Raw genomic sequence first — 56640 nt, 5'->3', positions numbered from 1 at the left:
GGCGGACGTGGCGAAGGTCTTGACGGTGACCTGGCAGCCGGTCTGCTGCTCGAACGGCGTCACCCAGTCGACGGCCGGATCGGTGGAGCCGTCCTCGGCGTAGCCGGGCCAGGCGAGCACGGAGAGCTGCCCCTCGCCGGCGCCGACGGGTCCGGCGAAGGCCGCGGCGGACGGCGGAGCCGGGGCGGCACCGCCGCTCGGGGCGCTCCCGCCTCCACCCCCACAGGCGGCGAGGCCGAGCGCGACCGCGCCCACGAGGGCCACGGTCCGCGCGGTCGTCTTCAGGCGCATGTCACGTCCTTTCATCACAGGGCTGCCACCGGGATCTCGTGCTCGGGGCGCCAGAACAGGCGCACGGACTCGCCGCGCTCGGGGGCCTGCCGTCGGTGGCCGTCGTTGACCAACAGGACCGTGAGCCGGGCCGCCTCCGCCAGGTCCGGTGCGTCGAGCGCGACGAGGCAGCGGGTCGTGGCACCGGTGTAGACGATCTCGCTGACGGTCCCCACCGCCGTGGTCGTGTCCGGCGGCGGGTCGTCGGCGGGACCGGTGAGGCCGATCTTCTCGGGGCGCACGCTCCACGTGCCGTCGCGGCCGAGCAGTGCGTGGGCGGCGTCGGGACGCAGCAGGTTGGAGGTGCCCACGAACCCGGCGACGAAGGGTGTCGCGGGCCGCTCGTAGACCTCGCGCGCGGGCCCCACCTGCTCCACGCGCCCGGCGTCGAACACGACGATCCGGTCCGCGAGCGTGAGCGCCTCGTCCTGGTCGTGGGTGACGAGCACGAACGTGATGCCCGCGGCCCGCTGGATCTGCTGCAGCTCGACCTGCATCTGCTCGCGCAGCTTGAGGTCGAGCGCGCCCAGCGGCTCGTCGAGCAGCAGCACCGACGGGCGCCCGACCAGCGCGCGGGCTAACGCCACCCGCTGGCGCTGCCCTCCCGACAGAGCCGTGGGAGACCGGTCGGCCATCCCGTCGAGCCGGACCGTGGCCAGCGCCTCCATCGCCCGCTCCCGGCGCTGCGCGCGGGGGACCTTCGCGATCCGTAGCGGGTACTCGACGTTGCGGCGCACCGACATGTGCGGGAAGAGCGCGTAGTCCTGGAAGACGGTGTGCACGTCGCGCTCGAACGGCGGCGCCGCGGTGACGTCGCGGCCGCGCAGGCTGACGGTGCCGGAGGTCGGCCGCTCGAACCCGGCGATCATCCGGAGCACCGTCGTCTTGCCGGATCCGGAGGGGCCGAGGAGCGTGACGAACTCGCCGTCCGCGATGTCGAGGTCGAGCCCGTGGACCGCGACCACGCCGCCGGGGAACTCCTTGCGCACACCACGCAACGAGATGGCCGGCGGGCGTTCCGTCACGGCTGCTCCTTCCGTGTGTGCGGCCGAAAACCTATGACTTCATATGTTTTAGGTCAAGCCACTGTGGCAGCATCGTGACCCCGATGGGCCGAGGGGGCGGGATGCGCAGCGACGGGGGGCGCGCGGCGGTGTTCGCCCCGCTCGAGAGCGGTCGCCGTGCCGATGCGGTGGTGCGCCGCCTCGCCGACGGGATCGCGTTGGGTCTCCTCGTCCCGGACGAGCAGCTGCCCAGCGAGACCGAGCTCGCCGACACCTTCGGCGTCTCCCCGGTGACGGTGCGCGAGGCGCTGACGGCGTTGCGGGAGCAGGGGCTCGTCGCGACCCGGAGAGGCCGCGGCGGCGGGAGTTTCGTGCGCGACGCCCGTGCAGGTGCGTCCGCCCTGCACGAGCGGTTGCGTGCCGTGAGCCCGTCCGAGCTGCGTGACCTGGCCGACCACTATGTCGCGGTCACCGGGACGGCCGCGCTGCTCGCCGCGGACCGGGCGGGGGCGCAGGACGTCGCCCTGCTCACCGCCGGCGTCGGCGAGCTCGAGCGCGCGACCGACGCCGGGGGCCGCCGCCGTGCCGAGTCGCGGTTCCACGTCGAGCTGGCCGCCGCGGCGCAGTCGCCACGGCTCACCCGCGCCGAGATCGCGCTGCAGACCGAGGTCGGGCCGCTGCTCTGGCTGCCCACCGCCACGCCCGCGGCCCAGGCGGAGCAGGTGCGCCAGCACGCGGCCATCGTCGAGGCGGTGGCGGCGGGCGACGGGCAGCGGGCGCGTGCCCACGCCGTCGCGCACGTCTACGCTGCGCTCGCCCGTGCGAGCGTGCTGCAGCTCGGCCTGCTCGGCCAACTCGACCCCGACGAAGATTGAAGGAGGTGTCGTGCCGACCACCTCCGCACCGACGGTCGCCGAGCTGGCCGACCGGGTGGTCGCGCTCTGCGAGACCACCTTCGCCGCCGTCGACGGCCTGCGTGGCGTCGCGGACCAGCTGCTGCTGCCGTTCACGCAGGGTGCGTCGCTCGCCGCCGCGGACGTCGCGCCGATCGACGGCCCCGTCCGCCAAGTCCTCGACGTGCCGCGCTCACCGCTGGTCGGGGCCGGTCTGGTGGTGGCCCCGGACGTGCTCGTCGACGCCCGGCACTGGATGCAGTGGTGGACCCGCGACGACGACGGGCAGCCGCAGCAGCTGCAACCGGAGCTGGACGCCGAGGAGGAGAGCTTCTGGGACTACACGGTGCTGCCGTGGTTCACGGTCCCTCGCGAGACCGGCCACCGGCACGTGACTGGCCCGTACGTCGACTGGCTGTGCACGCAGGAGTACACGCTCACGTTCACCGTGCCCGTCTTCGGCACCCATCCCGAGCGCGGTCGCTGCCACCTCGGCGTGGTGGGCGCCGACATCGTCGCGAGCTGGCTGGAGCGGCGCCTGCTGCCGCTGCTGCACCGCATGGACGGGCCGGTGGCGCTGGTCAACGCCGAGGGCCGGGTGGTGGTGGCGAACCGGCCGGCCCTGGTGACGGGGGCGGTGCTGCGTCAGGCCGACGTCCCGGCGCTCTGGCGACGCGGGCCCGACGACGCGACGAGCGGCGGTGCCACGCTGCACCGCCTGTCCGACCTGCCGCTGGGGGTGCTGGTCCTCGCCCAGTGAGGACCAGGAGCGGTGAGGATCAGCCCTCGGACGCTGCGGCGCCCTGCTCCTCGGCGACGCGGCGCCGCACGTCGTCCATGTCCAGCGCCGCGACCTGACCGATCAGGTCCTCAAGAGCGGCAGCGGGCAGGGCGCCGGGCTCGGCGTACAGGACGACGCCGTCGCGCACCGCCATGACGGTGGGGATGGACGACACGCCGAACGCCTGGGCGATCTCGGTCTGGGCCTCGGTGTCGACCTTGCCGAAGGTGATGTCGCCGTGGCGCTCGGACGCCTGCTCGAACACGGGCGCGAACTGGCGGCAGGGGCCGCACCAGGCGGCCCAGAAGTCGACGAAGACGGTTCCGGGGGCGTTGACGACGCCCGTGAAGTTCTCTGTGGTCAGCTCGACGGTGGCCATGTGCGGTGCAACCGTGGACGGTCGGCGGGTGTTCCGTGGCCTCTGTTCAGCCGTGTGCGGCCGGGTGAACGTGCAGCGTTACCGGTCCGGGGGAATGACGGATGCGGATACGGCGTTGGACTGTGTGACATAGCCGTGACCTTCACCGCGTCACCTGGAGGGCCATTGCCGACCATGCTGCAGCCCGCGCCCATTCCCTCGCTCCGCACCTCCCGTCGCCGTCGCCGCACGAAGCTGGTGGCCGGTGTGGCGGGGCTCGCGCTGCTGGTCCCGGTCGGATTCGGGATCGCGGACGCGATGGACCGGTGGATGCCGGGGCCCGGCACCGTCCAGACGATCGACCGCAGCCCGGCGACGCTGCTGCTGGCGATGCGCGACGTCGCCGACTACCACGCGGCGAGCGGCAGTTACCAGGTGCTCGTGGACGTCGAGCACGACAGCCCGTACCTGCCGTCGGTGATCGACGGTGAGCGTTCGACCCTGTTCGCCACCGGCAACGTGGACGCCCGCGTCGACTTCTCCGGCATGGGCCCGGACGCCATCAGGGTCTCGGAAGACCGGCGCAGCGCCACGATCACCCTGCCCGCGCCCACGCTGGCGCCGGCGACGCTCGACCCCGCGCAGACCCGGATCGTCGGGCGCGAGCGGGGCCTGGTGCAGCGCGTCGAAGATGCGGTGAGCGACAACCCGCAAGACGACAGCGAGCTCTACCAGCTGGCCGCGGCCAAGCTGGACGCCGCGGCGACGCAGAGCGACCTCACCACGCGGGCCGCTGACAACACGCGCGCGATGCTCACGGGGCTGGCGCAGGGTCTGGGCTACGACGCGGTCACGGTGAACTTCGCCCCCGCACCGGCGCCCGCTCCGTAGGCCTCAGCGGCCCGTACTTCAGCGGTGCAGCGCTGCCACCGCTTCGCGCAGCGCCGAGTACGCGGCCAGCTCGGCCCGCACCGGGCTCAGTACCAGGTTCTCGGCGACGTCGGCCACCGACTCCCGCAGCCGGGCCTCCGCGCGCGCCCGGCGTCGCCGGGCGCCCAGCACGGCAAGCGCCCGGGCCAGCAGCGCGAGCACCACGCCGGCCAGCAGCCCGCCGATCAGCAGCACCGTCGGCAGCGGCACGATCCCGATCTGCGGCGGCTCCGGCTCGGGCAGCCGCAGCACCGTGAGCGCGTAGAGGCCGGCCAGCCAGAGCGCCCCGGCGATCGCGGTCGCCGCCAGCAGCATCTGGAGCAGGCCGAAGGCCCGCCACCACAGCGGCTTGCGCGACAGCCCGAGATCCGTGGCGGCGACGGCGCGGTCCAGGGAGTCGGCCAGGTCGCCTGCGCGGGAGCGGGCGGCGTCGCGCAGGGCGTCCGGCCACGGGTCGGGCAGGCCCACGGCGGCGTCGTCGCCGAGGCGGCGCAGCGCCAGTTCCACCCGCGAGCGCTCCACCGCACCGGTTGCGGGCAGGGACGTCCGTTGCGAGGTCGGGACGAGGTCCGCGTCGTCGGCGCCGGCCCCGGCCGTGATCGCGGTCGTCCGTGCCCGGTCCAGGTGCAGCCGGCGCAGCGGGTCCGGACGCAGGCGCCGCAGCCAACGGGTGAACGGGAACCCGGTGATCGCCACGGCGCGGTGCACCGCGGCCCGCTGCACCGCGGCGCCGACGGCGGGAATGCCGGCCGCCGCCCCCAGGGCGGCGACGAGCGCGCGCTGCGCCTTGTCGTCGACGTCGTCCCGTGCGGGGCCGCCGACCACGTCGGCCAGATCGGCACTGACGTTGTCGAGGTCCGCGGCGATCCGCCGCAGCGCCGCGCGGTGCGCCGCGACCGCGCCGGTCAGCACGTCGCGCAGCCGGTCCAGGCCCGTTCCTGCCGTCGCCGACACGGGCAGCACCGGAACGTCCGGCAGGCCGTCGGCGGCCAGCAGGCGGCGGACGTCGGACACGGCGTCCGGGACGTCCGCCGAGGCCAGCCGGTCGACCTGGTTCAGCACCACGACCATCACGTCGCCGTGCCGTGCGAGCGGCCGGAGGTAGCGGTCGTGGATCGCCGCGTCGGCGTATTTCTGCGGGTCCAGCACCCACACCAGCACGTCGACGAGGGCGATGAGGCGGTCGACCTCCAGCCGGTGCGCCATCTCCGTCGAGTCGTGGTCGGGCAGGTCGAGCAGCACGAGCCCGCGCAGGTCGTCCTGCGGTTCCAGGGCGTGCCGGCGGGGGATCTCGAGCCAGTCGAGCAGCGGGCCTGCGCCGTCGGCGTCCCACACCACGGCGTGCGCGACCCCCGTCGTCGGCCGCCGCACGCCCGGCTGTGACACGTGTGCCCCGGCCAGGGCGTTGAACAGCGACGACTTGCCGCTGCCCGTGGCGCCGGCCAGTGCGACGACGGTGTGCGTGCCCGACAGCCGCAGGCGCTCGCCGGCGCGCTGCGACAGCTCCCGGGCGGAGGCGAGCAGCGCGTCGTCGAGACGACCCTCGCCGAGCTCGACCACGCGGTCCAGTGCGCGCAGCCGCGAGGCGACGGTCTCCGCGGCGTCCGTGGTGGATTCGGGGGAACGCCGTCCGGGCAGCCGGATCGTCACCGGGCACCCTCCACGGCGGCGGCGGCCCGTTCGAGCGCCTCGGCGTCGCGGAGGTCGGTGGCGTGGGCGGCCAGCAGGGCCGTGAACCGGGCCTCCTCGTCCGCGAGCAGGGCGTCGACCCGCTGCCGCAGGTCGGCGCGGGCCTCGTCGGCCAGCCGCCGGACCGCCTGGTCGCCGAACAGCGCCTCCAGCACCTTCTGCGACAGCACTGTCGTCCCGCCCGCCACGCCGATCTCCGCGCCGGTGGGGATGAACGCGGTGCTGGCGAACACCGCGATCATGACGATCAGGCCGGTTGCGTTGACCCCGTAGGCGGCGATGCGCGCGCTGGTCCGGCGGGACGCCCCTTCGCGGCGGACCAGGTCGAGCACCGCGCCCTGCCAGTCGCGCACGGTGCGCTCGATCGCATCGCGCACGTTCGGCGACGAACGGTCCAGCCGCGCGTCGGTGCTCCGCAGCAGTGCAGTCCCCGCCGCGCTGGTCCGCCACGACGTCGCGGCCCGCTCCGCGGCTCGCTCCGCAGCGGCGTCGACGAGCAGTGCCACGCCCGACTCCAGTGCCGCGGTGAGCTCGGAGCCGGGTGGGGGACGGCCGGTGATGGCCGCGGTGAGCCGGTCGCGCAGTCGCCCGACGCGGTCCTGCAGTGTGCGCAGCAGCTCTCCGGTGCCCACGAACTCCTGCCAGCGGGCCAGGACCTCACCACGGAGCAGCGACCCGTCGCGCATGCCCTCGTCGACTTCGGCGCTCGCACCGACGTAGGCCTCGTGGGCGTCGGCCCGCAGCCGCGCCGCGGCGTCGATCTGTGCCCGCGCCTGTGCGGCGAGGCCGGCGGTGCGCGGCCGGAGGCTGTCCAGCGCCCCGTCGAGCGTGCGACGGACGACGTCGGCCCGGTGGGCCGAGTCGCGCGCGAGGTCGGAGAACCAGTCTCGGAGCGGGCCGACCACGGCGTCGGGCAGCAGCCCGTCGTGCAACGTCGTCTCGGAGATGACGAACAGCGGCGCCTCGGCCAGACCGTGCGCGGTCAGCATCTCGCCCAGGTGCGCCGCGATGTCGTCCTCGGCACCCGGGGGCACCCGGTCGAGCAGCATGGCCAGCGCGGTGCCGCGCTCCTGAGCGGTCTGCAGGACGTCCCACGGCACGGCGTCGGCGTAGCGGGCGGCCGTGGTCACGAACAGCCACAGGTCGGCGGCGGCGAGGAGCTGCGTCGCGAGGCGCCGGTTCGCGGCCACGACCGAGTCGATGTCGGGCGCGTCGACGAAGGCGAGCCCCGCGTCGAGCGAAGCCGACGTGACCAGCTGCAGCGTGTGGTGGTCCGTGCCGACGCCGCTGGTGCGGGTCAGCTCGGGCAGCACGCGGGTATCGGAGAACCAGCGCAGGTCGTCGGGGTGGCAGACGAGCACGGGGGAGCGGGTGGTGGGGCGCAGCACCCCGGAAGGGGTGACCTGCTCCCGGACCAGGCTGTTCACGACCGTCGACTTACCCGCTCCCGTGGAGCCCCCGACGACGGTGAGCAGCGGTGCGTCGAGCCGGCGCAGGCGGGGGAGGACGTAGTCGTCGAGTTGCTTGACGAGCTCGGCGCCCGACTCGCGTGCCCCCTGGGCCCCGGGGATGTCGAGCTCGAAGCGGATGACGGCGGTGGCCTCGCGCAGGGCCACGAGGGCGTCGGCGAGGGCGCCGCCCGGGGAGGGGGCGGGCGGCTCGGGCGCGGGCGTCGGCACGGGCAGCCCGGCCGGCGGCGTCGGCGCGTCGTCGACCGCGGGCAGGACGGGCTCGGGTGAGCGTCCCGTCGTCATCGAGCCTCCTCGCGGCAGCGCCGTGTGCGTAGGGGACGAATGCCCCGATGACCGGCTCGGCAACCCCTTCTCCGGGACATGGCTCACATGGGGTGGCGATGTCCGCCAAAGGCGGGCACCATCCATGTGGATGGTGAACGGATGGTCGATCGTCGGCGTACCGTCCAGAGAGGAAGCGACCGTGGACCGTGATCACCTGGCTGCGATGACCGAGGCGACCGCGTTGACCCGCGCCGGTCGGCTCGCCGAGGCGACGGCCCTGATCCAGCGGACGCTCGCGGGCGATCACCCGGTGCGGGTGGTGCAGGGCGAGATCGTCGTCGACGAGGAACGCCTGCGCGACGACCCCCCGCCCGTCCAGGACGCTCCCGATGGCCTCGACGATCTCGTCGGTACGCCCGACCAGGTCCGGAGGTCGGGCCCGTCGACGCCGGACCTCCCGGGCGAGACCCTGCACCGCGTCCACCAGGGTGCGACCGGGGCCCGGCCGTACACCCTCTACGTCCCTACCACCGGCACCGGGCCGCGTCCGCTGCTCGTCATGCTGCACGGCGGAACCCAGACCGCCGCCGACTTCGCGGCCGCGACGCGGATGAGCGAGCAGGCCGAGGAGCACGGGTTCCTCGTCGCCTACCCCGAGCAGGTCACCTCCGCGAACCCGATGCGGTACTGGAACTGGTTCGAGCCCGCCGACCAGCGCCGCGGCGTCGGTGAGCCCGCGATCCTCGCCGGGATCGTCGATGAGATCGCCGCGCTGCACGAGGTCGACCGCGACCGGGTGTACGTGGCGGGGTTCTCGGCGGGTGGGGCGATGGCCGCGGTGCTGGGGGCGGCGTACCCCGACGTGTTCGCCGCGGTGGGCGTGCACTCGGGGCTTCCGCAGGGCTGCGCCACGGACGTCGGGTCGGCCGTGTCCGCCATGAGCTCCGCTCCCGGGGCTCGGCCGCTGGAGCGGCCCGTGCCGGTGATCGCCTTCCACGGCGACGCCGACACGACTGTGGCCGTCGGCAACGCCGCTCACGTCGTCGAGCAGTTCACCGGCTGCCCGGTCAGCGGCGACACGCTCGTCGAGCGCGATCCGGGCCGTCCCGCCACCCGCGTCGTCGTGCGCCGGGACGGAGCGCCCGTCGGCGAGCTGTGGACCGTGCACGGCTCGTCCCACGCCTGGTCGGGCGGTGCCGCAGGCGGCTCGTACACGGATCCGGCCGGCCCGGACGCGTCGGCGGAGATGGTCCGCTTCTTCGCCGACCACCCGCGCCGCAGCTGATCGAGGGGGCGTCAGGACGTCAGGTTGCGTTGCCGGTCCAGGTCGGGCTCGTCCGGACCCGTGTCCTCCGGCTCGCTCGTGTGCACGTCCTCCGGGTCCACGTGCTCGTCCGCCTCGCTCAGCAGTGAGCGGATCCCCGAGTTCAGCACCGCGAGCAGCGGGACGGCGAGGAGCGCCCCCGCGATCCCGCCGACCAGCAGGCCCGTCGCGATCGAGAGCACCACCGCCAGCGGGTGCAGCTTGACCGCCCGCCCGAGCAGCAGGGGCTGCAGGACGTGGCTCTCGAGCTGCATCACCGCGATCACGACACCGAGCACGATCAGGGCCGAGACGAGGCTCTGGGCCACGAGCGCGATCATCACCGCGACGCCGCCGGCCACGACCGCCCCGATGATCGGGATGAACGCGCCGAGGAAGACCAGCGCGGCCAGTGGAACCGCCAGCGGGATCCCGAGCACGGACAGGGCGATCCCGATCGCCACCGCGTCGACGGTCGCGACGACCGCCGTCGCGCGCACGTAGCTGACCAGCGCGGCCAGGCCACGACGCCCCGCCACGTCGACGCGCGTCCGCACCCTGCTCGGCACAGCACCCAGCAGGAACTGCCAGATCCCCATGCCGTTGTGCAGGAAGAAGATCAGCGTGAAGACCACCAGGAGGATCTCGGTCAGCGTCTCCCCGACGGTGGCCGCGGTGGTCAGCGCACCCGCAGTGATCGACGACTGGTTCGCGCTGAGCGTGTTCAGGACCTCGGTCTGGAAGCTGTTGAGCTGGTTGTCGCTCAGGCTCAAGGGGCCGTTGCGCAGCCAGTTCGCGATGTCGTTGATGCTCGCGGTCAGCTGGGAGCCGAGCTCCGGCACGCCGCGCACGAAGGTCACCACGACGAAGGTCAGCACGCCGCCGAGCACGGCCAGTCCACCGATCAGGACGAGCGCGGTGGCCACGCCGCGCGGCACCTGTCGGACCTGTAGCCAGTGCACGGCGGGAGCCAGCAGCGCCGCCAGCAGCAGGGCTATCGCCACCGGGACCACCACCGCCGCCACGTACGACACGACGGTCCCGATCACGTAGAAGGCGCCCACCACCACGAGCAGCCGCCAGCCCAGCGCCGCGCTGACGCGAAGTACGCGGGGCACCACGTCCTGGACCTCGTCGTCGTCGGCCCGTCGGTTGACCACGACGCTGCGCACCCGGGTCTGCGGCGGTCGCAGCGGCTGGCCCGGCGCCGAGGAGGGCGCCAGGGGAGTTCTCTCGCCGGTCGCCATTGCGCCTCCGTCTCGCTGAAATCCGCGGCGCCGCGGAATGCCGCGCCACCGTACGAGCCGGTTACCCGCCGGTGCACGGCAACTGCACTTCGGAGCCGTACTGCAATCATCGTCGTCCCTGGTGGGAGATACGACTCCGATGTGCGGGGTGCCCGGACCTCAGGCGGCGGGCACCGGGCCGCTGGTCGTCCCGACCCGCAGACTGACCGGCAGCAGCACGCCCTCCGGTCGCTCCCCGGCCACCAGCGCCATCGCCGCCCGGGCGGCGGCGCGGCCCTTGGCGTCGGTCGGCTGGACGACGGTCGTCAGCTGCACGGCGCCCAACCAGGGCAGATCCGCGCCGTCGAACCCGACGACGCTCACGTCGTCGGGCACCCGCAGGCCCAGCCCGGCCGCCGCCTGCAGCACGCCGGCGGCCAGCACGTCGCTCTGCGCGACGACCGCGGTCGGACGGACGTCGGCGGGCACGTCCAGCAGTACTCGACCGGCCTGCTCGCCCTCGTCGACCGCGTTGCTCGCGGTCTCGAGGAGTGGCACGGGTCCGAAGACGTCTTCGACCCCCTCGATCCGGTGCCGTACGTCGCGGTAGTGCACCCGGGCGCGCCGCGCCGCGTCGACCGGGCCGCGGGTGCCGTCGAGGCGCAACGGCATCGCGACGACCGCGACGCGGCGGTGGCCCAGGTCGTGCAGATGGGCGGCGAGCTGCGCGGTTCCGGCGCGGTCGTCGATGTCGATCAGCACGACGTCGTCGGCCACCGGGCCCTCCACGCCGACGACGGGGACCCCGCGGGCGCGCAGCAGGTCGAGCGCCGGGTCGTCCTCCAGTCCGCACGTGGCGAAGATGGCGGCGTCGAGCGGGATGCGGGCGAGCTGATCCGCCGCGGGCCGTCCGGCGTCGCCCGCGAGCAGGAGCAGCCCGACGCCGTGGCCGCCGAGCACCTCGGTGATGCCGTCGAGCAGCTGGACGGCCACGGGGTCGCGGAACGCGTAGAGCAGGCGCTCGCCGACGAAGGCGCCGATCACGCCGGTCCGGCCGCGGCGCAGGGACGCCGCGATCGGGTCCGGACCCGCGTAGCCCAGCTCGGCGGCCGCCGCCAGGATGCGGTCGCGCGTCGCCGGCGCCACCCGCGGGCTGCCGGCGAAGGCGAGCGACGCCGTCGACGGGGAGACCCGCGCCCGGGCGGCGACGGCGGCCAGCGTGGGCCGTCCGGTGGGCGGCCGGCCAGGTGCGACTCGGTGGGGCACGTCTCGACGGTATCGGGTTGAGCAGTGAGGGGAGCGAGCGTATCGTTGACGATCGAATCGATTCGATGAAGAGGGGTTCCAGCGTGACCGACCTGCAGGTGTCGCCGAGGATCCGGCGCGCCCGCACCGCCGTGGCGGTGGCCTTCTTCGTCAACGGCCTGTGCTTCGCGTCGTGGATCTCCCGCACGCCGGCGGTGCGCGACACACTCGGCCTGTCGTCGGCGCAGCTGGGCCTCCTGTTGCTGTGCGTCTCGGTCGGGTCGATCGCGGGGCTGCCGCTCTCCGGGCCGATCGTGCACCGTCTCGGCGCACGGTCCGCCGTCCTCGGCGGCTCGCTGACCGTCGGAGTCGGCCTGATCGGCCTCGGCATCGCGCTCGTGCTCGTCTCGGTGCCGATCGCCGTACCGGGCCTGGTGCTCGTCGGGTTGGGCATAGGGACCTGGGACGTCGCCATGAACGTCGAGGGCGCCGACGTCGAGCGCCGCCTCGGCCGCCCGCTGATGCCCCGGCTGCACGCGGGGTTCAGTCTCGGGACCGTCGCGGGAGCCGGCATCGGCGCTGCCGCGGCGGCGACGGGCGTCCCGCTCCCCGTCCAGGTCTTCGTCGTCGCGGTGGTGGCCCCGGTGGCGATGGCCGTGGCGACCCGGTTCTTCGTGCTCGAACGCGCGGAGTTGGATGCGGGCGAGCCCCGTCGCTCGAACGTCCTGACCGCGTGGCGTGAGCCGCGCACCCTGCTCGTCGGCGTCATGGTGCTGGGCTTCGCGTTCACCGAGGGGTCGGCCAACGACTGGATGGCCGTGGCGATGGTCGACGGCTACGGCACGAGCGAGGCGATCGGTGCGGTCGGCTTCGGCGTCTTCGTGGCGGCGATGACCGTCGCGCGGATGTTCGGCGGCGCGGCGCTCGAGCGCTACGGCCGGGTTCCGACCCTGCGGGCCACGGCCGTGCTCGGCCTCGCGGGCCTGCTGCTCGTGCTGCTCGGCGGATCGGCTCCGGTGGCGATCGCCGGCGCGGTGCTGTGGGGCTTCGGCGCGGCGCTCGGCTTCCCAGTCGGGATGAGCGCGGCGGCGGACGACCCGGAGCGCGCCGCCGTCCGCGTCTCGGTGGTGAGCTCGATCGGCTACACGGCGTTCCTCGCGGGCCCGCCCCTGATCGGCCTGCTGGCCGAGCACGTGGGCATCCTCCGGGGGCTGTTCGTCGTGGTCGCGGCGCTCACCCTGGGCCTGGTGGCCAGTGGCGCCTCCCGCCCCCTGCCCGCGACGGCGGTCGGTGGCGTCGAGCGACGCTAGCGTGGCGCCGTGCAGAGCTGGAGCATCGACGAGTACCTCGACCGTCTGGCGGCCCACCACCCCACGCCGGCGAGCTCCCACGTCGCCGCGCTCAACCTGGCCCAGGGTGCGGCGCTGCTGACGATGGTGGCCCGGGTCCGCGCCGACCGTGCGGAGGGCGACGTCGCACGGTCCGTGATCGCACGGGCGGGGCACGTGCGGGAGGCGGCACTTCGTCTGGCGGAGGCCGACGCGGCCGTGGTCGACGAGGTCGCCGCCGCGTTCGCGCTGGCCCGGTCCACGGAGGCCGAGCGCGCGCGCCGCGCCGCGGCGATCGCCGACGCCCTGCTCGTCGCCGCGGGTCCACCGGCCGAGCTCGTCACGGTCGGCGCCGAGCTGGTCGAGCTGTGCGAGCGGATGGCCGAGGTCGCGAGCGGGGCTCTGCTCGGGGACGTCGCGGCGGCCGCGGACGTCGCGGCGGCGGCGTTGAGCATCAGCCGCACGAACGTCGAGGCCGACATCGGGCCCCGCCGCGGCACGCCGGAGGCCGAGCGCCTGGTCGCCGTCATCGCGTCCGTCGAGGATCTCCTCGTTCGCGCCGTGACGGTCCGCGACGGGATCCGGGCCCGTCTCGGCGGAAGCTGAGCGCTGTGCGCCTGCGCCCGCACACAGGAACTGACCCGCTCACACCAAGGAAGCCGGGCTGACACCCAGGTCACGACCTGTGTGTGGACCCGGTGTCCTGTGTGTGAGCCCCGCGGTGATCACGTGGCGCCCGTAGGTCCCGAATGCGTCGAGCGGGTCACCACTCGGGTCTCGACCCGACTGGCGACCCGCTCGGCCACGAATGCATCCCCGGCGCGACCTCAGGAGAGGTTGACGATGTTGCCGTTCGCGTCGATGTCGATCAGGTGCGCGGCGGGGGTGGCCCCGAGGCCCGGCATGGTGCGCATGTCGCCGCAGATCGGGTAGATGAACCCCGCACCGACCGAGGCCCGCACCTCCCGCACCGGCAGCCGCCAGCCGGTGGGCGCCCCCTTGAGCGATGCGTCGGACGACAGCGACAGGTGGGTCTTGGCGATGCAGACCGGGAGGTCGCCGTACCCGTTCGCCTCGTAGGTCGCGAGCTGGCGCGAGGCCGTGAGGTCGTAGTCCACCCCGTCGGCGCCGTAGACCTTCGTCGCGATCGTCTCGATCTTCTCTTTCAGCGACGCGGAGTCCGGGTAGAGGAAGTGGAAGTCCGAGGGCTCGTCGGCGGCCTCCGCCACGACCTCGGCCAGCTCCCGCGCCCCGCGTCCGCCATCGGCGAAGTGCGTGCAGACCGCGACCCGCGCGCCCATCTCGGCGGCGATCTCGGCGATGGCCGCGTGCTCGCTGGGGTGGTCGCCGGGGAACGCGTTGATCGCGACGACCGGCGACACCCCGTGCAGCCGGATGTTCTCGATCTGCTTGCGCAGGTTGGCCCCGCCGATGTGGACCTCGTCCGGGTTCTCGGCGAGGAGCGCCTCCGGCAGCGGCCGTCCGGCGACGATCTTGTGCTTCCCCGAGTGGGCCTTGAGCGCCCGCACGGTCGCGACCACCACCGCGGCGTCCGGGGTGAGACCCGACGCCCGGCACTTGATGTTGAAGAACCGCTCGGCGCCCATGTCGGCCCCGAAGCCGGCCTCGGTGACGAGGAACTCGCCGCCGTGGATGCCGATGAGGTCGGCCACCACCGACGAGTTCCCGTGGGCGATGTTGCCGAACGGGCCGGCGTGCACGAGCACCGGGGTGTTCTCGAGCGTCTGCATGAGGTTGGGCTTCAACGCGTCGCGCATGATCACGGTCATGGCACCGGCGCCGCCGATGTCCTCCGCGGTGACCGGCTTGCGGTCCTTCGTGTAGCCGACCACGATCCGCGCGAACCGCTCGCGCATCTCCTGCAGCGAGCGGCTGAGCGCGAAGATCGCCATGACCTCGCTCGCGGCGGTGATGTCGAACCCGGTCTGCCGCGGGATCCCGTCCATCTTGCTGCCGAGGCCGACGATCACGTTGCGCAGCGCGCGGTCGTTGACGTCGAGAACCCGCCGCCAGGTGATGTCGTGCGGGTCGATCCCGGAGTTGTTGCCCTGGTAGAGGTGGTTGTCCAGCACCGCCGACAGCAGGTTGTGCGCCGCGGTGACCGCGTGGAAGTCGCCGGTCAGGTGCAGGTTCAGGACGTCCATCGGGATGACCTGGCTGTAGCCGCCGCCGGCCGCGCCGCCTTTGATCCCGAACGTCGGTCCCATCGACGGCTGCCGGATCGCGACCGTGGCCTGCCGCCCGATCCCGCACAGCGCCTGACCGAGGCCGACGGTGGTGGTGGTCTTGCCCTCGCCCAGCGGCGTCGGCGTGACTGCGGAGACCACCACGTACTTCGCCTTCGGGCGGTCCGCGAGCTCGTCGATCGCCGACAGCTTGATCTTGGCGACGTTCTCGCCGTAGGCCTCCAGCAGGTGGGACCCGATGCCCATGGCGGCGGCCACGTCGCCGAGCGGCTTGAGCGAGGCTGCCTGCGCGATCTGCAGGTCGGGCGGGAAGGGCATCGGGAGTCTCCAGCTCGTTCGGGTCGGAAGTGCGTCAGGCCGTCACACGCAGGCGGTCGCGGTCGTCCATCTCGAAACGGCCGTCACGGATGTCGACCGCCCAGGCGGTGGTGGCCGCGAGCGCGCCGAAGGGGAAGAAGTGGATCCCCCGCAGCAGGCTGGCCGGATCGGCGGCCACCGCGGAAGCGATGCCGACGAGGGTGGCGTCGGGGTGGTGGACGTGGGAGGTGGCGAGCTTGAGCACGCCGCCGGCCTGTTGCCGGAGCACCTTCAGCGACGCGCCCACTCCGCACCGCAGCCCGAAGCGCAGCAGCCGGGTGGGCGAGGTGAGGCCGGGCAGCCCGACGTGCACGGGCGCGTCGACGCCCATCGCCCGGATCCCGCGTTCCCACGCGACGATCGGCTCGGCCGCGAAGGCGAACTGGGTGACGATGTTCAGGTCGAGGCCGCGTCCGCGGGCGATCCGGTACTTCGTCACCAGCGCCCGGTACAGCTCGTCGTCGGCGACGTCGGGATGGCCCTCCGGGTGGCCGACGATCCCGACCCGCACGATGCCGGCCTCCTCGAGGAGGCCCGAGTCGAGCACCTGTGCCGCCTCGTGGAACTCGCCGACCGGAGTGGCCAGCGACCCGGCGAGGACGAGCACGTCCTCGACGCCGACGGCGGTGAGATCGGCCAGCATGCGCCGCAGCGCCGCCCGGTCGGGCACTGCCCGGGCCGCGAGGTGCGGCACCGGCCGCATCCCGGCCTCACGGACCGTGCGGGCGACCGCGACGGTCTCGGCCCACGGCGCGTTCGGCAGGAACGTCAGGTACACGGCCGTTCCGGGGGCCAGCAGCTCCGGCAGCGGCGGGAGGGTCGGCGCCTCGCGCGGGGTGATCTCCACGCTGAACGGCGACAGCAGGTTGTGCAGCGTGGCGCCCAGGTCGGCGGGTCGTATCGGGTCCATGTCTCAGCCCCGCCTACGCCGGATCTCGGCGTTGATCGCGGGAACGACATCGTGCATGTCGCCGATCACCGCGTAGGTCGCCTTCGTCATCATCGGCGCGTTCTCGTCGGTGTTGATCGCCAGGATGGTCTTCGAGCTCGCGCAGCCCGCCCAGTGCTGGATCGCCCCGCTGATGCCGCACGGGATGTAGACGTCGGGGGAGATGCGGCTCCCCGTCTGCCCGATCTGCTCGTGGTGCGGCCGCCAGCCCAGGCTGGTCACCACGCGGGAGACCCCGAGCGCGCCGCCGAGCAGTTCCGCCAGCTCCGACACCTCGCCGAACCCGTTCGACGACCCGGCTCCACGCCCGGCGCCCACCACGACCCGGGCCGAGGTGAGAGCGCCGGCCTGGTCCAGCTCCTGCACGGGCTCCATCGACACGACGCGGGCCACCAGATCCGACTCCGCGACCTCCGGGCTGAACTCCTGCAGCGTCGCCGCCACGGGCTCGCCCTGCCGGGCCTCGACGGCGTGTCCGGCGACGGTGAGCACGGCGGGCCGCTGCGGCAGGTCCATCTCCTCCAGCACGCCTCCGCCCAACACCTGCCGGACGACGCGCAGCGTGCCGCCGTCCGCCGAGACGACCCCGGTGACGTTGGCCGCCATCGGCACGTCCAGCCGGGCCGCGAGGTGCGCCGCGACCTCCATGCCGCGCGGGGTGCCGGGCGCGAGGATGGCGTCGGCATCCCCCGCGGCGGCCTGCACCGCGGTCGCCCACACGGCCCCGCCGAAGGCGTCGAACGCGGCGCCCGTGGCGTGGTGCACCGCCGCCACCCCGTACCCGCCGAGCTCGTCGACCACCTTCTCCGGCAGCGCCCCGACGATCACGGCGTGCACCGGGCCGCCGATCCGCTCGGCGAGGGTGCGGGCGAAGGTGACGGTCTCCAGCGACACCTCGCTCGTGCCGTCGTCGCTGGCCTCCACGAACACGAGGATCATCGCATTACCCCCAGACGCTGCAGCAGGTCGACGACCGCGGGCGCGGCGTCCGGGCCTTCGCCGAGCACCTCGACGGTGCTCGGCTGCGCGGGCGGCAGGGTGAGTCGTACCCGCCCGGATCCCCGTGGCTCGGCCCGTGGCGCCACGGTTTCGATCTTCGCCTTCTTGGCCTTCATCCGGCCCGTGATCGAGGGGTAGCGCGGCTCGACGCCACCCTCGAGCACCGTCACGACCGCGGGCAGGGGCAGCGCGTACGTCTCGACGCCGTCGGGTCCAGCGACCTTGGCCGTCGCCGTCCCGCCCGTCACCTCGACCGTCCGCGCACCGTTCACCACCGGCCGGCCCAGCAGGTGGGCCAGCCGGATGCCGACCTGGAAGTCGCCGGTGTCGGCCGCATCGTTGCCCAGCAGGACCAGGTCGTAGGAGCCGTCCTCGACCACCGCGGCGATCTCGCGGGCCACGTCGGCCGGGCCGAAGGCTGCGGGGTCGTCGGCCTCGATCAGCACCGCGGACGTGGCGCCCACCCCGAGCGCGGAGCGCAGCTGCTCGACGGCGTCGTCCGTGCCGAGGATCAGCACGGTCACCGACCCGCCGTCCTCGGCGACGATCCGCACCGCCAGCTCCACCGCGCAGCTCTCGTGCGCGCTGATGGTGAATCCGAGACCGCGGGCGTCCACCGACTGCCCGTCGGCGGTCAGCGTCACGTCGCCCCCCGTGTCGGGGGCCCGTTTCACGCACACCAGTACGTCGGTCACGCGACTGTGCCTTTCGAGTTCTGGCCTTTGATCCGGTCGTTGGCGGGGTCGAACAACGGGGTCGCGTCGTTGCTGCCGACGGTCACCGGGTAGAGCTCCTCCATGTAGGACACGGCGAGCTGGTTGCCCACGACCGCCTCGTCCGGCGGCAGGTAGGCCATGAGGATGTGCGTGCCGAGCGAGGGCGCCGACCCGGCCGAGGTGACGTACGGGTGGTGGCCGTGGCCGTCGGTCAGCACGCCGCCGCTCGCGGTCAGGATCGGCTCGCCGCCCAGCATGTAGCGCCGGCCGTTGCCGGTGCTGTGGCTGTCGACGGTCAGCGTGCAGAGCACCGACTTCGGTGCCGCCTCGCGCTGGGCCAGGTAGGCGTCGCGGCCCACGAAGTCGGCCTTCTTGACCTTCGGCCGCGCCATCCCGGCCTCGACGACCGTCCGCTCGCCGTCGAGCTCGGCCCCGTAGGCCCGGTAGCCCTTCTCCAGCCGGCCGGTGGTGCCGTAGACGCCGATCCCGGCCGGGACGATGCCGTGCGGCCGGCCGGCCTCCTGCAGCTGCTGCCACAGGCGGGCGCCCTGCTCCATCGGCACGTACAGCTCCCAGCCCAGCTCGCCGACGTAGGAGATCCGCGAGGCCAGCACCGACGTGCTGCCGACCTGGATGTCCCGGCAGGTCAGGAAGCCGAAGCCGGAGTCGGAGACGTCGGCGTCGGTGATGCTGCCCAGGATGTCGCGAGCCCGCGGGCCCCACAGCCCGATCGTCGACCAGGCGGAGGTCACGTCGACGATCTGGGCGCGGCCGTCGGCGGGCAGGTGGTCGGCGAACCACTTGCGGTCGGCCATGCCGTGCGCGCCGCCGGTGACCACGCGGTAGTGGTCGTGCGCCAGCCGCATGACGGTGAGGTCGGAGCGGAAGCCGCCGTGGGGGTCCAGGACAGGGGTGTAGATCACACGGCCGTCGGGGACGTCGGCCTGGGCAACGACGATCCCCTGGACCGCGTCCTTGGCGCCCGGTCCGACGACGTCGAAGATCGCGAACGCGGTCAGGTCGAACATCGCCGCCCGCTCCCGCATGGCCAGGTGCTCGGCGTTGATGATCGGCGACCACCAGCGGGCGTCCCACTCGTGTTCGCGCGGCATGACCTTGTCGCCGTACTCGCCGAGCAGGGCCTCGTTCGAGGCGTACCAGAACGGGCGCTCCCAGCCGGCGGTCTCGAAGAACACCGCGCCGGCCTCCCGCTCGGCCGCGTTCATCGGGGACAGCCGCTTGCCGCGCTCGCCACCCCACTGCTCGCCGGGGTGCACGATGCCGTAGGTCTTGTTGAACGCCTCGGACGTGCGCGAGCGCACGTGCTCGCGGGTGCGCTGGTGGGGGTAGAAGCGGGCGATGTCGGAGTGCGAGACGTCGATCTCGGACCACCCCTGGGTCATCCACTCGGCGACCGCGCGCGCGGTGCCGGGACCCTCCTTGATCCACACCGCTGCGGCCGACCACAGGCCCTTGACCTCGGGGGTCTCCCCGAGGACCGGCAGCCCGTCCGGGGTCTGCGAGAGCAGTCCGTTGATCGCGTAGCGGATCTCGGCGCCCTCGGCCGCGAGCGCGTCCGGCATGAGCTCGAGCGCCTGCTCCAGCTGCGGGTCGAAGTCGTCCGCGGTGAACGGCGCCTCGGTGGGGGAGAGCTTGGCCTTCTCGTTGCTCGGGATGTCCTCGGGCTCCCAGAGGATCGGCCGGTGCGCGTAGGAGCCGACCTCCATGTCGGCGCCGTGCTGGCGCTCGTAGCAGAAGGTGTCCATGTCCCGGACGATCGGGAAGGAGATCTCGCCGGGCCGCTCGGCCAGCTGCGGGATCGGCCCCACGGAGATCATCTGGTGCACGGCGGGGGTCAGCGGGATCGCGGCGCCCGCCATCTTCGCGAGCTTCGGGCTCCAGACGCCGCAGGCGATCACGACGGTCTCGGCCTCGATGTCGCCGCCGGTGGTGCGCACCCGGCGGATGCGGCCCTCCTCGACGTCCATGCCGACCACCTCGACGGTCGGCACGACGGTCAGCGCACCGGTCGCCAGCGCCGCCTCCCGCATGAGCGTGCCGGCCCGCAGCGAGTCGACCACGCCGACCGACGGGCACCAGAACGCCCCGAGGATCTTGTCCTTCTCCAGGAACGGCACCTTCTCGACGACGAAGTCCGGGCTGACCAGCTGAGCCTCGATGCCCCACGCGCGGGCGGAGGACATGCGGCGGCGCAGCTCCTCCATCCGCTCTTCGGTGCGGGCGACCTCGAAGCCGCCGGACTCGGTGAACACACCGAGCTCCTTGTACTGGCGCATCGAGTCCTTGGTCAGGTCGGCCATCTCGCGGGAGTGGTCGACCGGGAAGATGAAGTTCGACGCGTGCCCGGTGGAACCGCCCGGGTTGGGCAACGGGCCTTTGTCGATCTGGACGATGTCGCGCCAGCCCAGACGGGCGAGATGGTGCACGAGGCTGTTGCCGACGATGCCGGCGCCGATGACGACGACGCGGGCGGTGGCGGGGACGTTCGCCATGGGTTGGTCCTCTTCTCAGTCGCCGAGCTCGCGGCGGCGGCGGGTCACGTACTCCGAGAGCTCCTGGCGGATCGCGTCGTCCAGAGGCGGGGGCTCGTACTCGTCCAGCTTCTTGCGCGCGACGTCGCCGGCGCGCGCGGAGGTGTCCTTCGCGCCGTTGCGCATCCACCGGTCGTAGTTGTCCGAGCTGTTCAGGAACGGCCGGTAGAAGCAGGTGCGGAACCGTTCCATGGTGTGGGCGGCCCCGAGGAAGTGGCCGCCGTGGCGGACCTCGTCGTGCGCGTCGAAGGCGAGCGACGCCTCGTCGATCTCCAGGGGGGTGAACTCCTGCTGCAGCATCTCCAGCAGCTGGCAGTCGACGACGAACTTCTCGTAGCCCGCGACCAGCCCGCCCTCCAGCCAGCCGGCCGAGTGCATCACCCAGTTGATGCCCGCGAGGAACGTCGGCATCAGGGTCATGAGCGACTCGTAGCCGGCCTGCGCGTCGGTGGTCTGGCTCGACGTCATGCCGCCCCCGGAGCGCACGGGCAACCCGAAGTGCCGCGCGATCTGCCCGGTGCACAGCAGGCCGACGGCCGACTCCGGTGTGCCGAAGCACGGCGAGCCCGACTGCATGTCGATGTTCGACAGGAACGAACCGAAGACCACCGGGCAGCCCGGGCGGATGAGCTGGGAGAGCGCGATGCCGGTGAGCGCCTCGGCGATCTGCTGGGTCAGCGCCGCCGGGATCGTCACCGGCGACATGGCGCCCATCAGGATGAACGGGGTGATGACGACGGCCTGGTTCGCCTCGCTGTAGGCGATCTGCGACTCCAACATCCGCTCGTCCCAGCGCAGCGGGGAGTTGCAGTTGATCAGCGAGATCGTGGCGGGGGTCTTCTCGATCGTCTCGCGGCCGCCGAAGAGGATCTCGGTCATGGCGATGGTGTCCGCGGCGTTCACGCCGGACACGACGTTGCCCATGTAGATCTTGTCGGTGAGCGTCTGGAGCGCGAACGTCATGTCCAGGTGGCGCGAGTCGAGCGGGGTGTTCTCGGGCTCGCAGATGATCCCGCCCGCGGAGTCGAGCACCGAGAAGCTCTGCGACAGCTTGGTGAAGTTCTCGAAGTCGGCCATCGAGGCGTCGCGGCGGACCTCGCCCTCGCGCACGAACGGCGGCCCGTAGACCGCGCCGAACGCCATGGCGTCGTCCCCGATGTGCACGGTGTTGGCCGGGTTGCGGGCCTGGATGTCGAACGACCGGGGCGCCTTCGCGACCTGCTCAAGCAGGAAGTCCGGGTCGAAGCGGACGACGTCGTCCTCGACCTTCTGGCCGGCCTGGCGGAACAGCTCCAGTGCCCGTTCATTGCCGAACTCGACGCCGATCTCGGAGACCAACCGACGCCAGCCGCCGTCGAGAGTGGCCATGGCGTCGCCGGAAAGGATCTCGTAGCGAGGCATTCCGTTGCGGAACATGCAGTTCTCTCCGCTCGTGACGAGGAACTCCGGCACTTGACGGGCCGGGCGACCGGCGTCACAGTAACCGCAATTGACGGAACAGCGGTTCCACATTGTAGAACTTTGAGGCGGATCTCCATGGCGACGCAGACAGGAAGCCAGGCGGTCGAACGCGCCAGTGCCCTGCTCGGCCTGATCGTCGAATCGGGGACGCCGCGCACCTTCAGCTCGCTGGTCGACGAGACCGGGTTGGCCAAATCCACGACCTCCCGACTCCTGCAGGCGCTGGAGCGCAGCCGGCTGGTGCACCGCGACCGCGCCGGCGCGTTCCGGCCGGGCGCGCTGTTCTCGCTGCACGCCGCCCGGCCGAGCGCCCTGCACGACCTCTCGGAACTCGCTCGCCCCACGATGGAGCACCTCTCGGACCTCTCCCGGGAGACGGTGAACCTCGCCGTGCCGCGCGGCGGTGCGCTCGTGATGATCGACCAGGTCGACAGCCGCTACCTCGTCGGAGCGGTGAACTGGATCGGCGTGGACGTGCCCGCGCACTGCACGGCGCTGGGCAAGGTGCTCTACGCCTTCGGGGCGCTCGCGCTCCCGCTCGGGAACCTGGAACGCCGCACGGCACACTCCCCGGTGGACCGCGCCCAGTTCGACCACGCCCTCGTCGAGGTGCGCCGCCGGGGCTGGGCGGCGTCGCTCGACGAACTGGAGCTGGGACTCACCGCCGTGAGTGCCCCCGTGCGGACCGTCGACGGCACCGTCGTCGCGGCCGTGTCGGTCTCCGGACCGACGAACCGCATCAACGAGTACGGCATCACCCGGCTCGGCGACCTCCTGGTGGCCGAGCTTCGCGGCCTGTCGGCGCTGCTGGGCCACCAACCTCGCCCGGAAGGACGACTTGCGTTGAAAGAAGGTCTGGGCATGAAGGAAGGGTCGGTATGACGGACCACGCCGAGATCCTGCGGGGGCTCTACGACGAGACCCTGGTCGGCAACAAGCCGCGCGTGCTCGAGCTGACCAACGAGGGGCTCGCCAGTGGCCTCACGCCGGAGTCGATGCTCTTCGACGCGCTGATCCCCTCGCTGGAGGAGGTCGGCGCCCGCTTCGAGCGCGGCGACTTCTTCGTGCCCGAGATGCTCGTGGCCGGCAAGGCGATGAGCGGTGCCCTGGACATCCTGCGCCCGCTGCTCGCCGAGACCGGCGCGCAGACCGTCGGGACGTTCCTCATGAGCACCGTCAAGGGCGACGTGCACGACATCGGCAAGAACCTCGTGAACATCATGCTCGAGGGCGCAGGCTTCCACGTGATCGACCTCGGCGTGCAGGTGTCGCCGGAGAAGGTGATCGCCGGGATCCACGAGCACAAGCCGGACATCGTCGGCTTCTCCGCGTTCCTCACCACCACGATGCCGATGTTCAAGGCCAACATCAACGCGCTGCAGAAGGCGGGCCTGCGCGACCAGGTGATCGTGATGGTCGGGGGCGCCCCGGTCACCCAGGAGTACGCCGACGCGGTGGGGGCCGACGGGTACGCCGCCGACGCCGCCACCGCCGTCCGCAAGGCCAAGGAACTGCTCGCCGCCCGCCGCGCCGCCGTAGGAGTCTGACCGACATGTCCGACGTGAAGCACACCGTCATCCGGTCGGCGACCCGCGAGGTCGTCATCGGCTCGGACCAGCCGTTCTGCCTCATCGGCGAGCGGCTGAACCCGACGGGCCGCAAGATCTTCGCCGAGCAGCTCCGCAAGGGCGACCTCTCGCGGATCGCCGTCGACGTCGAGCAGCAGGTCGCGGGCGGCGCGACGATGCTGGACGTCAACATGGGCGTCCCGCTCGCCGACGAGGCCGAGCTGCTCGCCAAGGCCGTCACGATGGTGCAGGAGCTCACCGACCTCCCGCTCTGCATCGACTCTTCGGTCATCGAGGCTCTGGAGGCCGGGCTCGGGGCGTACCGGGGCAAGGCGCTGGTCAACTCGATCACTGGCGAGCGCGAGCGGATGGACGCGATCCTCCCGATCGTCAAGCGGTACGGGGCGGCGGTGATCGCCCTGCCCAACGAGGAGGACGAGATCCCGGACGAGCCCGAGCGCCGGCTGGAAATCACGAAGAAGATCCTCGACGTGGCAGTGGGCGAGTACGAGATCCCGATCGAGGACATCGTCATCGACCCGCTGGCGATGCCGATCGGGGCGGACACCTCGCTGGTCAAGACCACGCTGCGGACCATCGAGTTGATCCACGACGAGTTCGGCCTGAACATGACCCTCGGCGCCGGGAACGTCTCGTTCGGCATGCCCGGACGTGCCGCGCTGGGTGCGGCGTTCCTGCCGATGGCCATGCAGTGCGGGCTGACCAGCGCGATCATGGACGTGCGGGCGCCGCAGATGGTCGAGGCGGTCAAGGCCGCGGACCTGCTGCTCGGCAATGACGACTGGGGCGCCGCGTGGATCGCCCGGTCCCGTGCCGCGGTCGCCGCCGCGAAGGCCGCGGCGGAGCAGACGGCCTGACGGTGAGCGCCCTCCCGGACCCGCCCTCCTCCGATCCGCCCCCGCCGGACCGGGTGAGCATCCGCTTCGAGCCCGACGGGGCCCGCCCGAAAGAGGTGCGGGTCCCCGGCGGGGCCACGCTGTTCGACGCCGCGAGCTGGAACGGCATCGCCGTCGACTCCACCTGCGGCGGGCACGGCACGTGCAAGAAGTGCCGGATGCGGGTCGTCGAGGGCGACGTCCCGGTGTCGCGGCTGGATCCGCGCGCGTTCAGCCCGGACGAGCTGCGCGCCGGCTGGCGGCTGGCCTGCCGCGCGCGGGCCGAGCAGGACCTGCGGGTCGAGGTGCCGCCGCTGGTCACGCGGCCGAAGGCGGCCACGGTCGGCGTCGGGCGCCAGGTGATTCTGCGCCCCGCCGTGCAGAAGCGCTGCGTGACGCTGCCCGAGCCGACGCTGTCCGACCAGCGCACGGACCTCGAGCGCCTGCGCGACGCGCTGCCCGACCTGGAGCTGCGGGTCGGCCTGCCTGCGGTGCGGGACCTGGCCCGGGTGCTGCGTCCCGCGGACGGGGGCGCCGCCGACTTCACCGTGACGGCGGTGGTCGTGGACGACGTGCTCGTCGACGTCGAGCCGGGCGACACCACCGAGCGGCTGTTCGGCATCGCGTTCGACCTCGGCACGACGACCGTCGTCGCGACCCTGCTGGACCTGGCCACCGGTACCCCGGTCGCCGTCGCGTCGCTGCTCAACCCCCAGCAGCCCTACGGCGCCGACGTGATCACCCGGATCAGCGCGACGATGATGGACCCCGACTCGCTCGGCCGGCTCACCGCGCTGGCCCACGAGGGCCTCGACCAGCTCGTCGGCGAGGTGTGCGCCGACGGCGGTGTCGAGCGGCGCGAGGTCTACGAGATCGCCCTGGCAGGCAACGCCACGATGGTCCACCTCGCGCTGGGCATTCCGCCCGAGCCGCTGGGAGTCGCCCCGTTCGTCATGGCGTCGCGGTCCTTCGACGACCTCGTCGCCGCTGACCTCGGCGTCGTCGCCCACCCCCGGGCTCGGGCGTACGTCTTCCCCGCTCTCGGCGCCTACGTCGGCGGCGACATCGTCGCGGGCGCGCTCGCGTCGGGGATGGACCGCGACCGGCGGATCCGGCTGTTCATCGACATCGGCACGAACTGCGAGATCCTGCTGGCCGCCGGCGACCGCCTGCTCGCGACGGCGGCACCCGCCGGGCCGGCGTTCGAGGGCGCGGCCATCCGGTGCGGGATGCGCGCCGCCCCGGGCGCGGTCGAGGGCGTGAAGATCAGCGACGAGGACGTGCTGCTGCAGGTCATCGGCGACGTCGCCCCGGTCGGCCTGGCCGGCTCCGGGCTCGTCGACGCCGTCGCGGCCATGGTCGGCGCCGGCCTGGTCGACGCCTCGGGGCGGTTGGTCGCCGCAGACTCCCCCGGAGTGCCGCCGGGGCTCGCTGCGCGGTTGCGGCTGGTCGGCCAGGAGCGGGTGTTCGTGCTGGCGGCCCGGGGCGCTGAGTCCGGGGCCGAGCTCGGTGAGGACCCGGCCGACTGGCTCTACCTGTCCCAGCGCGACATCCGCGAGCTGCAGTTCGCCAAGGCGGCGATCGCGACGGGCTGGATGCTGCTGCTCGAGGAGCAGGGGCTGACGGCCGCGGACGTCGCCCAGGTGCTGCTCGCGGGGTCGTTCGGCAGCTACCTGTCGCCGTCCAGCGCGGTGCGGATCGGCCTGGTGCCCGAGGTCGCGCTGCTGCGCATCGTCAGCGCGGGCAACGTGGCGGGGGAGGGGGCGAAGATGGCCCTGCTGTCGCTGCGCGAGCGGGCTGCGGCGCAGGCGCTGCTGGAGGAGGTGCACTACGTCGAACTCTCCGACCGCCCCGACTTCAACGACCGGTTCGTCGACCGCCTCGCTTTCCCCGTCTGACGATCGGGGGTCGCGCGCCGGTTCTGTATCGCAGCATGGTGGCTTTGCTGCGGTGGGAGTGCAGCAAAGCCACCATGCTGCATTTCTCGGCGCCCGCGTGGCGGTCGTGGCCTGCGGGGCGATCGCCCGGCACGTCGCCGACGTCGCGACCCGCCGCGACTGGCCCGTCGACGTGCACCCACTGCCGCCGCTGCTGCACAACCGGCCCGACCGGATCGCCGCCGCGGTCGAGCAGCGCGTCCACGAGCTGGCGCCCCGGTACGCGCGCGTCGCGGTCGCCTACGCCGACTGCGGGACCTACGGGGCGTTGGACGACGTGTGCGCCCGGCTCGCGGTGCCCCGGCTGCCGGGCACCGACTGCTACGAGCTGTTCGCCGGGACGGAGCGGATGCGCGCGCTGCTGGAGGCCGAGCCCGGCACCTACGTGCTCACCGACTTCCTCGCGACCTCGTTCCACCGCTCGGTCGTCGTCGAACTCGGCCTCGACCGCTTCCCGGAGCTGCGCGACGACTACTTCGGCCACTACCGCCGCGTCGTCTGGCTGGCCCAGCACCCCACCGCCCGCGTCCGTGCTGCGGCGGAGCGGGCGGCGGGCGCGATCGGCCTGCCGCTGGAGGAGATCGTCGCCGGCGATCAGCTTCTGGAGCTCGCCCTCGCGGAGCTGCTCACCGATTCGACCGATTCGAGCGATTGACCGCCGTTTCGGGGACATGACCTGCATTGGTGAAGCTCATGTCACCGAAACGTCGATCACCGCTGGCTCTGGGTGACACGCGGCCTCAATTCGAACTCAAACCTTGACGTACCCGCCCGGACGGACAGGATCAACGCGAGCCCAGCTCTTTCCCGGTGGAGGACTTCGATGACATCGTCCGCACACGACGCCGCGCTGGCCGTCGACAGCCTGTGGAAGATCTTCGGGAGCGGAGCCGACAAGATCATCGGCAGCCCCGATGCGGACCTGTCGCGCAAGGACCTCCAGGCCAAGACCGGCTGCGTGATGGCCGTCAAGGACGTCTCGTTCGAGGTGTCGCCCGGCGAGGTGTTCGTGGTGATGGGCCTGTCCGGCTCGGGCAAGTCCACCCTGATCCGGCTGCTCACCCGGCTCATCGAGCCGACCTCCGGGCGCGTGGTGATGAACGGCGAGGAGATCACCGGCGCGTCCGACGTCGAGCTCCGCGAGCTGCGCAGGCGCCACGTGTCGATGGTGTTCCAGCACTTCGGCCTGCTGCCGCACCGCAAGGTGATCGACAACGTGTCCTACCCGTTGGAGGTGCGCGGCGAGGACAAGGCGAAGCGCCGCGCCCGGGCCAAGGAGATGGTCGACCTGGTGGGGCTGACCGGGTACGAGGACTCCTACCCCGACCAGCTCTCGGGCGGCATGCAGCAGCGGGTCGGGCTGGCCAGGGCACTGGCCGTCGACCCGCAGGTGCTGATGTTCGACGAGCCGTTCTCCGCGCTCGACCCGCTGATCCGCCGGGACATGCAGAACGAGGTCATCCGGCTGCACCACGAGGTCGGCAAGACGATGATCTTCATTACGCACGACCTGCAGGAGGCGCTCAAGCTCGGCGACCGGATCCTGATCATGCGCGACGGGGAGATCGTGCAGATCGGCACGCCCGCCCAGGTGGTGGGCGCGCCCGCGGACGACTACGTGCGCGACTTCGTCTCCGAGGTGCCGCGGTCGCACGTGCTGACGTTGCGGTGGGTGATGCGGCCGCCGCGTCCCGGCGAGGCGCTCGACGGTCCGGCGATGCCCGCCGACCGGATCATCCGCGACGCCGCGCGCGGAGTGCTCGACGCCGACCGGCCGGTGCGCGTCTTCGACGGCGACGAGATGGTCGGCGTGGTCGACGACGAGGCGATCCTGCGCGTGGTGGTGGCCGAGGACGAGCCCATCGAGGAACCCGCGGGCGCCGACCGCCCGACGACGGCGGACACGCACGTGTCGGCCCGGCACGACCCGGTCGAGCAGGCGGCAGGGCGATGACCACGACGCTCGAGCGGCCGACCGCCCCTCCGGGCGGCGGTGACCGGAAGAGGCGGATGCCGGGCAACGGCCGGCTGCTGCTGGGCGTGCTCGTGGTCTGGGTGCTCGGCTGGGCGATCTTCCAGGGCACGGCGACCCTGGAGATCGGCGGCGCCGACCTGACCGATTTCCACCTCTGGCTCAACAGCATTCGCGACGGGTTCGACCAGGCCCGCGCGGGCAGCTTCTTCTTCGAGTACGTCATCGGCGGTATCAGTGCGGTCATCGACGCGACCGTCACCGGCCTGCGAGATCTGCTCAGCCAGCCGTCCTTCCCGCGGCCGGTGCCGGAGATCGGGTGGCTCGGCGTCGTCGCGATCTTCAGCTGGCTGGCCTACGCGCTGGCCGGGTTGCGCTCGGCGGTGATGGTGCTGGTCGGGCTGCTGCTCTTCGGCTTCCTCGGCTACTGGGAAGACAGCATCGACCTGCTGATCGTCACGTTGGTGGCGGTGCTGGTGTGCGTGGTCATCGGGATCCCGATGGGCATCTGGATGGCCCGCAGCCGTCGGGCCACCGCGGTGCTCACGCCCATCCTGGACGCGATGCAGACCATGCCGTCGTTCGCCTACCTGGCCCCGCTGGTACTGCTGTTCGGCATCGGCCCGGCCTCGGCCGTGGTCACGACACTGATCTACGCGCTGCCGCCGCTGGCCCGGATCACCGCGCACGGCATCCGCTCGGTGTCCCCGACGACCATCGAGGCCGCGCGCTCGATGGGCACCAGCCGCTGGCAGATCCTGCGCACGGTTCAGCTGCCGATGGCCCGGCGGACCATCATCGTGGGCCTGAACCAGTGCACGATGGCCGCGCTGTCCATGGCCACCATCGCGGCCCTGATCAACGGACCGGGGCTGGGGCAGCCGGTGGCCCAGGCGCTGCAGAGCCTGGACATCGGCAACGCCTTCGTCAGCGGCATCGCCATCGTGATCATGGCCATCGTGCTGGACCGCACCACCACCGCGGCCAGCGAACGGGCCGAGGTGGCCACCCGCAGAGGCGGGACTCCGCGCAGCCGGAGGATCGGGCTCATCGCGGGCGGGGTCGTCGCGCTGGTCTGCGTCTACCTGTCCCGGCTGTACATCCAGCTGGCCCAGTTCCCGGCGGAGCCCGATCTCGGCACGCCACTGGCGGCCGGGGTCACCGCGTTCACCGATGCCCTGGTGCGTGCGGTGTCCGGCCTCACCAGCGCGCTCACCAGCGTCGTCAGCACGGTGCTGCTCAACCCCCTGCAGTCGCTGCTCGCCGGCTCGCCGTGGTGGCTGATGTTCCTGGTCCTGCTCGCCGTCGCGTACCTGGCGGGCGGCTGGCGCCCGACGGCGATCGCCCTGGTCTGCCTGCTGGTCATCCTGGGCACCGGGCTGTGGAACGAAGCGATGAAGACGCTGACCACCACCATCGTCGCCACCTTGGCGGTGATCCTCGTCGCGCTGGTCATCGGGGTGTGGATGGGCCGCAATCGACGCGCCGACACGGCTGTGCGGCCGATCCTGGACGCCTTCCAGACCATCCCGCCGTTCGTCTACCTGGTGCCCGCACTGGCGCTGTTCGGGCCCACCCGGTTCACCGCGATCGTCGCCGCGGTCGCGTTCGGGGTGCCGGTGGCCACCAAGCTGATCGCCGACGGCATCCGGGGCGTGTCCCCGACCTCGGTGGAGGCTGCGCGCGCCTCCGGCACCACGGCCTGGCAGATGATCAGCAGGGTGCAGCTGCCGATGGCGCGGGCCGCCGTGGTGCTGGCGTCCAACCAGGGGTTGCTGAACGTGCTGTCGATGGTGGTCATCGGCGGTCTGGTCGGCGGGGGCGGGCTCGGCTACTACGTGGTCGCCGGGTTCTCGCAGGGCCAGCTGTTCGGCAAGGGGCTGGCCGCAGGCATCGCCATCACGGCCCTGGGGATCATGCTCGACCGAGTCGCCCAATACGCCGCGGCCCGTTACGGCCGGCGCTGATCAGGAGGAACCCTCGTGGAACTGAGAGCTGTGCGACGCGTCGCGCTCATGGCGGTGCTGGGCCTGTCCCTGGCCGCCTGCGGTGGCGGCAACATCCAGAACGCCCCGGCGCCCAGCGGCGGCGGAGGCCAGGCCGCGAGCTGCGGCAAGCTCAACATGGCGATCAACCCCTGGGTCGGCTACGAGGCGTCCGCGCACGTGGTCGGCTACGTCGCCAAGAGCAAGCTCGGCTGCGAGGTCGAGTACAAGAACGTCAAGGAAGAGGTCGCCTGGCAGGGAATGGGCAACAGCGAGGTCGACGTGGTGATCGAGAACTGGGGCCACCCGGACCTCGTGCAGAAGTACATCACCGACCAGAAGACGGCCCAGGACGCCGGGGTGAACGGCAACGTCGGCGTCATCGGCTGGTACGTCCCACCGTGGATGGCGCAGCAGTACCCGGACATCACCGACTGGAACAACCTCAACAAGTACGCCGACCTGTTCAAAACCACGGAGTCGGGCGGGCAGGGGCAGTTGCTGGACGGCGACCCGTCGTTCGTCACCAACGACGAGGCACTGGTCAAGAACCTGAACCTGAACTACAAGGTCGTGTACGCCGGCAGCGAGGCCGCGTTGATCCAGGCGTTCCGCCAGGCCGAGGCGAACAAGAAGCCGCTGCTCGGCTACTTCTACGAGCCGCAGTGGTTCATGTCCGAGGTGCCTCTGGTCAAGGTGAACCTGCCGCCGTACACCGAGGGGTGCGACGCCGACCCGGCGAAGATCGCCTGCGACTACCCGAAGTACGACCTGAACAAGATCGTCGCAACCAAGTTCGTCGAGGCCAACGGCCCGGCCTACAAGCTGGTCAAGGCGTTCAAGTGGACGAACGACGACCAGAACCTGGTCGCCAAGTCCATCGCCGAGGACAAGATGGACCCGGACCAGGCCGCGCAGAAGTGGGTCGACGCCAACCCGGACAAGGTCAACGCCTGGCTCCAGGCCGCGCAGGCCTAAGCATGTCCTGTGAGTTCCCGCCGCCGCGAAGCAAGGCGGGGACTCACAGGTGGAGTCACTGAGCCGCGAGGGGCGCCCGTGTCCGAGAACTTCGGGCACGGGCGCCGCTCGATCCCGCTTGAGGTGAAAGGACGATCGCCGCGTGCCGAACCAGTTCGTGGACGGGAAGTGGACCGCCGGCTCCGGCGGGACCGTCGAGGTGCTCAACCCGTTCGACGCGAGCGTCGTCGAGACGGTCGACCAGGCCGGTCCTGACGACGTCGAGGCCGCCGTCGCCGCTGCCCGCGCCGCGTTCGACGATCCCCGGGGCTGGCGGGCCACCTCGGTCGTGCACCGGGCCGGGCTCCTGCGCCGCATCGCGGACCTGCTCCAGCGCGACAAGGAGCACATCGCGCGCATCGAGACGCTCGACACCGGCAAGACCCTCGGTGAGAGCCGGATCGACGTCGACGACGTGACGGCGGTGTTCCGCTACTACGCCGACCTCGCCACCACCCAGGAGGGCCGGACGGTCGACGTCGGGCTGCCGCACGTCCTCTCCCGCATCGCGCACGAGCCGGTCGGGGTGTGCGTGCTGATCACCCCCTGGAACTACCCGCTGCTCCAGCTGTCGTGGAAGCTCGCCCCCGCGCTCGCCGCCGGGTGCACCTGCGTGATCAAGCCGACCGAGGTGACGCCGCTGAGCTCCGTGCTGCTCGTGCGGCTCGCCGAGGAGGCGGGCGTCCCGCCCGGCGTGGTGAACGTCCTGCTCGGTACCGGCCCCGATGTCGGGGCACCGCTCACCGAGCACCCGGACGTCGACATGGTCAGCTTCACCGGCGGCCTCGCCACCGGGCAGGCGATCATCCGGGCGTCCGCGGCCACCGTGAAGCGGGTCGCGGTGGAGCTGGGCGGCAAGAACCCGAACATCGTGTTCGCCGACTGCGACTTCGAGACCGTCGTCGACAACGCGCTCACCGCCGTCTTCCTGCACTCCGGGCAGGTGTGCTCCGCGGGCGCGCGGCTGATCGTCGAGGAGTCGATCGCCGACGACGTCGTCGCCGAGCTCGCCGTGCGCGCCGACGCGATCCGGATCGGCAACGGGCTCGACCCGGCCAGCCAGACGGGCCCGCTCGTCTCCGCGGCCCACCGGGCCAAGATCGAGGACTTCGTCGCCTCGGCCCGGGCGGAAGGCGCCGAGGTGCTGGCGGGCGGCTGCCGCCCTGACGACCCCGAGCTGGCGCACGGCTACTTCTACCGCCCCACCGTGCTGGACGGCTGCCACCGCGGCATGCGGGTCGTCCGGGAGGAGACGTTCGGACCGCTGCTGACCGTCGAGCGCTTCAGGACCGAGGACGAGGCGATCGCCCTGGGCAACGACACCACCTACGGCCTGGCCGGAGCGGTCTGGTCGGCCGACACCGCGCGGGCCCACCGGGTGGCCGGTGCCCTGCGCCACGGCACGGTGTGGATCAACGACTTCGGCCCGTACGTCCCGGGAGCCGAGTGGGGCGGCATGAAGCGCTCGGGCAACGGCCGCGAGCTGGGCCCGACGGGGCTGCACGAGTACCAGGAGCAGAAGCACATCTGGCACAACACGGCCCCCGCGCCGGCGCGGTGGTTCTAGCCTCTGGTCAGCCCGCCCGGTGCCGGTAGAACTCGGCCTTCACCGGCGGCAGGGGCGTGTTGCCCAGGATGATGTCGGCCGCCTTCTCGGCCACCATCATCACCGGCGCGTAGATGTTGCCGTTGGTCACGTACGGCATCACCGACGCGTCGACCACCCGCAGGCCGCTCGTGCCGTGCACCTGCATCGTGAGCGGGTCGACGACCGACATCGGGCCGGTGCCCATCGCGGCCGTGCAGCTGGGGTGCAGGGCGGTCTCCGCGTCGCGGGCCACCCACTCGAGGATCTGCTCGTCGGACTCGACCTGCGGGCCGGGGGAGACCTCGCCGGCGTCGAACGCCCGCAGGGCGGGCTGCTCGAGGATCTTGCGGGCCACGTGGAGCGCCTCGACCCACTCGCGGCGGTCCTGGTCGGTCGACAGGTAGTTGAACCGCAGGGCGGGATGCTTGCGCGGGTCCGTGCTGGTGATCGTGCAGGTGCCGCGGGAGTCGGAGTACATCGGGCCGATGTGCACCTGGTAGCCGTGCCCGCCTGCGGGCGCCGTGCCGTCGTAGCGCACCGCGATCGGCAGGAAGTGGAACATCAGGTTCGGGTAGTCCACGTCGTCGTTGCTGCGGGCGAAGCCGCCCGCCTCGAAGTGGTTCGTGGTGCCGGGCCCGTTGCGCAGGAAGAGCCAGCGCGCGCCGACCCCCGGGTAGTGCCGCAGCTTGAGGTAGGGCTGCATCGAGACGGGCTGCGTGCACTCGTGCTGCACGTAGACCTCCAGGTGGTCCTGGAGGTTCTCGCCGACGCCGGGCAGGCCGGCGACCACCGGGATGCCCAGCCCGCGCAGCAGCCCGGGATCGCCCACGCCCGACAGCTGCAGCACCTGCGGCGTGTTGATCGCCCCGCCGCACAGGACGACCTCGCCGGCGTCCACCCGCCGGACCGACCTGCCCCAGTGCGAGTACTCGACCCCGACCGCGCGGGTCCCGTCGAATGCCACCTTCGTCACCAGGGCACCCGTGCGGACGTCGAGGTTCGGCCGCGACATCACGGGGTGCAGGTACGCGCGGGCCGCCGACAGCCGCCGCCCGCGGTGGACGTTGCGGTCGAACTTGGCGAAGCCCTCCTGCCGGTACCCGTTGACGTCGTCGGTGAGCGGGTAGCCCGCCTCCTGCACCGCCTGGAGGAAGGCGCCGAACAGCGGGTTCGTCGCCGGGCCGCGCTCGAGGACGAGCGGGCCGCTGTGCCCGCGGAACGGGTCGTCGGGCTCCGCGGCCAGGCAGGTCTCCATGCGCATGAAGTAGGGCAGGCAGTGGGCGTAGTCCCAGGTGTCCATCCCGGGGTCGGCGGCCCACCGCTCGTAGTCCAGCGGGTTGCCCCGCTGGAAGATCATCCCGTTGATGCTGCTGGAGCCGCCCAGCACCTTGCCCCGGGCGTGCGCGATCCGCCTGCCGCCCATGTGCGGCTCCGGCTCGGACTCGTAGCGCCAGTCGTAGAACCGGCTGCCGCTGGGGAACGTCAGCGCGGCTGGCATGTGGACGAACACGTCCCACGGGTAGTCGCTGCGGCCCGCTTCCAGCACCAGCACCCGGGTGGAGGGGTCGGCCGACAGTCGGTTGGCCAGCGCGCAGCCGGCCGAACCGCCTCCGACGATGACGACGTCGTAACCGTCGCGAGCCATGCCGCGCTCCTGTGCGTCGAGTGATGATCCGCGATCACTGCCGCGAAGGTCACTCGTACCGGCCCGGCCTTCCCGCGTCAAGCACGGGGCCGATCCGCGGCTGCGCTTGACCTGAAGCGCGCTCCAGCACCGACGCTGGGTACATGACAGGTGCACAGGTCGTCCTCGGGGCGATGAACTACGGACCACGGTCGACGAGCGACGGGCCGTGGAACTGCTCGACACCTTCGTCGAGCACGGCGGTACGTGGACCGCGGACGACCGGGTGGCGTTCCTGGGCAGGCGGCGCGAGGAGATGCTCGATCGCCTCCAGCGCACCCGGGCGGCGCTGCAGGTGCTCGACGACAAGATCGCGTACTACTCGCGCGACTGACGCTCATGTGGCTGCTCGGACCCGGGCGGCGTCCCGCTCGGCCGACACGTTGCGCACTCCCGCCCGCGATCCCGCGAGCTTCGCCGTCAGGTGCTCGCCGACCGTGATCGGCGGGTAGGTCGGCGCCTCGCCGGGCGCGAGGCACGTCGGGATGGTCTCGATGAGCGCGTCGAGGTCGCCGTCGTGGAAGAACGCCGCCGACCGGCGCCGCTCGATCCGCCCGTCGACCACGGGCGGCTTGACCCGGTGCAACGTCGAGAGCCACCGCTCGTTCGTCCAGCGGGCGGTGAGGTCGCCGAGGTTGACCAACAGCGCGCCCGGGTCCGGCATGACGTCGTGCCAGGCAAGGTCGCCGCCGAGCACCTGCAGGCCTGCCACCCGGTCGGCCCACAGCACGGTGACGATGCCGTAGTCGGTGTGCTCGCCCATGCCGGTCAGGTCGCCGTCGAGGTCGATCTGCCCGGGCGGCAGCGCGTAGTTGTTCATCCGCAGGACGTCGATCGAGTGCCCGGTGAACCGGTCGAAGAAGCCGGCGGGCAGGCCGAGTGCGTCCGCGAACACCGCGGTCAGGGTCCGGGCCACGCGGGCGGCCTCGTGGAAGTAGGCCAATACCGCATCCTGGAACCCGGGCACGTCCGGCCACGTGTTCTCCGCGTAGTCCGGCTGCGGCAGGTCGAGACCGGGGAACCAGGATGCCGCCGCGCCCACGTTGAACGCCTCGAAGAAGTCGTTCATCCGCGTCGCCGACTCCACGCCGAGGCTCAGGCTCAGCGACTCGCTCTTCGGCGGCGAGTACCCGCGGTTGACCTCGGGCGGCGTCCGGTACCGGCTCTTGACGTCCAGCGGCCGCTCGAACAGCCCGTCCATCGCCGTGGCGAGCCCGTCGGTGATCCCGGCAGCCACGCCGTGCCCCACGATCTGCACGAACCCGACCGTCCGGCACGCAGCGTCCATCTCGGCTGCCGTGCGGGCGCGGGCCTCGGTGGTCCCGTCGGTGACGTAGGGGGCGATGTCGACGACGGGCACGGCGAAGGTCATGCGCCCATCCTGCGCCGGGCGGGGTGGCGCCGGGTCAGGCCTCGGTGAACTACATGGGTGTCGTCGTCATGGGGTACTCACTCTGCGTGCCGAGTCGCGCCGGGGACGAGCTCGCCCAGGAGAAGCTGACCCAGTACCGCGCCATGCGCGACTTCGACGTCACCGCCGAGCCGGCCGGCGGAAGCCCTGCCGCAGGAGGCGGCCACTTCGTCGTCCAGCGCCATCGCGCGCGGCGCCTGCACTACGACTTCCGGCTGGAGGTCGACGGCGTGCTGGCCAGCTGGGCCGTCCCGCGCGGGCCGTCGCTCGATCCGGCCGCCCGCCAGCTGGCCGTGCACGTCGAGGACCATCCGCTCGAGTACGCGGGGTTCGAGGGCGTCATCCCACGCGGCCAGTACGGCGGCGGCGACGTGATCGTCTGGGACCGCGGGACGTGGACGCCCGCGCACACGGACGACCCGGCCGCCGCCATCGCCGCAGGCGAGCTGCACTTCGACCTGGTGGGGGAGAAGCTGGCCGGCCGGTTCGCGCTGATCCGCCGCAACCGGAAGGACTCGTCGAAGGAGCAGTGGCTGCTCGTCCACAAGAATGACGAGCACGCACGGCACGGCTGGAGCGCCGACGACCACCCGCGCTCCGTGCTCAGCGGACGGACGAACGACGAGGTCGCCGCCGCCCCGGACGCGCTGTGGCAGAGCGGCGTCCCCGCTGCCGAGGCCGAGGTGCGGCTGGGCCGGGGCGGCTCCTGGGAGCCGCCGACCGACGACGAGCTCGCCGCTCTCGACGCCATGCGTCGCAACGGCCCGTGGACGGTGGCGGGCCACGACGTCAAGCTCACCAACCTGGACAAGGTGCTGTTCCCCGGCCGCTACGGAGAGCCGCCGGTCACCAAGCGCGAGATCGTGCGCCACTACGCGACCATCGCCCCGTTGCTCCTGCCCTACCTGGCCGGTCGCCCCGTGAACCTGCACCGCTACCCGGACGGCGTCGAGCGTCCCGGGTTCTGGCAGCAGGAGCTTCCCGCCGGGGCGCCGGAGTGGGTGACGCGCTGGCACGACCCGGAGGCGGGGCCGGACGACGCCGACTGCCGCGTGGTGGCCGACAGCGTGCCGACCCTGGCGTGGCTGGCGAACCTCGGCGCCGTCGAGCTGCACCCGTGGACCGGGCGGTTGCCCGAGGCCCGGCGCCCGACCTGGGCGCTGATCGACATCGACCCGGGTACCCGGACGTCGTTCGACGAGATCCTGGTCCTGGCCCGGCTGTTCCGCACCGCGCTGCAGCACCTCGGCGTCGAAGGCGGCCCGAAGGTGACCGGCCAGCGCGGCGTGCAGATCTGGGTGCCGGTCAGGGCCGGTTACACCTACGCGGACACCCGCGGCTGGGTCGAGAAGGTCTCGCGGGCCGTAGGTGCGACCGTGCCCGAGCTGGTCAGCTGGGAATGGACCAAGGACCGCCGGGGTGGCCGCGCCCGGCTCGACTACACGCAGAACATCGTCTACAAGACGCTGGTGGCGCCGTGGAGCGTGCGGCCGCGGGCAGGGGCGCCGGTGTCGGTGCCGATTACGTGGGACGAGCTGGACGACCCCGACCTGGCGGCGGACCGCTGGACCGTCAGGGACGTCCCGGCCCGGGTGCGCGAGGCGGGCGACCCCCTCGCCCCGTTGATCGGGCGCACCCAGGAGTTACCTGCCCTCTGACGCCCCGGCGGTCATGCGGTGACCCTCTGACCGGGACGCGGGTGCGGGACGTGGCGGCCGGTCCGGGGCGGACGTGCGGCCGTCCCCGGGTGATGCAGCCGGTGCAGCTGTGCGTACGCCGGGCAGCTCGTGAGCAGCTCGGGGTGGGTGCCGGCGGCCGCGATCCGTCCCTTCTCCAGGAACAGGATCTGGTCGGCGTCCGTCACCGTCAGCAGGTTGTGGCTGATGATCAACGACGTGCGCCCGGCGATCAGCCGTCGCAGCGGCGTGAGGACGCGCTCGGTGGAGCCCGCGTCGAGGCCGGTCGTCGGCTCGTCGAGCAGCAACACGGGGGCGTTGCGGATCATCGCTCGGGCGATTGCGAGGCGTTGCCGCTGGCCGCCCGACAGCATCCGGCCCCGCTGACCGATGCGGGTGTCGTAGCCGTCCGGCAGTGCGCAGATGAACTCGTGGGCGTCGGCGGCGACCGCCGCGGCGACGATCTCGCGCTCGCGGGCCTCGGGCCGACCCCAGACGAGGTTGTCGCGGATGGTGCCGTCGAAGACCAGCGTCTCCTGCAGCACGGCGGCGAGGTTGCGGCGCAGGTCGTGGAGCGTCATCTCGCGCAGGTCCACCCCGTCGAGCGTGATCCGCCCGCGGTCGGGGTCGTAGAAGCGCAGCAGCAGCTTCGTCAACGTCGTCTTGCCCGCTCCGCTGGCGCCGACCACGGCGAGCTTCTGGCCCGGTTCGACGGAGAACCGGAGGTCGGCCAGCGACGGCGCGTCGACGCCGGGATAGGTGAACGAGACTCCGTCGAGATGCACGGCCCCGCGGGCGCGCCCGAACGGGCGTGGGGTCACCGGGTCGGTCACCGACGGCTTCTCGTCGAGGATCTCGATGATCCGCTCGGCGCCGGCACTGGCGGCGTACGCGGTGTTGGCCAGGCCACCGAGCGCCCGGATGGGCCCGTAGAGCTGCGCGAGGTAGGCCATGAACACCAGCAGGTCGCCGAGGGTCATCTCGTCCGAGGCGAGCTGCCAGATCCCCAAACCGACGACCAGGAGTACGGCCCCGGTCTCGAGCAGGTCGATGAACGGGCCGAAGGTCGCCCGTAGCCGCGTGGCCATCATCTGGGCGGCGAACGCGCCGAGGTTCTCCTTGTGGAAGCGCCGGGTCTCGGCGTCCTGGCGGTCGTAGGCCTGGACGAGCGCGGCGTTGCTCAGGCTCTCTTCGGCGACGGCCGAGATCGTGCCGGTGCGGCGGCGCTTCTCGCGCGACGCCGCCTTGATGCGCGTGGAGAAACGGCGGGACACGACGGCGAAGAGCGGGGCCGCGATCAGCGACGCGAGCGCGAGTTTCCAGTTCAGGTAGAACAGCAGGCCGCCGAATATCGCAATCTTCAGGCTGTGCGCGATGAGTTGCATGACGCCGGACAGCACGAGTTGCTCGATGGCGTTGACGTCGCCGGAGAGTCGCGACATGAGATCGCCGAGTTGGCGGCGTTCGAAGAATCCGAGCGACATGCGGTGCAGGTGCCCGAAAAGAGTTGTTCGCAGGTTGAGGACGAACCGTTCTCCGACCCACGTGCACAGATAGTCGTCGACAAAGGACAGGAGTCCACCCAGGACGGCGATCCCGATGTAGGCCGCGGCGATCATGGGGAAGAGCGCGAAATCGCGCGGCGTGAGCACGTCGTCGACGAGGATCTTGAAGATCCAGATACCGGCCGCGTCCATCGCCGGGCCGACGGCGACGAATCCCAGGCACACCGCGAGCCGAAACCGGAAGGGCTTGGTCAACGGCCAGAAGCGGGCGAAGACCTGCCGGACGGTGAGCTGAGGAGCGTCGGAGACCAACGACGCCTGCGTCTCGGTGAGGAGCGCGGCACGGGCGCGACCGCGAGGGGCGCGGTGGCGGGGGGTCCTGCGCGGACTGGTGAGAGTCATGGCCTCGGCGTCGTCGGTAGAAGGGTGGTGACCCGGCGACGGCCCTATTCAGAGAAGCAAACAGGGCCGTCGCCACCGGTGGGCTCAGTCGTCGCAGCGGCCCTTGCCGCCCTTGCCACCCCTGCCGTGCCCGCGGTTTCCGCCGCGAGACCCGCCGCGGTAGCCGCGCTCCTGCTCCCACTCACTGCTGCTGGAATTGTCGACGTTGAAGTGGTCGACCCGGCCCCGGTTGTCGGTCTGAGCGCTGAGAATTCCGATGTTGCTGAGGTTGATGAAATCGCCCATTTAAGGACTCCTCGTCTTGGTTCCCGTGGCGCGCCGTTGCGCACCTCGTATCCCGTACAAGGAGTGAGGACGGAGAAGGATGTGCCCCCGAAACGGATGTCACCCGATCGGGGGACGGAACGAGGAAAGTGCGGGTAGTTTCTGCCCGCAGTACGACTTCTTGCCCGGTCGAGGGAACTCGAAAGAGTGGGACAGCCGTCAGTCGACCGGCTTCAGCGGGTCGTGACCCATCGACATCAGCCGGTACCGCCAGTGCGCCTCGCCCGCCGTCGGCTCCAGGTCGTCGCGGCGCTGCTCGGTGATCCGCCGCACGACGTTCCGCATCACCCGCTCGTCGTCCTTGGTGAGGTCCGTGCGGCGCTTGCCCAGGATGTGCAGGACCTCCTGCCCGGTGGGCGATCCGATGCCACCCTGTGTGCCCGGCTCGACCGCGCCGTCCTCGTCCACCGAGCGGGTCACCAGCCAGTCGCGCAGCTCATGGGAGGTCATGTTCACCACGCGGTGGAACTCGTTCCACAGCTCGTCGTCCACGTGTTCGACTGCCATGCGAGCGGGCTACCCGCGCCGCCCGGCGCCGAATCCGCGACTGATCGTCACCCGACGGGGTACAGGCCGATCGACAGTGGCAGGAGTGGAAGAGGGGTCAGCGGGATGGTCGCCTTCGGGTACACGTTGATGTGCGAGCAGCGGGGCCCGCGCGAGCTCGTCTCCGACGCCGTCGCCGCCGAGCAGGCCGGCTTCGACTTCGAGGTCATCAGCGACCACTACTTTCCGTGGCTCGACGCCCAGGGCCACGCGCCCAACGCCTGGGCCGTGCTCGGTGCGGTCGCCGGGGCGACCCAGCGCGTGCCGCTGATGACTTACGTGACCTGCCCGATCATGCGGTACCACCCGGCCGTCGTCGCCCAGCAGGCGGCGACGGTGGCACTGCTGGCCGGCGACGGCCGCTTCGTGCTCGGGCTGGGTGCGGGGGAGAACCTCAACGAGCACGTGGTCGGTCGCGGCTGGCCACCCGCGAACGTGCGCCACGAGATGCTCACCGAGGCCGTCGAGATCATCTCGAAGCTGTTCGGCGGCGGGTACGTCAGCACGAACGGGCAGCACTACCGCGTCGACTCCGCGAAGCTGTGGGACCTGCCGGAGAGCCGGGTGCCGCTCGCGGTGGCCGTGTCGGGCAAGCAGTCGATCGAGACGTTCGCCCCGCTCGTCGACGCGATGGTGGCCACCGAGCCCGAGTCGTCGCTCGTGACGGCCTTCGACGACGCGGCAGGCGCGGTACTGCCGAAGATCGGGCAGCAACCGATCTCGTGGGGCCCGGACCGCGACGCGGCCGTGCAGACCGCGCACGAGCAGTTCCGGTGGTTCGCGGGCGGGTGGAAGGTCAACGCCGAGCTGCCGGGCACCGCCGGGTTCGCCGCCGCGACGCAGTTCGTGCGGCCCGACGACGTCGCCGAGGCGATCACCTGCGGGCCGGACGTCGCCGCGCACGTCGAGGCCGTCCGGCCCTTCGTCGACGCCGGGTTCACGCACGTGGCGCTGGTGCAGATCGGGGGCCAGACCCAGGCCGAGTTCGTGTCCTTCGCCGCCAGGGAGCTGCTGCCCGCGCTGCGCGAGGAGTACGGCAAGGTCGACGACGTCGCCGTCCGTCCGCGGTAGACGGAGTTCCCGAGATCGTGACCTGAGTGCGACCACACGGGTCTAGCGTCGGCACCTTCCGAAGAAGGAGCTGGACATGACCTCGATCGACGCGGGCCGTGCCGTCAAGGCGCTCTGGTGGCTGGTGCTGATCCGGGGCGTGCTGGCCGTCGTGTTCGGCCTGTACGCGCTGTTCTCACCTGAGGCCGCGTTGCTGGCCCTGGTGTTCGTCTACGGGTTCTACGCGATCATGGACGGGGTGGCGGCGCTCGCCGTCGGCTTCCGGCATCGCCGCACCTCCCACTGGGGCTGGCACGTCGCGCAGGGCGTCGTGTCGCTGGTCGCCGGCCTCATCGCGTTGTTCTGGCCCGGGCCGACGATCTTCGCGCTCGTCCTGATCATCGCGGTGTGGAGCATCGTGCTCGGCGTATCGCAGATCATCGAGGCCTTCACCGCACGGAAGCACGGCTCGTCGTCGTGGGTGTGGCTGCTCGTCGGCGGGATCGTCGCGATCGTCTTCGGCATCACCCTCCTCGCCTCGCCTGCTGCCGGTGCGCTGACGCTCCTGTGGGTGATCGGGCTGTTCGCGCTGGTGTTCGGTGTGGTCTACATCGTGTGGGCGTTCCGGCTGCGGCAGGCGGTGGACGCGATCAACACCCTCTGACCGTCGGTGGGAAGGCCTGCGCACCCCTCGGAGTTGCCGAGGACGTGGCTCATCCCCTCGACAACCCCCTGTGGACGGCGCTCACCGGCCCCCAGGCGGATCTCGCCGTCCGTCACGGCGGCGCGGCGCGGTTCCCCGGCGACGTCTCGCCGTTCGCCGCCGTCGCCGGCCCCGGCTCGCCGTGGGACGACCTCGCCACTCTGACGGAAGACGGCGACACGGTCGTCGTGCCCGACGCCCCCGAGGTGCTGCCTGCCGGCTGGGAGCTGATGGAGGCGATCCCGGGCGTCCAGATGGACGGGTCCGGGCTCGACGTCGCCGGAGACCCGGAGGCCGTCCGGCTCGGCCCGGCCGACGTCCCCGAGATGCTCGACCTCGTCGCCCGCACCCGGCCGGGCCCGTTCCTGCCCCGCACGATCACGCTCGGGGCCTACCTGGGCATCCGTCGCGGTGGCGCGCTCGTCGCGATGGCGGGGGAGCGGATGCGCCCGCCGGGGTGGAGCGAGATCAGTGCGGTGTGCACCGACCCCGGGTACCGCGGGGAGGGCCTCGCGGGTCGGTTGGTGCGGGCGGTCGGGGAGGTGGTCCGGGAGCGCGGCGACGTGCCGTTCCTGCATGCGGCGGCCGACAACGTGTCCGGGATCCGGCTCTACGAGCACCTCGGCTTCACCCTGCGGCGCAAGATCCTCTTCGGGGCGCTGCGCCCGGCTGGACGTGGGCGCTCAGGTTCGCAGCATGGTGGCCATGCTGCGGTCGGAGCGCAGTAAAGCCACCATGCTGCGAAACACGCCGCCCCTGCTCACGCCGGATCCGGCCCGTGTGGCCGCGTCTTCACCGTGTCAACTTCCGTCAGACCAAGCGGCGCCCGGTGTGGCGTCACGTGCGGGCCCGGGCGGAACGCCGGCCGCGGCGCGACCGGCCCCTGGTGCATCCGGTAGAGGTGCGCGTAGCCCGGCGACGCCGACAGCAGTTCGCGGTGGGTGCCCGCGGCGGTGATGCGGCCCTTCTCCAGGTAGAGGATCTGGTCGGCGTCGGTCACCGTCAGCAGGTTGTGGCTGATGATCAGCGACGTGCGGCCCGCCATCAGCCGGCGCAGGGGATCGAGCACGCGCTCGGTGGACTCGGCGTCGAGGCCGGTCGTCGGCTCGTCGAGCAGCAGCACCGGCGCGTTCCGGATCATCGCCCGGGCGATGGCCAGCCGCTGACGCTGCCCGCCCGACAGCATCCGGCCCCGCTGACCGACGCGGGTGTCGTAGCCGTCGGGCAGTGCGCTGATGAACCCGTGCGCGTCCGCTGCGACCGCCGCGGCCACGACGTCGCGCTCACGGGCCTCGGGCCGGCCCCACGTGATGTTGTCGCGCACCGTGCCGTCGAAGACCAGCGTCTCCTGCAGCACGGCGGCGAGGTTGCGGCGCAGGTCGCTGAGTGCGAGTTCGCGCAGGTCCACGCCGTCAAGCATGATCCGCCCGCGGTCGGGGTCGTAGAAGCGCAGCAGCAGCTTGGTCAGCGTCGTCTTGCCCGCCCCGCTCGCCCCGACGACGGCCAGCCTCCGCCCCGGGGCGATCGTGAACCGCACGTCGGTCAGCGACGGCGCGTCGCCGCCGGGGTAGGTGAACGTGACGTTGTCGAAGCTCAGCCCGCCGTGCGCCCGGCCGAAGGAACGCGGTCTCGACGGGTCGGTCACCGACGGCTTCTCGTCGAGGATCTCGATGATCCGCTCGGCGCCGGCACTGGCGGCGTAGGCGGTGTTGGCGAGACCGCCCAACGCCCGGATCGGGCGGTAGAGCTGTGCCAGGTAGGCCATGAACACCAGCAGACCGCCGAGGGTCATCGCCCCCGACGCGAGCTGCCAGATGCCGATCGCGATCACCAGCAGTACGGCGGCGATCTGGAGCAGGTCGATGAAGGGCCCGAACGTCGCCCGGAGCCGCGTGGCGACCATCTGCGCGGCGAAGGCGCCGAGGTTCTCGGTGTGGAAGCGCGCGGTCTCCGACGCCTGGCGGTCGTAGGCCTGCACGAGCGCAGCGTTGCTCAGGCTCTCCTCGGCGACGGCCGAGATCGTGCCGGTGCGCCGGCGCTTCTCGCGCGACGCCGCCTTGATGCGGGTGGAGAAGTAGCGCGACGCCAGCGCGAACAGCGGCGCGGCGATCAGCGAGGCGAGCGCGAGCTTCCAGTTCAGGTAGAACAGCAGTCCGCCGAAGATCAGGATCTTGAGGCCGTGGGCGACCACCTGCATCACCCCGGACAGCACCAGCTGCTCGATCGCGTTCACGTCGCCGGCGAGCCGCGACATCAGGTCGCCGAGCTGGCGGCGCTCGAAGAACCCGAGCGACATGCGATGCAGGTGGCCGAACAGAGTCGTTCGCAGGGTGAGGACGAACCGTTCGCCGACCCAGGTGCACAGGTAGTCGTCGACGAACGACAGCAGGCCCCCGAGCACCGCGATGCCGATGTAGGCGGCGGCCACCAGCGGGAACAGTGAGAAGTCGTGCGGGGTGAGCACGTCGTCGATGAGGATCTTGAAGACCCAGATGCCCGCCGCGTCGATCATCGGACCGACCGCGACGAACACCAGGCACGCGGTGAGCCGGAGCCGGAACGGCCGGGTCAGCGGCCAGAAGCGGGCGAAGACCTGCCGGACGCTGAGCTGGGGAGCGGCGTCGACCAGCAAGGTGCGTGACTCGCCGGCGAGCGCGGCGCGGCCGGCCTGTCCGCGGGGTGCGCGGTGCCGCGCGGTGCTGGGGGAGCGTCTTGGCGTCATCGGACTGGCCGGGGCCGGAGCCCGGATCGGACGAAGCCCCGTCCGCAGACGGCGGACGGGGCGACACCCACCGGAAACGCTTCCGGCGCTCTACTCGCTCTCGCCGCCCTGGTCACTGCCGACCTGCCCGCGGTGGCCGCGGGCGGTACTCCACGCGTCGCCGAGCGACTCGTCGCCGGCCTCGGCGCCGCCGGTCTGCTGGCCGGCGCGGGCGAGGCCGAAGATGGTGCCCAGAACGCTGCCGATGCCGCCCTCACCCATGGAAGCTCCTTCGTTCCGTTCCTCGCGGTGCGTGGACACGCATCGCGTATTCGGTACAAGGAGCCGACAGGCTTTCGGGTGCGGGTCCCGATCGGTTGCCACCGGATCGGGGGAAGTTCGGCGCGTCGCGCTCAGGCGGCCTGCTGCTCGGCGGGCAGCGACACCGCCCGGTCCACGGACGCCGCCACCGTCAGCGTGACCGCGGCGGGCTCGGCGCCGCGGCGCAGGGCCCGCCGACGGCTGATCGCCTGGCCGACCGACGTGCCGACGACGCCGAGCACGGCCAGCGCCGCACCGGTGGCGGCGATCGTGGTGGCAGCGGCGGTGGGCTCGAGAAGTACGAGAACGAACGCCACCGGCGGCCACCACAGCAGCGCGCGGAGGGGCGCAGGGACGGTCCAGTTGAGGGGCTCCGAGACCATGCCCTATCGCTACCCACCCTGGGCGACGCTCACTCTGCTCGGGGACGACCGATCGATGACGGCCCGGTTACATCCGTGCCTTGAGGGCGGCACGGCCGATGGTCGCGTCGTCGCGCGGACCGTCGGCCAGCACCAGCCGGGCGACCTCCCGCACCGACCCCGCCGACCGGGGTTGCAGGAACGTCACCTCGGCGTGCCGGCCGTCGAGATCGAGCATGGCGACCGTGTTGCCGAACAGCGGTCCGACGAGCTTGTGCCACGACACCTCGACCGGCGGCACCCCGGCCTGCTCGGCCCACCGCCGCGTCGCGCGGGCGATCCTCCGCGACCAGCCGAGGCGGAAGCCCGGCTGGATGAACCAGTCGACGACGTTGTGCACCGGGGAACAGGTCAACTGGTGGACGGCCGCGGCTCCCGATCCCGGGTCGTCGTCGGGACCCGGCAGGTCGACCTGTGCCGCGTAGCTGTGGTGGACGTCGCCGGAGAGCACGCTGATGCTCGCCGGTGCGTCGGGTCCGGTCGCCGCCCCCGTGACCATGCGGGTGAACCGGTCGAACGACGACCGGAACGCCTGCCAGTGCTCCAGGTCTCCGACCTGCCGGATCCTCTCGCCGAGCCGGCCCCGCCAACCCGGCCGGGCGGCGGCGAGCTGGTTGATGCTCTGCAGGTCGCCGATCGCGTGCGGCAGCAACCACGGCAGCGACGTGCCGAGCACGAGGTGGTCGACGGTCCCGGCGGACCGGTCGCGCACCTGATCCTCGATCCACCGGAACTCCGACTCACCGAGCATGAGGTGTGCGTCGTCCTCCAGGATGCGCCCGTTGCGTGAGTCGATCATCACGAACCGGGAGGCGCCGAGGTCCCAGCGGAAGCTGAACCGGACGCCCTTGCTCCCGTCGGTCTCGGCGTCGGCCCGGTCCGCGAGAGCGGCCAGCAGCGGCCAGGTGTCGCCTTCGGCGGCGACCACCTCCTGGTAGTCGGGGTCGGCCGCGAGCTCGTCGGCGGGGAGGTTGCCGATGTGCTGGTAGACCCAGTACGACACGAGGGCCGACCGGATCCGCTCCGGCCACCAGGGCTTCTCCGCCATCTCCCTGCGCCAGACCGCCGAGGTGTTCCAGTCGTCGCGCACGTCGTGGTCGTCGAAGATCATTCCGGTGGGTACGCACGAGAGCAGCCAGCGCACCTCCGGGTCGCTCCACGAGTCGCGGTAGAGACCGACGTACTCGTCGAACCCGACGATCTCGTCGTCCGGCCACTCCGGGTGCCGGTCGCGGCGGCCGGCGATGCGGCGTCGGTTCTGCGGTGTCAGCTCGTCCGCGTAGACCTGGTCGCCGAGCAGCAGGAGCGCGTCGGGCCACTCCTCCCGGGGCTGCCGGGCGGTCCGCGCCGCGAAGGCGTCGAGCGCGTCGATGCCGAGCTTGGCCGCGACCTTCGGGTTGACGACCTTCGCGTAGCGGCACGAGCCGAAGACGATCCGGTGCCGCCGGGCCGACGCGGGGCCGCGGGTGCGCAGGCTGCTCGGCGGCAGCGGCGACACCGGTGGTGGCCACACCACCTCGCCGTCGACGGCGACGTCGTAGGGGTAGGTGGTGTCCGGGTCCAGGCCGGTGACGCTCACCAGGCCGTAGTGATGACCCGCGACGTCGAACGTGCGGGTGGAGCAGCCGAGCACGGTGATGGTCGCGGGCCGCTCGACCTGCACCCAGACGGCTGCGGTCGTGTCGCCGACATGGCGCAGGACCGGCCCGAGGACCAGGGACATCCGTCCAGCCTAATGATCGGGCTCAGGTACTGCTGGGCTTGCGGTCGGTGTGCTCCAGGGCCAGCAGTCCGGCGCCGATCATCCCGGCCTCGCTGCCGAACGTCGCCGGGGTCACCGGCGGCACGCCGCGGGCCTCGGGCGCGTAGGCGTACTCCCGCGCGGCCGCGCGGACCGGCGTGAGCAGCAGGTCCCCGGTGCGGACCACGCCCCCGCCGATGACCACCGCCTCCAGCTCAAAGATCGTCGCCAGCGAGGCGATGCCGATGCCGAGCCAACGGCCGAGGCGGTTGAAGATGTCCAGGGCCGTCGGGTCGTCCTGCTGGGCGGCGGTGGTGACCGTGTGCCCGGTGACGGCGCCCTCGGAGCGGCCGATCCGGGCGATCACGCCGTCCGGATCCGCGGCGGCCGCCTCGCGCCCCATCCGCGACAGCGCGCTGCCCGACGCCACGGCCTCCAGACACCCGTGGTTCCCGCACCCGCACCGGGGCCCGAGCGGGTCCACGATCATGTGCCCGAGCTCGGCGCCCATGCCCGTCGGCCCGCGGTAGATCTCGCCGTCCAGCACGAGCCCGCCGCCGATCCCGGTGCCCACGGTGACGAACAGCATCTGACGGTGGGGGATCGTGCCCAGCCGGGCCTCGGCGAACCCGGCGACGTTCGCGTCGTTGTCGACGACGGCGGGCAGCCCCGTCTCGCGCTCCAGCTCGTCGCGGATGTCCCAGTCGCGGTAGGCGTTGTTCGGCGCCCACAGCATCCGCCCCTCCGGCCAGCGGACGATGCCGGCCGCGCCGACGCCCACGGCTGCGATGTCACGGCCCTCCCGCAGCCGCGCCACGAGGTCGAGCAGGATCGACGCGATCACGATGGCCCCCGAGCGCGGGGGAGTGGGCGCCTGCAGTTCCGCGTACACCCGGCCGGTGCGGTCGACGACCCCGCCCGCGATCTTCGTGCCTCCGATGTCGAGGCCGATGGCCAGCTGTGCGTCGGTGCTCACGCCAGCATGATGCCGACCTCGCGCGTTTGCCACCACCGCCGTACGGGAACCGCACGTCATGCTCCTTCGCCGAGTGGCGCGGCCGATGCTGGCCGCCATCTTCATCCAGGGCGGAATCGCCGCCCTGAAGTCCCCGCAGGGCCACGTCCAGGCAGCGAAGCCCGTCCTCGACGCCGTCACGCCCGTTCTCGAGAAGGCCACCGACGCCGCGGCCCCCACGATCGACAAGGCGGCCGAGGCCGCCCCGGTCGAGGTCCCGCGCGCGACCAGTGAGTGGCTGGACGACGAAACCCTTGTCAAGATCGACGGCGGGGTGAAGGTCGTCGCCGGCACGATGCTGGCACTGGGGAAGTTCCCCCGGCTCGCCTCCACCGCGCTGGCCGCCTCCATCATCCCGACGACGCTGGCCGGCCACCGCTTCTGGGAGGAGACGGACCCGGACGCCAAGCAGGCGCAGCAGATCCACTTCTTCAAGAACGTGGGCCTGCTCGGCGGTCTGCTCATCGCGGCGGCCGACACCGAGGGCAAGCCCTCGCTCGGCTGGCGCGGCCGGAAGGCCGCCAAGCTCGCCGCGGCCGCCGTCGCGACCCAGGCGGCGTCCGTGTCGGACACGGTCGACGACGTCTCGGGCAAGGTCTCGGAGGCGGTCTCCGACCTGTCCGGCAAGGTGAGCGGTGCGGCCGAGGACGTGTCCGGCCGCATCACCGGTGCCGCGCACGACGCGTCGGGCACCGTCGCGGGCCTCGCAGCCGGTGCCGCCGGGCTGCTCCCGGCCGCCGCCGCGAGCTCGCGGGCGTCGAAGACGTCGGACGAGCTGTCGAAGAAGGCGCAGCGCGCGGCCAAGCGGCTGGCGTCGTCCGACGTGTCCGGCGAGGTGTCGAAGCGGGCTGCCCTGGCCTCCTCGACCGCGTCCGGCGTGGCGGGCGACCTCGCCACCTCGGCCTCCGCGCTGGTCAGCGACCTGTCGGCGGCAGCGGCCAAGGTCGCGTCCCGTGCCGAGAAGCGTGGCGCCGCGCTGCAGCAGACCGCCGAGAAGCGGGCCCGCAAGCTCCGCAAGCAGGCGGACAAGCGCAGCCGGCGGCTGCAGAAGCAGGCGACCAAGCGCGGCGACACGCTCACCAAGCGGGCCGAGCGCAAGCGCGCCGAGCTGCAGAAGAAGGCTCCGGCCTTCCTGGACCAGGTGGCCACTCAGGCCACCAAGCTCGGCCACGACGTCGCCGTCCGGGCCTCCGCCGTGGGTGCCGAGGTCGCGCACCAGGCCGAGGGCGTCGCGAAGGACACGCGCAAGCGCGTGGCGGTCCTCTCGCGCTGACACAGGGCTCGTACATAGGTACAGGGGCCGGCACACAGGTAGTGACCTGTGTGCCGGCCCCTCATCTGTTGTGCGGGTGGTCGCGCACCACGATCCAGCCCGCGATCGCCACCGTCACCACGACCGCCACCAGGTAGACGTCGGGTTGCAGGGAGATCAGCCCGGTGCTCGGGATCGGGCCGACGCCCGGTCCGGGTAGCCGGGTCACCCAGGCCAGCGTGACCACCAGGACCCCGCCCAGCCCGGCGGCCGCGCATCGGCCGCCGAGCCATGCCCCGTGCGCGAGCAGAACGACCAGCGGACCGAACCAGACGAAGTGGTGCGACCACGCGAACGGTGCGACCGCCGCCGACAACAGTCCGCACACCGTCACTCCGAGCAGCGGCCGGCCTCGCCGGTGGGCGAGCACGGCGACGACGAGCCCGGCCACACCCAGCACAGCGGTCGCCGCGAGCCCGACCCACCCGGGCGCGCCTGCCCGCGCAAGCAGGCCGTCGAGCGAGTGGTTCGTCGTCGACGCGACGGGCGAGATCCGGTCGGCGGCGGCGAACGTGCCCTGCAGCCAGTACCTGACCGACTCCGCCGGCGCGACGAGGAACCCGACGCCCACGGCGGCCGCGAACGTCGCCATCGCCGTGACGGCGGCCCTGATCCGGCCGGTCAGCAGCAGGTAGACGACGAACACGAGCGGCGTCAGCTTCACCGCCGCCGCGAGCCCCACCCCCACCCCGCGCCACCGCGCCGGCCGCCCGGTGACGTCCGCGAGCACCACGGCGAGCAGGACGACGTTGATCTGGCCGAGGTAGAAGGTCGTTCTGATCGGATCCAGCGCGAGCAGCACCACCACGAGCAACGCGGTAACGGCCGGGCCGGCCCGCATCCCGACCAGCGCCGCGGACCGGCGCACGACGAACACGACCAGCGCCACGCCCACGACCGTCCAGCCGAACTTGAGCACCGGCAGCGGCAGCACGGTCAGCGGCACGAAGACGATCGCGGCGAAGGGCGGGTAGACGAACGGCAGGTCGAGCAGCACACCGCCGCCGTAGAGCGGCGTCCCGGCGAGCAGGTGCTCGCCGCCAGCCCGGTAGACCTGCAGGTCGATCATCAACAGGTGCGCCGCCGGCCAGAGCGCCAGCACCACGGCCTGCGCGAGCAGCAGCGCCGCGACGACCGGCCACACCCACTGCGGCGTCCTGGTCCGCTCCTGCGTCGCCGTCACGCCCTCGCCGACCACATGCACGTCGAAACGGTAGCCGGACGACGCTTACAGCCCGGCAGGACCGTGGCGGCGTGCGAAGAGGTCGATCAGGGCAGGCGTCGGGAGCCGACCGGCCCTCGCGTGAACAGCGCCGTGAGCTCCCCGGCCACGGTGCGCGGACGCAGCGCAGGGCTCGGCGCGGCAGCGGCGTCGGCCATCCCGCCGACCACCTCCGCGAGCGCGGCCTCGGCGGAGACGGCCGGGGTCCAGTCGAGTTCGCGACGGGCGCGCGTGGTGTCGAGCAGTGGCGTGGCGAAAGCGAGGTCGACCCAACCGGGATCGAGGGGCTGCAGGCGTGCGTACCAGGCCAGCGCGGCGGCCGTGCGCAGGATCGGACGCGGCAGGTCCACCGGACGGGCGTGCAGGACGCGGGCGATGACCTCGCGGGTGACCGGAGGGTCCGCGGCGAGGTTGAACGGGCCGGTCGCCCGTCGCTCGAGCACCCGGGCGACCGCGTCGGCGACGTCGTCGGTGTGCACGACCTGCACGACCAGGCCGCGGTCCAGGGGGAGCAACGGCAGGTGGCGCAGCAGCGCCGAGGGGAGGTAGGCGGGCACGCCGTAGCGCAACAGTGCGCTGCCGCTGTCCCGCTGCACGATCAACCCGGGACGCATCCGCGCGACCGCAGGCCCCTGCGGGTGATCGCGCTCGAGGGCGTCGAGCATCCGTTCGGCGGCGACCTTGTGACGGCTGTAGGCGAGGGTCGGGACGCCTTCCGTGGGCCAGGACTCGTCGACCCTCGCCTGGTCCGCACCGCCGGTGTCCGGGCCGGGGGAGTAGGCGCCCAGCGACGACATGTGCACCAGGTGGGCCACCCCCGCCCGCTGCGCGGCGTCGACGACGGCCCGGGTGCCGTGGACGTCGACGCGTTCCAGGTACGCCACGTCGTGCGACGGCTGGAACCCCCAGGCCAGGTGCACGACGGCGTCGGCGCCGCGGAAGACGTCGGTCAACTCGCGCTCGGCGCTGTCCACGGCGAGATCGAGGGGGTGCCAGGTCGCGACGTCGTACGGCGGCACAGGACCGGGAGGTCGCCGACAGACACCGACGAGGTCGTGGCCCGCACCGGTCAAGCGGCGCAGGAGGGCTGTACCGACGTTGCCGCTGGCTCCGGTGATGACGATCCGCACGCTGTCCGAATGCCCCACCGGGCCGTTCGCAATCCCCCGCGAGACCTGGCATGACCGGACGTAACAGTTCCACGGCCCGCCTGGTTGCCGTGCGGGGCAGCAGGGACCGGTAGCCTCCGCCCCGACGGGGCGGTAGCTCAGTTGGTCAGAGCAGCGGACTCATAATCCGTCAGGTCGTGGGTTCGAGCCCCACCCGCCCCACCGATTTAGCAGCCGAAGTTCTCCGCGTGCAGGTCCCCCTGAATCCACACCCGCCGGGTCCGCTCGTCCACCCACGGATCCTCCAGCCGGACCACATCCGCATAGAAGAGGCAGTCACTGCCCCGGTAGAACGCGAACGGATCCGCCGCCATCTTCCGGAACTTGGCCCGGAACGCCGCCGGATCAGCAGCCATCAGATCGGCGAACGGCCTCGTCCGCACAGTGACCGACAAGGCCCGCAAACGGACCGGCGAGCGGCAGGCGCGGTTGTACTTGTCGCTGTGATCGGTTGACGCCAGGAAACCCCAATTACCGGAGTCGACGAGAAGGCCGGACCGAAAGCTCGTGCAGCGCTGGCCCGGCCAGGCCCTTCATCCAGTCTCGCAGCCGTCGCGCCGCCTTCACCACGCTGCGGGTCTACGCGGCGTGGCTGGCCGAGGCGGACCAACGGGCGCCCGCTAGCCTCGCCGCCCGAATGCCGGTGCGTCCGCAGCCTCGTCAACGCCGGCCGAGCGTGCGCCGACCCGGCCGGCGACTCCGCGCGAGCACCTCGCCGTCGTGAGGCGCGACCGGATCGTTCATGGAGAGTTCGCTGCAGTCCCCGCGCCACGCTCAGCGCATGGGGTGGCCCACACACGCTGCGGGTCCTGCACCTGACCGAACGCGATGTTGCCGCTGGCGGTCCCTTCGCTGGTCTCGTACCGCTGATGCAACAGGCCTCGCCATGAGTCGGTGCCGGTGGCGAGGCCCGCCGCAGTTGACTACGGCGTGTTGGCGCGGTCGCTGTCCGGCGACCCGAAGTACGCCGCGTGGGACTTCAGCTCGACCACTCGGGGAGCTCCGGTGACCCGGGTCAGATCTTCGCGGGCGGCCTGCTCGTCCCGGTATGGGCCGAGCGCGACGGGGCGACCGCTCACTTCGGTGAGGATGACGCAGCGGCCGGCGACCCGCTTCTCGCGGACCTCCCGGGCCTTCTTCGGTGCCTCCTTGCGGAGCTTGTTCGCCAAAGCGGCCGCGCCCGCTATCAGCGCTGCGGCTGTGACCTTGCCGCCGCTACCGGACTCGGTGCCCTCTCCGGTGCGTCGTGGCGCCGACTCCGGGGAGGCCGTCGGCGCGGGGGAAACCACGGACCTGCTGGCCGGTGCTGCTGTAGGGCCGGTACTGACCGGTTGGGTGTTCCGCGCGGCCATGGTGGGCTCGGCGTTGGGCCGGTCGTCGTATGCCGGATTGTGGGGATCTCGGGGCACTGTCATCGTGCAACTCCTTCATCGACGGGTGATACGGGTTGGAGGGGCCGGTCGCGTCAGCTGTTGCTACCGGGGTTTCGCCGGGCGAGTTCCCGCACTACCCGCGTTTCGCCAGCTATAACCCGTGAGCCTGGATTTGCCGTTGGAATTGCTAATGATTGAACGCTACATTGGGCGCAACTACTCACGGCCGCCGCGTCGTCGGTTGCCGTTCGACAATTCGAACCCGGTGTCGTGCGCGGGGCTGGCGCCGGTCGTGGCGCAGCACACCGCCGCGCAGGACGAGCGGGATGAAAGAGTAACAGCGCGCTCGAGACGGCGTGCCTGGTCACACGGGCCGTTCGCAGAGTGGCGCCCATCCGGCACCACACACGCCGTGATTCGGGCCGACGTCGTCTCGATCGCCGTGCCGTTCCTGGCCGATCAGCCGTTTTGGGGTGCGTTGTTGCACCGCCGCGGCCTCGGCGCCGCCCCTGTCCGGGTCCGGCGGTTGACCGCAGACCGACTCGTTGCCGCGCTGGCCACCCTGCCCGGCGACACACGAGTGAAGCAGGCTGCACAGGCGATGAGAGCCGAGGACGGCTGCGCGTCCGCGCTCGACCTACTGGAGCACCTTCCACCCCGCTGACGTGGCAGGCGTGCCGCTCAGGTCGCGGGGTAGGACACCGACGCATGGGCGGGGCCTACACGCCGCCGCGCCGCCACCAGTGCCTACCTTGGGCGAGCCGCCGAAGCGGGACGTGGGCGCATCGTCGCCCAGATCTACCGCAACCGCCGGCTCGTTTACGGCGGCGGCGTCGACCGCACCGGCCTCACCGTCTACCCGATCGGCGTCCGGCTCCCGACCGGCTGGACGTTCGACTCGGACGCGCCTCCGGAGGCCCCCGGCGATCCAGTGGAGCGTGGCAACTGGGCCGGACTTCCATGGTTCCGACCGAAGACTGCGATCGATCCCGTGCTGATCGAGAAGCCCATCCACATACCGCCACGGCCCCGCTGCGTCCCAAGCCCTCCAGACGCCCATACCTGACAGCAACCATCCTTGCTGTCGGTCGACGTACCGAGCCGGTCGCGACGGCAACACGAGACCCGCGTAGACCTCAGCGGTTCACACACCCAACCGTCGATCCGCGATGAAAGCCCGGGCCGGCGTCACCGGGCACGACGGACGCGGGTACGCCGTCGTTCGTGCGGCCCGACCCGAGATGCGCACTTTCCCGCATCGTGCCGCGTGGGACCATGCCACCAGGCCCGGACCAACGATGTCCACGGAGGCCGCCATGGCCCGTTACCTCGTCGTCGCCCACGAGACGGTGACCAGCCCCGAGCTGCTGAAGGCGGTGCGCGGCGTCCGGGACCAGGACGCTGAGGCGGAGTTCGTCCTGCTCGTCCCGGCGACCCCGGTCCGGCATCTGCTGTTCCGCAAGGGCGACGAGCACGACGCCGAGGTCACCGCCCGCAAGCGCGGCGAGCGGGCCACCGCGGTGTTCACAAGAGGGGCGTGCCGCTCAGCGACGTGCGCGTTGGCGCGGCCGACCCGGCGGAGGCGATCGACCAGGAGGTCGCGACGCGTCCAGGCTACGCCGGGTTCGTCATCTCCACGCTGCCGGCGGAGAAGTCCCGGTGGCTGCGGCTGGATCTGCCCCGCAGGGTCGGGGCGAAACACGGGCTGCCGGTGCACCACGTTGTCGCCGAAGCACCGCCTGACGTGGGGCCATGGCTCTGAGATGGTCCAGCACGACCAGCTCGCCCCCTTGATGGACGACCAGGGCGTGGTCTTCGCCTACCCGGCCAGCCCGTGACAGCGCGGCAACAAAACTCCAGCAGCTCCCTCGCGAGTGCTCCGGCGGCTGGCGCTCACACGGCAGTACCGGGCTGAGGCTGATCCGCGTGTGCCCCTCGGTCAGGCGTTCTCCCACAGACCGAGCGCGTTGCCCTCGGGATCGGTGAAGTAGGCGAACGCCCCCATGCCGGGGATCTCGGTGCGCGGCCGGAGCACGCGGCCGCCGGCCGCTTCGATCTCCTTCAACGCGTCGTCGACGGAGTTGACGTCGATCGTCAGGACCGGCACGGACGGTGCCTCTGCGCTGCGCCGGTACATCCCACCGTTGATTGCGCCCGGCTCGGACGGGAGCTGGGTCTGCTCGTCCACCGGCGTCGTCTTGACGACCGTGTAGTCCATCTCGGGCATGTCGGCCAGCTCCCAGCCGAAGACCGAGCCGTAGAACTCCTTCGCCCGCTCGAGGTCGTCGGCCGGGATCTCGAAGTGCACCACCTTGCGCATCGTGGCCCCTCTCGGTTCGTGGGAGACCCTTCTACTCGTGGGACGAGCGTCGTGCCAGCCCGTTCAGCGAGCGAGTAGGAATCCGACCCGGGCGGCACGTCACGTCAGCGGCCTGCGATGAACACGCCCTACCCCAACGCGACCTCGACGCGCTGCGCGATGTCGACGACGCCTCAAGCTGACTCGACACAGAGTTGTGCCGGCAAGTCGCACTGCGTCGCGATGGCGCGTGGCCGGGCACCGTGCAAGCCCGGAGGTGCGAAAGCGGCGACCCCGGCGGCGGTGCTGCTCGCCGAGTTGGCCATGCCCCAGGTCGTCGAAGCTAAGTCCGGCGCGACGTCGACGGCTCGAACCTCTTCGTGACACGGTTCGTGACACGAAGCAGCGGCGACCGAAGAGGTTCCTGCACGCTGCCGCGACGGCACGTGGGACCAGCGATGCTGGTAGAGGCAGATGTCAACGAGGACGAGCCGCCTTACACCCGAGCGGTCGCAGGTTCGAAACTAGGCCGCATCCTTCTCGTCGTCAGGACTCCGACACGTTTGGGCGAGGCCCCTTGCCGGGGGCTCCGCCCGTCTGGTTTTCCTGAGGTCGCGTCCCGGCTGGTGGTGTAAGTCCGGGGCCTGTCCCGGCGTGCCTGAGCACGTGGGAGGGGCCACCGCGTGAGTCTCTGCGTGAACCGACCAAGGATCTCGTAGAGAGGTGCCACGCGATGG

Annotated in this window: 50 protein-coding genes, 1 tRNA gene and 1 pseudogene (1 of these 52 only partly in view); 24 read left to right on the top strand and 28 right to left on the bottom strand. The window is 72.1% G+C overall.

Annotated features, from left to right (window positions below):
• A protein-coding gene (locus RM445_RS27200) for an ABC transporter substrate-binding protein (protein ID WP_311559720.1) crosses the window boundary here: on the bottom strand, positions 1–291 show its 5' portion. Its footprint begins 921 nt before the window's first position; only the first 291 of its 1212 coding nucleotides appear in the window; its start codon is at positions 289–291; its stop codon lies off the left edge, out of view.
• A gap of 14 nt (positions 292–305) precedes the next feature.
• Complete coding sequence (locus RM445_RS27195; RefSeq protein WP_311559719.1) at positions 306–1355, bottom strand: ABC transporter ATP-binding protein; 1050 nt, start codon at positions 1353–1355, stop codon at positions 306–308.
• A gap of 101 nt (positions 1356–1456) precedes the next feature.
• On the opposite strand from RM445_RS27195, the gene RM445_RS27190 reads away from it, so the two are divergent.
• Both RM445_RS27190 and RM445_RS27185 read left to right on the top strand, forming a co-directional pair.
• Positions 1457–2209 carry a FadR/GntR family transcriptional regulator gene (locus RM445_RS27190; RefSeq protein ID WP_311559718.1) on the top strand — a complete coding sequence of 251 codons (753 nt, stop codon included), beginning with the start codon at positions 1457–1459 and terminating at the stop codon, positions 2207–2209.
• A gap of 10 nt (positions 2210–2219) precedes the next feature.
• Positions 2220–2987 carry a cache domain-containing protein gene (locus RM445_RS27185; protein ID WP_311559717.1) on the top strand — a complete coding sequence of 256 codons (768 nt, stop codon included), beginning with the start codon at positions 2220–2222 and terminating at the stop codon, positions 2985–2987.
• 19 nt (positions 2988–3006) lie between these two features.
• Here the strand turns inward: RM445_RS27185 and trxA are convergent, their stop codons facing one another.
• Positions 3007–3387 carry a thioredoxin gene (trxA, locus tag RM445_RS27180; RefSeq protein WP_311559716.1) on the bottom strand — a complete coding sequence of 127 codons (381 nt, stop codon included), beginning with the start codon at positions 3385–3387 and terminating at the stop codon, positions 3007–3009.
• 174 nt (positions 3388–3561) lie between these two features.
• Here trxA and RM445_RS27175 point away from each other — a divergent pair, with 174 nt between their 5' ends.
• Positions 3562–4257 carry a DUF4230 domain-containing protein gene (locus RM445_RS27175; protein WP_311559715.1) on the top strand — a complete coding sequence of 232 codons (696 nt, stop codon included), beginning with the start codon at positions 3562–3564 and terminating at the stop codon, positions 4255–4257.
• An 18-nt stretch (positions 4258–4275) separates the two neighbouring features.
• On the opposite strand, the gene RM445_RS27170 is transcribed toward RM445_RS27175, so the two are convergent.
• Together RM445_RS27170 and RM445_RS27165 are read right to left on the bottom strand one after the other, a co-directional pair.
• On the bottom strand, positions 4276–5946 hold the full coding sequence (locus RM445_RS27170; RefSeq protein ID WP_311559714.1) for a GTPase: 1671 nt from the start codon (positions 5944–5946) through the stop codon (positions 4276–4278).
• On the bottom strand, positions 5943–7739 hold the full coding sequence (locus tag RM445_RS27165; protein ID WP_311559713.1) for a dynamin family protein: 1797 nt from the start codon (positions 7737–7739) through the stop codon (positions 5943–5945). The genes RM445_RS27170 and RM445_RS27165 overlap by 4 nt, the downstream gene beginning before the upstream one ends.
• Positions 7740–7944: 205 nt before the next feature.
• On the opposite strand from RM445_RS27165, the gene RM445_RS27160 reads away from it, so the two are divergent.
• The gene (locus tag RM445_RS27160) at positions 7945–9006 is read left to right on the top strand and encodes an extracellular catalytic domain type 1 short-chain-length polyhydroxyalkanoate depolymerase (RefSeq protein ID WP_311559712.1); all 1062 of its coding nucleotides are present in this window, start codon (positions 7945–7947) and stop codon (positions 9004–9006) included.
• 11 nt (positions 9007–9017) lie between these two features.
• On the opposite strand, the gene RM445_RS27155 is transcribed toward RM445_RS27160, so the two are convergent.
• Both RM445_RS27155 and RM445_RS27150 read right to left on the bottom strand, forming a co-directional pair.
• Positions 9018–10271, bottom strand: coding sequence for an AI-2E family transporter (locus tag RM445_RS27155; protein ID WP_311559711.1), 1254 nt, complete (start codon positions 10269–10271; stop codon positions 9018–9020).
• Between the two features lie 159 nt (positions 10272–10430).
• Positions 10431–11516, bottom strand: a complete 1086-nt coding sequence (locus tag RM445_RS27150) for a LacI family DNA-binding transcriptional regulator (RefSeq protein ID WP_311559710.1) — start codon at positions 11514–11516, stop codon at positions 10431–10433.
• Between the two features lie 83 nt (positions 11517–11599).
• On the opposite strand from RM445_RS27150, the gene RM445_RS27145 reads away from it, so the two are divergent.
• Complete coding sequence (locus RM445_RS27145) at positions 11600–12805, top strand: MFS transporter (RefSeq protein WP_311559709.1); 1206 nt, start codon at positions 11600–11602, stop codon at positions 12803–12805.
• 9 nt (positions 12806–12814) lie between these two features.
• Complete coding sequence (locus tag RM445_RS27140) at positions 12815–13429, top strand: cyclodeaminase/cyclohydrolase family protein (RefSeq protein ID WP_311559708.1); 615 nt, start codon at positions 12815–12817, stop codon at positions 13427–13429.
• A gap of 221 nt (positions 13430–13650) precedes the next feature.
• Here the strand turns inward: RM445_RS27140 and RM445_RS27135 are convergent, their stop codons facing one another.
• From RM445_RS27135 to RM445_RS27110, 6 genes are read right to left on the bottom strand one after another with little or no spacing between them, the layout of a single operon-like run.
• Positions 13651–15348, bottom strand: coding sequence for a formate--tetrahydrofolate ligase (locus RM445_RS27135; RefSeq protein ID WP_311559707.1), 1698 nt, complete (start codon positions 15346–15348; stop codon positions 13651–13653).
• 34 nt (positions 15349–15382) lie between these two features.
• Positions 15383–16297 (bottom strand): methylenetetrahydrofolate reductase, encoded by a 915-nt coding sequence (locus RM445_RS27130; RefSeq protein WP_311559706.1) that lies wholly within the window; start codon positions 16295–16297, stop codon positions 15383–15385.
• A 3-nt stretch (positions 16298–16300) separates the two neighbouring features.
• Positions 16301–17275 (bottom strand): electron transfer flavoprotein subunit alpha/FixB family protein, encoded by a 975-nt coding sequence (locus tag RM445_RS27125; RefSeq protein WP_311559705.1) that lies wholly within the window; start codon positions 17273–17275, stop codon positions 16301–16303.
• Positions 17272–18030 (bottom strand): electron transfer flavoprotein subunit beta/FixA family protein, encoded by a 759-nt coding sequence (locus tag RM445_RS27120; RefSeq protein WP_311559704.1) that lies wholly within the window; start codon positions 18028–18030, stop codon positions 17272–17274. The genes RM445_RS27125 and RM445_RS27120 overlap by 4 nt, the downstream gene beginning before the upstream one ends.
• Positions 18027–20564: a GcvT family protein gene (locus RM445_RS27115; protein ID WP_311559703.1), complete on the bottom strand. Its 2538-nt coding sequence runs from the start codon at positions 20562–20564 to the stop codon at positions 18027–18029. Before RM445_RS27115 ends, RM445_RS27120 begins: the two co-directional genes overlap by 4 nt.
• Before the next feature lie 15 nt (positions 20565–20579).
• Positions 20580–22019, bottom strand: a complete 1440-nt coding sequence (locus tag RM445_RS27110; RefSeq protein WP_311559702.1) for a trimethylamine methyltransferase family protein — start codon at positions 22017–22019, stop codon at positions 20580–20582.
• A gap of 120 nt (positions 22020–22139) precedes the next feature.
• Between RM445_RS27110 and RM445_RS27105 the strand changes: the two genes are divergently transcribed.
• From RM445_RS27105 to RM445_RS27065, 9 genes are all read left to right on the top strand, one after another.
• Entirely contained in the window at positions 22140–22946 is an 807-nt protein-coding gene (locus RM445_RS27105; RefSeq protein ID WP_311559701.1) for an IclR family transcriptional regulator, read from the top strand.
• Positions 22943–23611, top strand: a complete 669-nt coding sequence (locus RM445_RS27100; RefSeq protein WP_311559700.1) for a corrinoid protein — start codon at positions 22943–22945, stop codon at positions 23609–23611. The genes RM445_RS27105 and RM445_RS27100 overlap by 4 nt, the downstream gene beginning before the upstream one ends.
• 5 nt (positions 23612–23616) lie before the next feature.
• Entirely contained in the window at positions 23617–24510 is an 894-nt protein-coding gene (locus RM445_RS27095) for a dihydropteroate synthase (protein WP_311559699.1), read from the top strand.
• 2 nt (positions 24511–24512) lie between these two features.
• Entirely contained in the window at positions 24513–26426 is a 1914-nt protein-coding gene (locus RM445_RS27090) for an ASKHA domain-containing protein (RefSeq protein WP_311559698.1), read from the top strand.
• Between the two features lie 52 nt (positions 26427–26478).
• Positions 26479–27120, top strand: coding sequence for a DUF1638 domain-containing protein (locus RM445_RS27085; protein WP_311559697.1), 642 nt, complete (start codon positions 26479–26481; stop codon positions 27118–27120).
• A gap of 168 nt (positions 27121–27288) precedes the next feature.
• Positions 27289–28419 carry a quaternary amine ABC transporter ATP-binding protein gene (locus tag RM445_RS27080; protein ID WP_311559696.1) on the top strand — a complete coding sequence of 377 codons (1131 nt, stop codon included), beginning with the start codon at positions 27289–27291 and terminating at the stop codon, positions 28417–28419.
• Complete coding sequence (locus RM445_RS27075; RefSeq protein WP_311559695.1) at positions 28416–30404, top strand: ABC transporter permease; 1989 nt, start codon at positions 28416–28418, stop codon at positions 30402–30404. Before RM445_RS27080 ends, RM445_RS27075 begins: the two co-directional genes overlap by 4 nt.
• A gap of 15 nt (positions 30405–30419) precedes the next feature.
• Positions 30420–31400 (top strand): ABC transporter substrate-binding protein, encoded by a 981-nt coding sequence (locus RM445_RS27070; RefSeq protein WP_311559694.1) that lies wholly within the window; start codon positions 30420–30422, stop codon positions 31398–31400.
• Positions 31401–31542: 142 nt separating this feature from the next.
• The gene (locus tag RM445_RS27065; RefSeq protein WP_311559693.1) at positions 31543–33006 is read left to right on the top strand and encodes an aldehyde dehydrogenase family protein; all 1464 of its coding nucleotides are present in this window, start codon (positions 31543–31545) and stop codon (positions 33004–33006) included.
• A 7-nt stretch (positions 33007–33013) separates the two neighbouring features.
• Here RM445_RS27065 and betA read toward each other — a convergent pair whose 3' ends face one another.
• Positions 33014–34672, bottom strand: coding sequence for a choline dehydrogenase (betA, locus tag RM445_RS27060; protein ID WP_311559692.1), 1659 nt, complete (start codon positions 34670–34672; stop codon positions 33014–33016).
• A gap of 208 nt (positions 34673–34880) precedes the next feature.
• Here betA and RM445_RS27055 point away from each other — a divergent pair, with 208 nt between their 5' ends.
• Positions 34881–35045, top strand: a complete 165-nt coding sequence (locus RM445_RS27055; RefSeq protein ID WP_311559691.1) for a MerR family transcriptional regulator — start codon at positions 34881–34883, stop codon at positions 35043–35045.
• 3 nt (positions 35046–35048) lie between these two features.
• Here RM445_RS27055 and RM445_RS27050 read toward each other — a convergent pair whose 3' ends face one another.
• The gene (locus RM445_RS27050; protein WP_311559690.1) at positions 35049–36083 is read right to left on the bottom strand and encodes an isopenicillin N synthase family dioxygenase; all 1035 of its coding nucleotides are present in this window, start codon (positions 36081–36083) and stop codon (positions 35049–35051) included.
• A 53-nt stretch (positions 36084–36136) separates the two neighbouring features.
• On the opposite strand from RM445_RS27050, the gene ligD reads away from it, so the two are divergent.
• Positions 36137–37780 (top strand): non-homologous end-joining DNA ligase LigD, encoded by a 1644-nt coding sequence (gene ligD, locus RM445_RS27045; RefSeq protein WP_311559689.1) that lies wholly within the window; start codon positions 36137–36139, stop codon positions 37778–37780.
• A gap of 11 nt (positions 37781–37791) precedes the next feature.
• Here ligD and RM445_RS27040 read toward each other — a convergent pair whose 3' ends face one another.
• The 3 genes from RM445_RS27040 to RM445_RS27030 form a co-directional block, all read right to left on the bottom strand.
• On the bottom strand, positions 37792–39705 hold the full coding sequence (locus RM445_RS27040; protein WP_311559688.1) for an ABC transporter ATP-binding protein: 1914 nt from the start codon (positions 39703–39705) through the stop codon (positions 37792–37794).
• Positions 39706–39789: 84 nt separating this feature from the next.
• Entirely contained in the window at positions 39790–39990 is a 201-nt protein-coding gene (locus RM445_RS27035) for a hypothetical protein (RefSeq protein ID WP_311559687.1), read from the bottom strand.
• A gap of 198 nt (positions 39991–40188) precedes the next feature.
• Entirely contained in the window at positions 40189–40536 is a 348-nt protein-coding gene (locus RM445_RS27030) for a DUF3140 domain-containing protein (protein WP_311559686.1), read from the bottom strand.
• Positions 40537–40641: 105 nt separating this feature from the next.
• On the opposite strand from RM445_RS27030, the gene RM445_RS27025 reads away from it, so the two are divergent.
• From RM445_RS27025 to RM445_RS27015, 3 genes are all read left to right on the top strand, one after another.
• Positions 40642–41646 (top strand): TIGR03557 family F420-dependent LLM class oxidoreductase, encoded by a 1005-nt coding sequence (locus RM445_RS27025; RefSeq protein ID WP_311559685.1) that lies wholly within the window; start codon positions 40642–40644, stop codon positions 41644–41646.
• 76 nt (positions 41647–41722) lie between these two features.
• On the top strand, positions 41723–42289 hold the full coding sequence (locus RM445_RS27020; protein ID WP_311559684.1) for an HdeD family acid-resistance protein: 567 nt from the start codon (positions 41723–41725) through the stop codon (positions 42287–42289).
• A 44-nt stretch (positions 42290–42333) separates the two neighbouring features.
• Complete coding sequence (locus RM445_RS27015) at positions 42334–43056, top strand: GNAT family N-acetyltransferase (protein WP_311559683.1); 723 nt, start codon at positions 42334–42336, stop codon at positions 43054–43056.
• A 32-nt stretch (positions 43057–43088) separates the two neighbouring features.
• Here RM445_RS27015 and RM445_RS27010 read toward each other — a convergent pair whose 3' ends face one another.
• The 5 genes from RM445_RS27010 to RM445_RS26990 all read right to left on the bottom strand — a co-directional run bounded on the left by RM445_RS27010 (position 43089) and on the right by RM445_RS26990 (position 48489).
• On the bottom strand, positions 43089–45050 hold the full coding sequence (locus tag RM445_RS27010; RefSeq protein ID WP_311559682.1) for an ABC transporter ATP-binding protein: 1962 nt from the start codon (positions 45048–45050) through the stop codon (positions 43089–43091).
• A 90-nt stretch (positions 45051–45140) separates the two neighbouring features.
• Positions 45141–45311, bottom strand: coding sequence for a hypothetical protein (locus tag RM445_RS27005; RefSeq protein WP_311559681.1), 171 nt, complete (start codon positions 45309–45311; stop codon positions 45141–45143).
• A 131-nt stretch (positions 45312–45442) separates the two neighbouring features.
• Positions 45443–45733, bottom strand: coding sequence for a hypothetical protein (locus RM445_RS27000; RefSeq protein ID WP_311559680.1), 291 nt, complete (start codon positions 45731–45733; stop codon positions 45443–45445).
• Positions 45734–45800: 67 nt separating this feature from the next.
• Positions 45801–47495, bottom strand: coding sequence for an alkaline phosphatase D family protein (locus RM445_RS26995; protein ID WP_311559679.1), 1695 nt, complete (start codon positions 47493–47495; stop codon positions 45801–45803).
• A gap of 22 nt (positions 47496–47517) precedes the next feature.
• Positions 47518–48489 (bottom strand): ROK family protein, encoded by a 972-nt coding sequence (locus RM445_RS26990; protein ID WP_311559678.1) that lies wholly within the window; start codon positions 48487–48489, stop codon positions 47518–47520.
• 58 nt (positions 48490–48547) lie between these two features.
• Here RM445_RS26990 and RM445_RS26985 point away from each other — a divergent pair, with 58 nt between their 5' ends.
• Positions 48548–49801: a DoxX family protein gene (locus tag RM445_RS26985; RefSeq protein ID WP_311559677.1), complete on the top strand. Its 1254-nt coding sequence runs from the start codon at positions 48548–48550 to the stop codon at positions 49799–49801.
• A gap of 61 nt (positions 49802–49862) precedes the next feature.
• Here RM445_RS26985 and RM445_RS26980 read toward each other — a convergent pair whose 3' ends face one another.
• The gene (locus RM445_RS26980) at positions 49863–51044 is read right to left on the bottom strand and encodes a glycosyltransferase 87 family protein (RefSeq protein ID WP_311559676.1); all 1182 of its coding nucleotides are present in this window, start codon (positions 51042–51044) and stop codon (positions 49863–49865) included.
• 65 nt (positions 51045–51109) lie between these two features.
• Entirely contained in the window at positions 51110–52192 is a 1083-nt protein-coding gene (locus RM445_RS26975) for an NAD-dependent epimerase/dehydratase family protein (protein ID WP_311559675.1), read from the bottom strand.
• Between the two features lie 126 nt (positions 52193–52318).
• Between RM445_RS26975 and RM445_RS26970 the strand changes: the two genes are divergently transcribed.
• A tRNA-Ile gene (locus RM445_RS26970) sits at positions 52319–52393 on the top strand.
• Positions 52394–52404: 11 nt separating this feature from the next.
• Here the strand turns inward: RM445_RS26970 and RM445_RS26965 are convergent.
• Positions 52405–52587, bottom strand: a pseudogene (locus RM445_RS26965) (DUF2252 family protein); the annotation flags it as partial.
• Between the two features lie 567 nt (positions 52588–53154).
• Positions 53155–53646 carry a hypothetical protein gene (locus RM445_RS26960; RefSeq protein WP_311559674.1) on the bottom strand — a complete coding sequence of 164 codons (492 nt, stop codon included), beginning with the start codon at positions 53644–53646 and terminating at the stop codon, positions 53155–53157.
• Positions 53647–53764: 118 nt separating this feature from the next.
• Here RM445_RS26960 and RM445_RS26955 point away from each other — a divergent pair, with 118 nt between their 5' ends.
• Both RM445_RS26955 and RM445_RS26950 read left to right on the top strand, forming a co-directional pair.
• Complete coding sequence (locus tag RM445_RS26955) at positions 53765–54268, top strand: glycosyltransferase (RefSeq protein ID WP_311559673.1); 504 nt, start codon at positions 53765–53767, stop codon at positions 54266–54268.
• A 652-nt stretch (positions 54269–54920) separates the two neighbouring features.
• Positions 54921–55442 (top strand): hypothetical protein, encoded by a 522-nt coding sequence (locus RM445_RS26950; protein WP_311559672.1) that lies wholly within the window; start codon positions 54921–54923, stop codon positions 55440–55442.
• A gap of 101 nt (positions 55443–55543) precedes the next feature.
• On the opposite strand, the gene RM445_RS26945 is transcribed toward RM445_RS26950, so the two are convergent.
• Entirely contained in the window at positions 55544–55924 is a 381-nt protein-coding gene (locus tag RM445_RS26945; RefSeq protein ID WP_311559671.1) for a VOC family protein, read from the bottom strand.
• Positions 55925–56640: the final 716 nt, after the last annotated feature.

Origin of the sequence: Pseudonocardia charpentierae (assembly GCF_031845345.1) — a bacterium.
Classification (GTDB): Bacteria; Actinomycetota; Actinomycetes; order Mycobacteriales; family Pseudonocardiaceae; genus Pseudonocardia; species Pseudonocardia charpentierae.
The sequence above is the reverse complement of the archived record's forward strand: the minus strand, read 5'-3'. Positions and strand labels throughout refer to the sequence as shown.

What these genes read in the sequence shown, in the direction of transcription:
- RM445_RS26950 (WP_311559672.1), top strand. Translation starts at nt 54,921, where the DNA reads ATGGCCCGTTACCTCGTCGTCGCCCACGAGACGGTGACCAGCCCCGAG.
- RM445_RS27105 (WP_311559701.1), top strand. Translation starts at nt 22,140, where the DNA reads ATGGCGACGCAGACAGGAAGCCAGGCGGTCGAACGCGCCAGTGCCCTG.
- RM445_RS26985 (WP_311559677.1), top strand. Translation starts at nt 48,548, where the DNA reads ATGCTCCTTCGCCGAGTGGCGCGGCCGATGCTGGCCGCCATCTTCATC.
- RM445_RS27030 (WP_311559686.1), bottom strand. Translation starts at nt 40,536, where the DNA reads ATGGCAGTCGAACACGTGGACGACGAGCTGTGGAACGAGTTCCACCGC.
- betA (WP_311559692.1), bottom strand. Translation starts at nt 34,672, where the DNA reads ATGGCTCGCGACGGTTACGACGTCGTCATCGTCGGAGGCGGTTCGGCC.
- RM445_RS27075 (WP_311559695.1), top strand. Translation starts at nt 28,416, where the DNA reads ATGACCACGACGCTCGAGCGGCCGACCGCCCCTCCGGGCGGCGGTGAC.
- RM445_RS27010 (WP_311559682.1), bottom strand. Translation starts at nt 45,050, where the DNA reads ATGACGCCAAGACGCTCCCCCAGCACCGCGCGGCACCGCGCACCCCGC.
- RM445_RS26995 (WP_311559679.1), bottom strand. Translation starts at nt 47,495, where the DNA reads ATGTCCCTGGTCCTCGGGCCGGTCCTGCGCCATGTCGGCGACACGACC.
- RM445_RS26945 (WP_311559671.1), bottom strand. Translation starts at nt 55,924, where the DNA reads ATGCGCAAGGTGGTGCACTTCGAGATCCCGGCCGACGACCTCGAGCGG.
- RM445_RS27135 (WP_311559707.1), bottom strand. Translation starts at nt 15,348, where the DNA reads ATGCCCTTCCCGCCCGACCTGCAGATCGCGCAGGCAGCCTCGCTCAAG.
- trxA (WP_311559716.1), bottom strand. Translation starts at nt 3,387, where the DNA reads ATGGCCACCGTCGAGCTGACCACAGAGAACTTCACGGGCGTCGTCAAC.
- RM445_RS27175 (WP_311559715.1), top strand. Translation starts at nt 3,562, where the DNA reads ATGCTGCAGCCCGCGCCCATTCCCTCGCTCCGCACCTCCCGTCGCCGT.
- RM445_RS27110 (WP_311559702.1), bottom strand. Translation starts at nt 22,019, where the DNA reads ATGTTCCGCAACGGAATGCCTCGCTACGAGATCCTTTCCGGCGACGCC.
- RM445_RS27040 (WP_311559688.1), bottom strand. Translation starts at nt 39,705, where the DNA reads ATGACTCTCACCAGTCCGCGCAGGACCCCCCGCCACCGCGCCCCTCGC.
- RM445_RS27080 (WP_311559696.1), top strand. Translation starts at nt 27,289, where the DNA reads ATGACATCGTCCGCACACGACGCCGCGCTGGCCGTCGACAGCCTGTGG.
- RM445_RS27160 (WP_311559712.1), top strand. Translation starts at nt 7,945, where the DNA reads ATGACCGAGGCGACCGCGTTGACCCGCGCCGGTCGGCTCGCCGAGGCG.
- RM445_RS27130 (WP_311559706.1), bottom strand. Translation starts at nt 16,297, where the DNA reads ATGGACCCGATACGACCCGCCGACCTGGGCGCCACGCTGCACAACCTG.
- RM445_RS27155 (WP_311559711.1), bottom strand. Translation starts at nt 10,271, where the DNA reads ATGGCGACCGGCGAGAGAACTCCCCTGGCGCCCTCCTCGGCGCCGGGC.
- RM445_RS27100 (WP_311559700.1), top strand. Translation starts at nt 22,943, where the DNA reads ATGACGGACCACGCCGAGATCCTGCGGGGGCTCTACGACGAGACCCTG.
- RM445_RS27035 (WP_311559687.1), bottom strand. Translation starts at nt 39,990, where the DNA reads ATGGGCGATTTCATCAACCTCAGCAACATCGGAATTCTCAGCGCTCAG.
- RM445_RS27025 (WP_311559685.1), top strand. Translation starts at nt 40,642, where the DNA reads ATGGTCGCCTTCGGGTACACGTTGATGTGCGAGCAGCGGGGCCCGCGC.
- RM445_RS27165 (WP_311559713.1), bottom strand. Translation starts at nt 7,739, where the DNA reads ATGACGACGGGACGCTCACCCGAGCCCGTCCTGCCCGCGGTCGACGAC.
- RM445_RS27190 (WP_311559718.1), top strand. Translation starts at nt 1,457, where the DNA reads ATGCGCAGCGACGGGGGGCGCGCGGCGGTGTTCGCCCCGCTCGAGAGC.
- RM445_RS27050 (WP_311559690.1), bottom strand. Translation starts at nt 36,083, where the DNA reads ATGACCTTCGCCGTGCCCGTCGTCGACATCGCCCCCTACGTCACCGAC.
- RM445_RS27005 (WP_311559681.1), bottom strand. Translation starts at nt 45,311, where the DNA reads ATGGGTGAGGGCGGCATCGGCAGCGTTCTGGGCACCATCTTCGGCCTC.
- RM445_RS27095 (WP_311559699.1), top strand. Translation starts at nt 23,617, where the DNA reads ATGTCCGACGTGAAGCACACCGTCATCCGGTCGGCGACCCGCGAGGTC.
- RM445_RS26960 (WP_311559674.1), bottom strand. Translation starts at nt 53,646, where the DNA reads ATGACAGTGCCCCGAGATCCCCACAATCCGGCATACGACGACCGGCCC.
- ligD (WP_311559689.1), top strand. Translation starts at nt 36,137, where the DNA reads ATGGGTGTCGTCGTCATGGGGTACTCACTCTGCGTGCCGAGTCGCGCC.
- RM445_RS27115 (WP_311559703.1), bottom strand. Translation starts at nt 20,564, where the DNA reads ATGGCGAACGTCCCCGCCACCGCCCGCGTCGTCGTCATCGGCGCCGGC.
- RM445_RS27125 (WP_311559705.1), bottom strand. Translation starts at nt 17,275, where the DNA reads ATGATCCTCGTGTTCGTGGAGGCCAGCGACGACGGCACGAGCGAGGTG.
- RM445_RS27000 (WP_311559680.1), bottom strand. Translation starts at nt 45,733, where the DNA reads ATGGTCTCGGAGCCCCTCAACTGGACCGTCCCTGCGCCCCTCCGCGCG.
- RM445_RS27020 (WP_311559684.1), top strand. Translation starts at nt 41,723, where the DNA reads ATGACCTCGATCGACGCGGGCCGTGCCGTCAAGGCGCTCTGGTGGCTG.